A 57,671-nucleotide genomic window follows, 5' to 3' on the forward strand; every position below is an offset into this window, starting at 1 on the left:
GGCCTGGAAGGTAAAAAGGAATTTAAATTGTTATTTATTTTTTATTATGCCCTTGTATTGGATAATAGCAATGCCTACTGAATTACACTGGTATTATAATTCATTTTTGGTTGTGACTTTGTTGATATGTATGTTAGAAGTGAAATATAGGGAAAGTTGCTAAGTAGTAAGTTAAAGACGTAAAAAAGTGAATCTGATAGAAGTTCCTATAATAGTGAATTATTTTGACAGTTAGGAAAAAAGTATGAAAAATAAATATCGGTACGGTTTATAAGTAGAGGAATTGAAGACAATCTTTTTTTATATTTGAACGCTTTGGTGGGAGATGACTGATGAAAATTTTGTATTTAACGCCATTTAATATTAGAGATACAATTGCTCAATCGGGAACAGTTGTAAATATCAAAAAAGCTTTAGAAGAATCTGGAAATGATGTAATAACCATTGATAATTTAAAAGTAAACAGAGTTTTATTTGTGTTATTTAAAGTAATTGAAAGAATTACAGGGAAAAAAATAGATATTATGCGTACAAAACTTGCTTTACAAAGCTTTCATAAGCAAATTGAAAGCCGCAAAAGAGGAGTAGATTACGATATTATTTTTTCATCCTCAAGCATATTATTAACTTATTTGAAAGATAGGAAACCTAGTGTGTTTTATACGGACGCAACTTTTGGGGGGATGTTAAACTATTATTGGAATGTGGAGGAGATGAATAAAAAGAATGTGCTTCAAGGAATGAATGCTGAAAAAGCAGCTCTGAAAAACTGCACGAAGGCGATTTTCGCTTCTCAATGGGCTGTAGATACTGCCATACAATTTCATGATGCAGATTCTAGAAAGTGCGTAGCGATAAATAGAGGAGCAAATATTTATCACAATTTCAATAAAGTGGATATTTTGAGATATGTAAACGAAAGGGCAATTTGTAACCAATCAAAACAAGAATATCGAATGCTTTTTGTTGGAAGAGATTGGATTAGAAAGGGTGGACCACTTGCACTTCAAATTGTAAAAGAATTGTCAAATAAAGGTTATTCTAGTAAATTGGATGTTGTCGGATGTCAACCGAATTTGTCTTCAGCAGATGCAAGGTTCATTAATGTAAGAGGATTTTTAAATAAAGATATTGTGGAAGAAAATAAAAAATTACAAGAGCTATACCTTACATCAGATTTTTATCTTCAGCCTAGTCTGCGGGAAGCGCAGGGAATCGCCTATGCAGAAGCTAGTGCATTTGGTTTACCAGTTATCGCTGTGAATACAGGAGGGGTTAGTGACATAGTAACTAATAGAAATGGCATATTATTTAATAGTACTGAAGAAGCCTCTTGTTATGTAGAAAAAATAATTTGGTTGATTGAAAACTCAGAAGAGTATAAAAATTTAAGTATATCAACTTTTAAATTCTATCAAGAAGCATTGAATTGGAATTCAGTAGGTAAGAGAATAACTAAACTATTAGAAGGTGTGCTTTAGAAATTGGAAAGAGTGAATGAGTAAAATAAAGCTATTTATTTTTGTAGAAATATTAATAAAAAGTGCTGAATCTGTCTTGGTATGTCACAGTTTCAGAATTTAAAAAGAGATGTTGAGATTCATCTGGTAGATAATAAATCCATGAGCATTAAACGCTATAAAAAGGTATTTGTTATTATTTGAATAGGTAAAAAATCAAATATAAGAGTGGAAAAATGACTTTAGAATGATCCTTATCGGAATAATACATATAGGGTAGCAATCACTTGGAGATGGACTAAACTAATACAATTTTTAGATAAGTTTGTATAAGTGATAATGCTAGTAGAGAATAAATTGCTAACATTTGTATTCTTATATTATGGAGGTAATTTTGAGGGTTGTAAAAAATTATTTATATAATTTAATTTATCAAATACTTACAATGATCTTGCCAATTGTAATAATACCTTATGTGTCGAGAATATTTGGACCTGATGGATTAGGTAGCTATGCTTTAACAAATGCGTATGCACAGTACTTTATTCTTTTTGGTATGTTAGGTCTATCTATGTATTCTAGTAGAGAAATTGCATATGTTAGGGACGATAATGATAAACTTAGCAGAACATTCTGGGAAATAAATCTAATTAGGATAATAACAGTAGGGATATCTTTTATTCTTTACATATTGATATTTGGTATCATATTAGATTCAAGTTACAAAACATTATATATTATACAATCTCTAGTTATTTTAAGTTCTTTAGCAGATATTACATGGTTATTTTTTGGATTAGAAGATTTCAAAAGTGTTGTTATAAAAAATACCTTAGTTAAGGTTATAGGAATAGTATTAATATTTGCTTTTGTAAAGAATAGTTCGGATGTTTGGCTTTATGCATTAATACTAGCTGGTACTCAACTCGTTGGGCAAATAATAATGTGGTTGGAGCTACCTAAAAATATTTACTTTGTATTACCAAAGATAAGGGACTCTATAAACCATTTAAAATTTTCAATAAAATTATTCATACCTCAAATTGCTATTAATATTTATACTTTGTTAGATAAGATTATGCTAGGGATATTGGTCAATGAATCACAGGTCGGTTTGTATGATAATTCCCAGAAAATAATAAAGTTACTTATAACGGTCGTTACTTCGGTTGCGACAGTTACCTTACCTAAAATGGCGAACTTATACAAGAACATGAAATATGAAGAATTCAATAATAATGTTTATAAATCATTTTCTTTTGTTTCTTTTTTAGCATTCCCTATGGCTTTTGGTTTAATGGGAATATCCAGTTCTTTTGTTCCTTGGTTCTTTGGACCAGAATTCACTGGAATAATACCAATGTTTTATATAGGCTCATTTCTGATGATTACATTAGGATGGTCCAGCATATTAGGTAATCAAATCTTAATATCAATAAAAAGAGAAAGGCAGTTTACTATTGCTGTTTCAAGTGGAGCAATTGTAAATATTATACTTAACTTTCTTTTAATAAATAAGTATGAGGGTGTGGGCACAACAATATCATCAGTTATAGCGGAGTTTACAGGTATGTTTTTAATGTTATATTTTATAAGAGATATAATAAATATAAAAAAAATGTTTCAACCAATTGGTAGGTATTTGGTTGTCTCTCTACTAATGTTTTCTGCAATTTGGTTAATATCAACAAAGATGAGCCCTACAATATTAAGTAGTTTTATACTTATAATAGTAGGTGGAATGATATATTTAGCAATGATGATTTTAACAAAAGATGAGAATTTAAAATACGCTTTTAAGATAGTTAAGTCAAAATTTAATTAGATTAGTATGGAAAGTCTCTTTTTAGTTGCTAGTTTTATTCTTAAAGATAGTCCCATTAATTGAATTACTGTCTTAATACACCTGGTATTTATTAATAAAAATCTCTATTATTAAATGTTCTGACTTTTCTCCAGTACAGCCTCAGCTGATTTCTTTTCTTACTACTAAATTGATATGTATTTTTTATCGTTTCTTCAATGAAATATGGTACCATACAAAATCAAATCAACAACTACTACTTTCATTTTATTAGAAATTGTACTAATTAGATAAAAATATTTTATGAAAAAAATGAAAAAAATTCATTTGGAACCAAATTAAATTGGTTCTTTTTTTCGGGAGGAATTTAGATGAAACTTGTTTTATTATCGGGAGGTTCAGGAAAACGACTATGGCCATTGTCAAATGACACCCGTTCCAAGCAATTTCTAAAAGTTCTTGAAGCGGAGAATACTGAGAGGCAATCAATGGTCCAACGAGTATGGGGCCAATTGGAAGCTGTCAGTCTTGCTGACTCAGCTATTATTGCTACATCCAAAATGCAACGAGATATGATTCATAGTCAGATTGGTACAGAGGCCCCACTCATCATTGAACCAGAAAGACGAGATACCTTTCCTGCCATTGCTTTAGCTGCTTCTTATTTATATTCTGTTGATAAAGTATCATTAGATGAGGTTATTACCGTCCTACCGGTGGATCCTTATGTAGATGATGCTTTTTTTAATAAAGTAAAAGAGTTGGATCAATTGTTAACAAATACGAATGCTGATTTAGCTTTAATAGGTGTTAAGCCCACATATCCTTCTTCCAAGTATGGCTATCTTGTTCCTGAATCCCAAGTTCAAGACAATCAGTATTTTCGAGTAGACCATTTTACAGAAAAACCAAGTGAAGAACAAGCAGCGTTATTAATGGATAAGAACGCTCTTTGGAATTGCGGTGTTTTTGCGTTTAGGTTAAGCTACCTTATTGAAATCCTTCATCAAATGAAATTGCCCACTCAGTTTGATGAGTTATATTCCATCTACCATACCTTGCCTAAGATCAGTTTTGACTATGAGGTTGTTGAAAAAGCTCAACATATTGTAGCCTTACCCTATGAAGGCTATTGGAAAGATCTTGGTACTTGGAATACATTAACGGAAGAAATGGTGACTACTCAAATAGGGAAAGGGATTATTTCGGAAGATTCTATTAACACCCACTTAGTAAACGAGTTGGATATACCCGTAACCGTTATAGGAACAAGGGATATCGTGGTCGCTGCCAGTCCAGATGGAATCTTGGTTTCTGATAAGGCCTCTAGTCCGAAAATTAAGGAATTGATTAAAAGTTTTGATCAGCCACCCATGTATGAAGAACGAATGTGGGGCTGGTCGCGGATTTTAGATTATGCCACCTATGAAAGCAGTCAGGAAATGGTAACCAAACGGATCTGTATCTATGCAGGAAAGAATTCTAGTTACCATTATCATCATATCCGTGATGAAGTATGGACCGTTGTAAGAGGAGAAGGCGAGCTGGCGCTTGATGATCGTATAACTCGTGTAAAAGCAGGAGATATCATCCATCTTCCAGCTGGGAAAAAGCATGGCATTCGTGCCCTGACCGAATTGGAGTTTATAGAAGTGCAAACAGGATTAGGTATTAGTGATGAAGACTTTGTCCGATTGTACTTTACATGGGAAGATGTGGTGACTCACTTTCAGCATTCTAAAGGGAAAGTGATTTTATAATGAAGTAAGAGGAGAGACAATTGTCTCTCCTCTTTTTTATTCAGGTGTCCAGAAAAAGATATCGTACTTATAAAATAATTCCGAATTGCTTCATTCTAATATCTATAGTAAGGGAGAAATGAGTATGAATGAACCAATCTTCCTTACCCCCTCGTTTCAAGAACGGATTTGGGGTGGGACTAAGTTAAAGTCCATCTATCAATATGATATTCCCTCAGCGCAAACAGGTGAATGCTGGGCAATATCTGGGCATGAAAATGGTGAGAGCACGGTGATCTCAGGGGAATACTCAGGCGAAAAATTAAGTGATTTATGGGAAAACCACCCGGAATTATTTGGTTTCTATCATAGTGAGAAATTCCCATTACTGATCAAAATATTGGATGCTAATTATGATTTATCTGTCCAGGTCCACCCTGATGATTTCTTTGCCAAAAGTCTTGAGAGCGATGAACTTGGTAAAACGGAGTGTTGGTATATTATTGATTGTGAAGAAGATGCGGAGATTGTTTTTGGCCACCATGCTCAAACAAAAACAGAGCTTGTTACTATGATTGAAAACAATCAATGGGACGATTTGCTTCATCGTGTAAAGGTTCATCCTGGTGATTTTTTCTATGTACCAAGTGGGACAGTGCATGCGATTGGAAAAGGTACGCTTGTATTAGAAACACAACAAAGTTCGGATACGACGTACAGAGTATATGATTATAATCGAACGGGCCCGGATGGTGAAAGAAGAGAGCTTCATTTAGAGAAAGCTGTTGCCGTAGCCACGGTGCCTCATATAACGAAGAAAGTAGAACCAAAGATTTGTAGAGTGGATGAAGCCACCATTACCACCTTTGTGGAAGATCAGTATTTTAGTGTGCATAAATGGGAGGTTCACAACCGAATTGAATTGGTACAAGATCAACCCTTTATGTTAGTTAGCGTTCTTGAAGGGAATGGAACAATCCAGGTGAATCATAAAGCATACCCTATAAAGAAGGGTCAACATTTTATTTTGCCTTATCGCATGGAAAACTTTATATTGAATGGATTTATGAGTTTGATCGTATCTCATCCATAAATAATGAAAAAAATTTATTTAGAGAATGAAGGTGTCTCATCGCATGATATTGGTTGTAGGTGGAGCTGGATATATAGGCAGTCATACTGTCAAAGAATTGGTCAAGGTTTCAGAGGTCATCGTTTTAGATAATTTATCAACGGGGCATCGATGGGCTGTTGATGATCGAGCTTTATTTATTGAAGGTGATCTTGGTAAAAAAGAGGATGTAGAAAAAGTCTTTGAAATGTACCCAATAGAGGCCGTGATGCACTTTGCTGCGAATAGCTTGGTTGGGGAATCAGTGGTAGAGCCTTTAAAGTATTATGAGAATAATGTAGCTTCGACGTTAACTCTACTAAAAACCATGCTGAAGTATAATATAAAGAATTTCATTTTTTCTTCTACCGCTGCTACATATGGAATCCCAGAGGACAAGCTCTTAACAGAACAATCCGCTACAAATCCCATTAATCCATATGGTCGTTCTAAATTGATGATCGAGCATATAGTAGAAGACTTTTCAAAGGCGTATGACTTCCATTATATCGTCCTACGTTACTTTAATGCAGCTGGTGCTCATGAAAGTGGATCCATTGGCGAAAGGCATGAACCGGAAACTCACCTTATTCCTATTATCCTTCAGCATTTACTTGGGCAACGCGAGAAAATATCAGTTTTTGGAACAGATTATAATACACTGGATGGTACATGTATTCGTGATTATATTCATGTTACCGATTTAGCTCGTGCACATATTTTAGCACTCCAGGCTCTATTAAATAAGCAAAAACAAGCAGAAGTCTATAATCTGGGAAATGGAAAAGGATACTCTGTTGAAGAGGTTATTCAAACGTGTGAACGTGTAACTGGGCTTCAGGCCATTGTTGAGAAGACTGAACGAAGGCCAGGTGATCCTGCTCAGTTAGTTGCCTCTGCAGAAAAGATTTACCATGAGTTAGGATGGAAAGCACAATTCGGAATTGAACAAATTATTGAAAGTGCCTGGAGATGGCATAGCATTCAAAATAAAAATGACTGAAAACCAACAAAAACCTAACTGGTTAAGGGGTTTTTAGTTTTTTGATATGAAAGGAAAGATGGGATAGATATGAAAATTGCTGTTGCAGGTACAGGGTATGTTGGGTTGGTCACCGCTGTTTGTCTGGCCGAAAAGGGGAATGCTGTAACCTGTGTGGATATCGATCAAGGGAAAATAGATTTATTGAGTAACGGCTTCTCTCCTATTTATGAGCCACAGTTGGAAGATTTGCTGAAGAAGAACAGGGAAAGTCTTACTTTCGTCAGTCATTATCAAGCGGCTTATATGAACGCGGATATTATTATCATAGCTGTAGGGACACCAGAGAGAAAAGACGGATCGGCTAATCTTCAATATATAAATGAAGTGGCAAAACAGATTGCACAAACGATTGAGAAAGATTGTGTCGTTGTTATTAAATCGACTGTTCCTATTGGAACGAACGATAAAATCGAGAAATTAATAAATGAAAATTTACGAAATGCTGTAAGTGTCGATGTAGTTTCAAATCCAGAGTTTCTCGCACAAGGATCAGCGGTAAAAGATACGTTAGAAGCTTCACGAATTGTCCTTGGTGTTGAGTCGAAAAATGCGGAAAGAGCCATGAAAGAAATGTATAAGAATTTCAATATTCCATACGTGGTGACAGATAGACACAGTGCCGAAATGATTAAATACGCAGCCAATGATTTTTTAGCATTAAAGCTTTCCTACATTAATGAGATTGCGAATCTTTGTGAAATCGTTGGGGCAAATATAGAAGACGTAGCAAAAGGAATGGGAATGGATCCTCGAATCGGCGATAAATTTTTACAAGCCGGAATTGGGTATGGTGGTTCTTGTTTCCCTAAGGATACGAAGGCCCTCCATTGGCTTGCTAACTATAACGATTATGAGATCAAGACTATAAAGGCGACCATTGAAGTAAATGAAAATCAAAAAATTAAATTGATTAAGAAAGCAAGAAAGTATTTTAGTAGTCTCGATGGTCTTAACATTGCTGTGCTTGGATTGACCTTCAAGCCTGGAACTGATGATTTAAGGGAAGCCCCATCTCTTACAAATATACCGATTATGCTTGAAGACGGAGCCAATGTGAAGGTTTGGGATCCAGTAGGCATGGACAACTTTAAAAAGGTCTTCTCCCATGCCGTCACTTACAGTCAGTCGATCGAAGAGGCACTTACGGATGCCGATCTATGCTTTATTTTTACTGAATGGAATCAGATTAAAACGTTAGAGCTTGAAAAGTATGCGTTGCTCATGAAAAACCCGATTATTATTGATGGACGGAATTGTTATTCAGTGGAGGCTGCTGAGGCTGCTGGGTTAACCTATGAATCAATAGGAAGAAAAACAGTGACTACGGCAATCACCTTAAAAAGTAATTAAATGCCCCAAACCCTTACCATATGCACTCTTTCTCTATAAGGAGAATGAGTGCTTCTTTCGTGAGCACTTGGTTAGAACAAATAATGGATTAAGCTGTTTATTAGGAAAGAAACTAAAAGAAAAGCTAGTATAAGATTTTCTGGTAATTTAGAATGTGTACTTTACCACTCAAAGTCATTAATTTTATCCCCGCATACAATTCGCATATTTAATTACACATCCATCATGTAAAATCACTTGCTAATATACCTATACTATGTAATTATCAATTGGAATACTTTCCCTTTTGTTATTTACCATAAAATAAAAATAATGGTGTTTTAGAGGACAGCAATCAAATTTGGAGTGGATATTTCTAATGACCTTTCATGATATTTTAATAGACGTGGTTTTAAAATCGGAATCCAATCAGGATGTAACGGTAGATGATGTAGTAGAGGAACTGAAAGAGAAATTGAGTGGCATTATGGAAGGGTCTTTCCATGAGAAATCGTAAATGGTTATTCCCAACCTCCCTTATTTTATGGGCAATGTTGATTTTCTTCTTTTCCTCGCAAACGTATGAGGAACAGAGTCTTTCTTCTTTTTTAGGACGGTTCAATACACCGTATTGGTATGAATTGCTTGGGGGCATTTCGTTCATGTATGGTGGGGCCGAGGTGAGTGTACATTCCGCTGGGGTGGATGGTTTTGTTGAGTTTTTCATTCGAAAAGGTGCGCACCTTTTTATCTTTTTCGTATTCGGATTTTTGACAGTTGGTGTTTGGAGGAGTTTTGTGAAGGAAAAGGACCTTTCTTTTTCTGGATCTCTTTTGTGTGTATTCCTGTACGCGATTGCGGATGAGTTACATCAGAAGTTCACCGGTGGGCGTACTCCTTTATTGCAGGATGTGATCCTGGATACGTTCGGGGGATTGTTGGGTATTTTGTTTTTTCTACTGATAAAGAGACGGTATAACCGTGCTTAGCTTACTCGATGATATTCTCGATTTTTTCACTTACCTTTGTGCTTTCTGTTTTTTGGTAGTGAAGCTCAATCCTCTATTACACCGCTATTGGTAAACTTTCTCCTTCTTTAACATACTTGGATTCATAGAGATAATAAAAATTATATTTATCTCATTCTCTCTAGAAATTTTCAGATTAAGTACTCCAATTTCCTATTAGTTCTTACAAAATATAGTGTTCATTATTCAAGGGGTGATTCTTAATGAATCACCCCTTGAATCCTAGTTTTAACATACCCAATTTATTATTTTTTAGGAAGCATAGGAGTAGTCCATTGATAACAAATAGAGTGTCGAATATTATCAAAAAAAGTATATATTAACAACCCTTTATTGTATAGAATAGTAGTAAGTAACTGGTTAGGGAGTTGGGTTTTGTGGAAGTTATAGGGATTGATCGAATATCAATAGAAGGGTTAAAGGTAGAATTGATGGAAATGGGTTCTACTGAGGAGAGGGCTTTTGAAGATTGCATTTCTAGCATGATTACGCAGAGAACGCCATCTGTAATCGAGGATCTATATCAAATTTTAGTAGATAATGAGGTAAACTTAGATGTGAGGTTCCGGGCCTTTTTCGGGATAACTTTATATCACCGGCGACAGAACAATCATACAGAATTTAAACGACTTGTAGAACAGTATATAGATGAATTTAAGGGATTCAAGCTTCATTATCACGTGCTTTCTCTCATGCATAAGTCGTTTAATGATAGGGATGGTATTTTAAAATCCATTGACTACAGTAGGAAAGCTATTGAAGAGTTAAATAGGCATGTGGGGGTTTTACATAATTATTGTGAAGCAGTTATCACTGCTTTAGAGGAAAATATTGAGGTTGAATCTGAGGATGAAAAGAATATTTCTTCATTTATTGAAACTGTTATCATTCTCGCTCCAAATTATGCTAAATTTTATTGTACGAAAGGCAGGATTCTCTCCCATAATAAGAAATTTGAAGAGGCTAAGAAAAACATTATTTATGCAATAGACATTGAAAATAGTAAGTCGAATGATTACTCCATCAGAATTAGTGAGTATCGAAATTTTCTGGTGCAAGTTAAAACAAAAGAGTTATATGAATTAGTGAAATCGGATATTGAAGAAGCGAAAGTTACCGTTTTATCCGCTCAAGATTCCGTACAACACCTAGTGGAAACTACTGAAGAAAAGATGGAAAGTATGAAGGCTCAAAACCTTCAAATGCTAGCATTTTTTACGGCTATCATCAGCTTCATCATTGGTTCTATTAATATTCTGAGTAAACAACCGAACTTCGAACAAGCTGCGATGTTGATTTTGGTGCTTGCTGGATCCATGATATTGGTGAATGTAGGATTCAGTATTTTAATTTCTACGGCAAAGCAGAGGATATTGAAGTACATACTGGTGTCTTTCGTTGGTTTCTTGTTAATAGCAGTGGGTATTGTAACTAATATCCTCATATAAAAGGAGGTCTGAATATGGGATTTCATTATGATGTGGTCTATCTAAAAGGGGTTAATCAAGAGAATGAAGATGCTTACGTCGCAATGGAGGAGACAGGTGTTTTTTCTGTCATAGATGGGGCGACAGGCCTTGGAAGTTTATCTGGGAAAATGGCAGCAGAGATTATTAAAGAAACTTTAGAACAAGAGGCTGAGCATCAATCTCTTATGAATAGTATAGACATAGGAAATGGTAGAATTCGTAAAAAAGTTTGTGAGAAAATGAATACTGACGATTTTGATTCTATCCCTAAGGAAAATAGAAGTACATGTGGGCTTGCAACGATAAGAATAAAGGAAAATAAGGTAGAGTATGTTCATGGCGGTGACTGTATGATCTTCGTCCAATATGGAAACAAGGAAATTCGCCAGATTACATATGATCATTTATCGAAATTAGATGGAGTGTCCATTGAGCTACATAAACATTCTATTGATTCTAGATTAGGTGATGGTGTTGATGTTGATCCCAATACATGGAGTGAAACGGAAATTACCAACCTATTGAAAGACACAAGGCAAGAAATACTGCCTAAAATTATTGAGAATCGTAGGAAACTGAACACAAAGGGTGGATATGGAGTCCTTGATGGGAGTTCCGAGGCCATTAGTTATTTGGATTATGGAATGTTTCCTTTGTATGACGCCAAAAGAATCTTATTGCTTTCAGACGGACTTCAGTTGCCCTTTCATAAAGCAACAGGACAAGACGCTTGGGTCAAGACAGCAAGCTATGCCTTTGATAATGGTTTAGAGGCATTGAAGAATGAGGTACTGAACCTTGAGAGTACGGATAAGGCGTGCTATACCTATCCAAGGTTGAAATTCGCAGATGATAAAACTGGAATTCTCATTGAATTTGAATGAATCGAGTAACCTCTATATCTCAATAAGAGTCACGACTCGCACCACTATTCAATTATAGAACCCGCACGCTAGAAGTATGTCTAATAAGCATGCTTCTTTTTTGTCGTTCCTTTCATATATATAGGGTAAGGATAGGCTTTCTGAAGGTGATGTAGATGATGAGACGCAATAGAAGTCCAATTGGGATCGGATTCTGCCTAATCGCATTATTAGTCCTGGGAGGGTGTATCGTTTTTCTTTGGCCTAGTGGACCTGAGCGATTAGTGGATGATTTTTATGCGTACGAGAGTGAGGCGGAATTCGGCAAGTCGTGGGAATTGTTGAGTGCTGAAATGAAGGTGCGCTTTCCGGTTCGTGCTGATTATGTGCAAAATCGGGCTCATGTCTTCTTGCAGCATATGGATGTGGAAACCTTTCAGTATGAAGTGGGACGTTCAAAGAAAGTGAAGGATTGGAGCATGGGGAAAGGTGGCAAGGTCCATAAAACAGCGTACAGGGTCCCTGTCACACAGGTGTTTGAGTCTCATTTTGGTGTGTTTACGATCGAACAGGATTGTTATGTAGTGAAGGAAAAAGGCGAATGGCGTCTGTTTTGGGATTATCGATTTGAATAGATGCCTCTCCTTTTTCAACATTTCGCTCCTTTTATCGAAAAGGGAGAGGATATTTATAAGGGAATTGACGGATTAAGGTAGTGATCATGAAGCATATTTCATTCTAGAGCGATCACTGATGGCCTTCAGAATAAACATTTTGTCTTGTTTGCTTAACATTGCCCAACTACCTGCCTTGATTTTCATACAATCCACTCCTTTTATTTGTTTGAAATGTTTAGATCTAAGCATGATGATTCACATGACCTTGTGTCTAATGAAAGTTGATTCTCGTAATGAAAGGTTCAAGGGGAAGAAGGAATTTCTTAGCTCTTATTAGATTATACCGTCTTTTCCCCTCTAATAAACAACAAAAATTCCAACAAATCTCTACAATGGGTGTCCGTTTTTTGTCAGAATGTTGGATGGGTAAAATGAAAAAGCTGTCTGGATGCGGTCCAGGCAGCTTTTTCGTTTTGCGTTATTTGACGGTTAAATGTTCCTTTAATTCTCTTTGAATCTTTTTTTGTTCTTCTTCCGACACAAGATAGTAGTAGATTCCGTCGATTTTCGTTCCGGTACCGGCTATGGATGATTGGGAAATGTCATTACTTGCGTCTCTATAGTTCTTTTGAATGTCCATCATGTCATCAAACGTCAAATTAGTCTGGATATTTTTACTTAGTGCGTCGAATACGTCGCCGTAACTTGTTAAGGTCGATACGCTTGCCCCTTCTTTAATGACCGCTTCGATAATGGCACGTTGTCTGGATTGACGACCGAAATCACCATTTGGATCTTCGTATCTCATTCTGGCATAGGCCAACGCCTCTTTACCGTTCAGTTCAATCATGCCTTTGTTGAAGGTCGTCCCCTCTTCAGTAAAGTTCAAATCGTTTTGGACGGTGACACCGCCGACTGCGTCCACGATATCTTTAAAGCCTTCCATATTGATCTTCATATAATAGTCGATCGGGATATCAAGAAAATTCTCGACCGTATCCATCGCCATCTCGGCGCCGCCGAATGCAAAGGCGTGATTGATTTTATCCTGAGTGCCATGTCCGACAATCTCAGTACGAGTATCTCGTGGGATGCTCAGCATTTTCACGGACTTCAATTTTGGATTGACGGTCAAGACAATCATCGTATCCGAGCGGCCTTTGTCGCCATCCCGTTCATCGACACCGAGCATCAGCATGGAAAAAGGCTCATAATCCGATAATACGAGTTCTTTGGTCCGTTTATCTGTACTGCGCTCTATAGGTGTATGCATGGTTTCGACTGTCTTTGTTAAGGAATTCCATACGGAGAATGCAAAAGTCCCCCCGGCTAGTATAAAAAGAAGGACGATAATGCCGACTACTTTTAGCCATGTTCGTTTCTTTTTCTTCTTTTTTTCATGTGTCATCGTCTACTTCCTTCCTCACTTTAATCACTTAATCTATTATAATAAATTAGTTATTTAAATAATAGGATTTTTGGTATTTTATAGTATATTTGACAATGCATGTGTAGTCGTGTACTATTTAACTAACACAGTGGTAAAGGGGATGGGGAAGTGAAAGCGTTTAGAGGATTGATGCAAAAGGAGTGGCTGATCGGGAAGTCGGTTCTTCTTTGGTTGCTGCTGGCCCAGGCGGGGTTAGTGTTTGTTGCCTATTTACTTGCGAAGTATTTAGAAGTGGCTGGTTTGTTTTACATCAGTTCACCGATGGTCATTTTGATGCATCCGCTGATAATGATTTTCCTTATATGTAGTCGTTTGAATGTGGAAGGTAAGGCACAAGTCTGGTTGTATAATCCACAGTCTTCCGGGATGCTACTAGGTAGTAAATTGTTGATCAGTGTACTGTTCCAGGGGATGTCATTGCTGTTTGCCTGCCTGCTCACTTTTGTGACCATGAGGATTCCGACGAGCCATTTTGGTGTGAGTTTTCACACGGAGAGTATGATGTCATTCTATAATTTGCTTCAGATGGGCATTTTCTTGATGGCGGTCAGTCTTTTCCTTGCCCTGGTCATGTTATTTTTATGGGTGGTTTACCATGCATTGGCTCGGGTGTCAGCCATTAAACCGTTTCGTTGGCTGATCGTTTCCCTTCTATTTATAGGGATGGTCATGGTGGGGAGCTGGTATGAAAGTACGGCTGTTTATCAACAAATGGATACGGTCTGGGTCGTGGACGTTTTGAGTGACTCTTCATTTACCATGTCGGCTGATAATTTGAAATTTTACCTAAATACGGGAGGCATATCCCTTCTGACAACCGGGTTGGATATCATCACGTTAGTGTTATTATTCCTAGCTTCATGTTGGCTGCTGGACCGAAAGATCGAGGTGTAAGTGTATGACAGAGGAGTTTCATGCGACAAAGCCGATTTATTTACAGGTAGCGGATCGAATTTGTTATTCGATTGTCCGCGGGGAGATAAAAAGTGGTGAAAAGCTACCATCGGTTCGAGAGATGGCTATTCAAACGGGCGTTAATCCAAATACGATACAGCGCACGTACGCTGAGATTGAAAGGGATGGAATTGTGGAGACAAAAAGGGGGCAGGGAACATTCGTTAAAAATGATCCAAGCTTGATCGCTTCGTTACGGGTGCGGATCCAAACGGAAATCATGGAAACGTTCGTGGAGAATATGAAGGAGATTGGCTTGTCAAAGCCGGAAATGCTCACGGCGATACAGGCATTTTTGACAGAACGGGGTGATGTGGAATGATGATTGAAATGCAGGACGTGACGAAGAAGTATGGAAAAATTGTGGCACTGGATCGTGTTTCACTTTCGTTTGATGTAGGAAAGATTTATGGTGTGTTAGGGGCCAATGGAAGCGGTAAGTCGACCCTGCTCAAACTGATTGCCGGTTTGGTGAAACCGGATCATGGTGAGGTGACGGTCGAGGGAGATAAGGTAAGCAGGAGGATTGCCTCTTGCGTGTCGTATTTGACGGAGTTGGATTTTTTCTACCCCGCGTTTACGGTTGGTCATTATATTGATTTTCATGCTTCGCAGTTTACGGATTTCAATCATAAAAAGGCCATGGAAATGCTGACATTCATGAAGCTGGATGTTTCAAAGAAAGTCAGTTCTATGTCGAAGGGAAACAGGGGCCGTCTTAAATTGGTGTTGGCTTTGTCACGGGAGGCACCAATCGTATTATTAGATGAACCATTTTCAGGCTTGGATGTGATGGTTCGTGAAGAGATTGTTCGCAGCCTGCTTACGTATATTGATTTTGAAAAACAAACGGTCATCATCACGACGCACGAAATCGATGATATCGAGAAGGTCCTGGATGAAGTGCTATTGATCCAGGATGGGCAAATCATTGCCAAAGAGGAAGTGGAAGGCATCCGTGAAAGAAACGGGGAATCAGTAGTGGGATGGATGAAAGCACATTATAGGTGATTAGTAGGACTCCAAATGAGGATTTGGGGTCTTTTTATTGTAAAAAAAGTTATTGGGTATAATTACCACGTGAGAAAATGTTGATAAACTTATGGATTAATAGGAAAATATAACTAATATCATTTAACTACTAATTTACATATGAAGGGAAATGAAACGTGTGCGGAAACAGAGGTATATAAGGTTTTTGATGATGTTTGGAGCTTGCATCTTTATGTTCTCAGTGGCAGGAAAAGCGGATGTACATTCGGCTTCGACCGTGAATCAAGCTAAAACGATTAACGTGAACAAGATGTATAAGGGTTCTTTAACTAATAAGAAGGAGATTTTGTATAAAGTAACTTTAACTGAGCCGGGAAATGTCACGTTATCGATCAAACGGAATGCCAAGACCTCTTTTGAGGGACATATCCAGAATAGTAAAGGCTACATCTATACGTTCGTTTATACGAAAAGACAGGATGATACATCCGGGTTTGATGAAGTGCAAGTAGGTTTGCCTAAAGGGACGTACTACGTGCGGATCAACAATAGTGGTGGGAAAGGCTCCAAAGCGGATTATCAATTTTCCACGAAATATACAAAAAGCCCGTTTTACGAAAAAGAGTCCAATGATAAGATAGCTACAGCGAATGCCATCAACCTGAATGCCACATATAAAGGGGTCATTAGTCACTCTGATGATCGCGATTACTTTAGATTCGTCGTTCCGCAAAATGGAAATGTCACATTGAACATGAAACAAAAACGGGACACGATATGGCGTGGGTCTATCCAAGATCGTTCCAATAAAAAGTCGGCAGAATTATATTCGAATGAAAATGGAAGCCTCACAACCTATATGAAAAAAGGGACCTATTACTTTTTGATGGAAAACTATGATGATTCCGTCGATGTTCCGTACGAGTTTACGATTTCAGATAGGACCAGTTCATTAAAGGCTTCCCAAATCAATGTGACAAATCATACAGGCAAAGCGGATAGTGTAAAGGTAAGCAGCCTGAAAAAAGGTGATGTCGTCACAGTGTATGATGCGAAAAGCAAAGGGAATGTCATAGCGAAAACGACGGCGAAAGGCACTTCAGTGAGTTTTAAGGTCAGCCAGCTTGGCAAAAAGACAGGCAAGGTCTACGTGACCGTGATGAAATCACCTTTGAGGGAAAGTGACCGTGTCGCCCAAACGTTTAAAGGCGAAACCTCGCCTTCTGTGAAAACAAGCCAGGTCAAGGTGACGAATCATAAGGGAAAAGCCGACACCGTGGTAATCAGTTCCCTCGTGAAAGGCGATGTCGTGAAGATTTACAAGGCAAAAAGCAAAGGAAACATGTTGTTGAAAGGGACGGCGAAAGGCAAAAAGCTAACTCTTTCTATAAAGCAGCTTGGTAAGAAATCGGGCAAAGTATACGTGACGGTAACCAAGTCAGGACAGCAGGAAAGCGGAAGAGTGGCTGTTTCCTATAAAAAAGAAAAATAAGAGGTGACCTCGGATGAAAATCTGGGGTCTTTTTTTTAGGAAGGCTTGTTCTTAGTCATTTTACGTGTGCTCTCTCTAGGTAAACGACGATTTACTAGAAAATGGGTGCTTAGAAGAGTCCGCAATAGAAAGAAGGCGCATATATATGCAGTACGGATATCACTAAAGTATAAATAACTATTGGAGGCTAAAGGAAAAATGGCAGAAATAATTAGTTTACCGTACCTTCAAGCTTTGCAGGGGAAATTTGTAAGAGTATTTAAAGGCGGGCCTGATTCAAGAGAAGGCAGGCTGATAGAAGTGAATGATGAGTATATCGTCCTTCTGACTGAAGAGAAGCAACTCGTGTATTATACGATTGCCCAACTGAAAATCGTGGTTGTTAATGCAAAAAAATCTCAAGAGGATTTACTCCCTCCTTTTGATGATGGCTATGCATTTCCGCCAACGTTCGTCGGCTTATTGGAAACATTAGATAACCGATTCGTTCAGGTGAACGGCGGTGGCCCAGCTTCAAAAGTCGGTCAGATCGTCGAGGTAACTACAGAATATATCGTGTTATCGACTAAGAAGGACGGGCTCGTTCTATTCCCGATTGCTCTTATTAAGAGCGTAGCGATTGTGGAGGTTTCCTTCCGTTCCACATGGCCGGAGTTTCCGGATGTTCCTAACGATACCCTGAATGGAGCTCTTACTCAATTGATTTACTCCTGGATTTCGGTTCATGCAGGTGGCCCTGAAAAGGTTGAGGGTGTTTTGATACAAGTTGAAGAAGACTATATTGTTGTCGTGAATAAAGACGAAATATTTTATATCACGACAGATCAAATCCAATCCATCGGACTATTTTTCCCAAGGGAGAATGATGGTGGGGGGAAAGATAAGGACAAAGATAAAAACAAAGAAAGCTCTTCCCATGAGAGTTCCTCGAGAGAAAGTAGCTCTCATGAAAGTTCATCAAGTGAAAGCAGTTCCAGTGAAAGTTCATCAAGTGAAAGCAGTTCCTATGAAAGTTCATCATCATGTGAAAGTAGCTCTCATGAAAGTTCTTCATGTGAATGTATAGCCCCTGAAAGTTCTTCAAGTGAAAGCAGCTCATATGAGAGTTCATCATCATATGAGAGCAGTAGTTCGTATGAAAGTTCATCCTCATGTGAGAGCAGCAGCTCGTTTGAAAGTTCATCCTCATGTGAGAGCAGCAGTTCACCTGAAAGTTCATCCTCATGTGAGAGCAGCAGCTCACCTGAAAGTTCAGATGAATGTAAGAAACGTCGTCGCCGTCATAGAAAGGATAAAAACCGTACGCGTGTCAATACGTTTAAGAAAATCTGGCTTGAGAACCTAATTAAAGTTTCAAAGACAACTCTATAAAGAATCGACCACACAGGTACAGCAACCAATGAAGTTGTTGTGCCTTCTTATTAAAAAGGGACAGGCATATGGGTTGTCCAAAAGGTGATCAAGGGCATGGGCGATTATTGGACTAGACCTAGGGGTGATTCCTATAGCGAATCTCTGAAACAAGTCGGAGTGTCCCAAATTAGGACAGGATTCAAGAACGATTCCTCGCCATAAGGAAGGAAAGGTGGATTATATTTGTTTTCTAAATATATTGGACAGTATATGGAGCTAGAACTCTCAGGAAATATTCTTGTGTTTGGGAATTTAATAGAAGAAAGTACGGATATCTTAGTCCTATACACGGGAGAGGTGTACCGTTATGTACCGCAGCGACACATTAAGAATTATTCTTTTCCCATAATAGATGAAGGGATTGAAGGAGGAGAGGACCCGGAAATCAGTGAGACGTCATTTCGTAAGATGCTGATGAATGCGAAAGGGCTCTTTGTTGAGATTTTGCTCACGAAAAACAAACCCATCTATGGCTATATCGTGGGTATCATGAATAATTATTTCATTTTTCATTCTCCTGCCTATAAAACGATGTTCATCTCCATGGAGCATGTAAAGTGGCTAACGGTCTGTGATGATGAAAAGGGGCCATACGGATTGAGTAAAAGCGAGCAGCTTCTTCAAGTTTCCAGTCTAAGCTGGGCGCGTACTTTGGAGGAACAACTGAAAAAATTGACAAATAAATTGGTGGTACTCGATTTAGGGCAGCACCCGATGGACATAGGGAGAATCATACAATTGAAGGATGGTCTCATCCATATGATGGATGCTCAAGGCGAAGAGTTTTATGTAAATATGCGGCATGTGAAGAGCTTTCAGTTTCCACAATGAATAACTCCGGATCTACTACGATCCGGAGTTATTTCTTTTTCTCTATATTCTCATAGACCGATGCGAGGGCTTGTTCGAATTTCCCACTCTTTTTCGGTTGATAGTATTTTTTGTTGCGTAGTTTGTTCGGTAGGTACTGTTGTTTCACCCATCCGCTTTCATAATCGTGCGGATAGAGATAGTCGACGCCGCGGCCCAGGTCGGTAGCCCCTTTATAATGGGCATCTTTAAGGTGATCGGGTACATCGCCGCTATGGCCGGCGCGAATATCGGCGAGTGCCGCGTCAATTGCTTTATAGGCGGTATTCGATTTAGGCGATAGACAAAGCTCAATCACCGAATTGCTAAGCGGGATCCGGGCTTCCGGAAAACCGAGACGCTCGGCTGCCTCGACTGCAGAAAGGGCGCGAGGACCAGCTTGAGGGTTCGCCAGGCCAATGTCCTCATACGCGATGACGACCAAGCGACGGGCGATGCTGACAAGGTCACCGGCTTCTATCAATCGTCCCAAATAATGGAGGGCCGCATTCACGTCGCTGCCACGGATTGATTTTTGGAAGGCGGATAGGACGTCATAATGGGCATCTCCATCCTTGTCATGCGAAAAGCTCTTTTTCTGCATGCACTCTTCGGCAATTTTTACATCGATGACAATCGTTTCGGATTCGTCAGGCTCAGTAGAAATGACCGCGAGCTCTAGAGCGTTAAGGGCGCTGCGGACGTCCCCGTTCGAAGCGGTCGCGAAATGTGCCAGAGCATCGGTGCTGACAACGGTTTTATAGTGACCGAGACCACGCTCCTCATCTTGTAATCCACGTTCGAGGGCTTTGATGATATCAGTGACTTCCAGAGACTTTAGTTCGAAAATCTGGCACCTGCTGCGGATGGCCGGGTTGATTGCGTGATAAGGATTGCTTGTCGTCGCACCAATCAAGGTGATCATCCCATTTTCAAGGTAGGGAAGGAGGAAATCCTGTTTCGCTTTATCCAGGCGGTGGACCTCATCGAGCAGCAGGATCACTTTGCCGGACATCTTGGCTTCGGCAGCGACGATTTCCATGTCTTTTTTATTATTGGTTACAGCATTCAGTGTCCGGAAGGCAAACTTCGTGCTGCCGGCAATGGCGCTCGCAATGGACGTCTTGCCGATGCCGGGAGGACCGTACAGAATCATCGAAGATAGCTGTTTGGCCTTGACCATCCTCGCGATGATTTTCCCTTCACCGACGAGATGCTCCTGCCCGATGACTTCATCAATCGAACGGGGCCGCATCCGGAAAGCAAGCGGTTTAATATTCATGACGCACCTCTCCTTTTTATATAAGGTATCACAAACAAAGGGGAAAATGCTCAGAATATGCGTTTGGGGAGGGGAATTCGACGGTTGTGGGGGATAATTCGACCACGTGAGGCAATAATTCAACCACAACAAGAGATAATTCGACCACGTGAGGCAGTAATTCAACCACGGAAGAATATAATTCAACCACGATGTTAAGTCTTCAATTTTAAATGGTATACTCGTCCTTTCGTAACACCTGTATGAGGCAAGTCCATAGACTTAAGCAGTTTATTTGCAGTTGATGCAGAATGGATATGGAGAAATTCCCTTAATTGTTGGTTAGTAATGGTGGGCTTTATGAGGAAGAAATAATCTTGAAGCGATGAAAGGTGAGCATCTTTTGATTTGTTTGAGCAGGAATGGCAGATCCAGATTCCATTTTTCCTTTTCATTGGATAGGACGAACATCGAGGGCAGAAAACGCCTGTTTTTAGATCGGTTATAGGAATTTTATAGTTCCCCAGAAGATTGGGTATAAGAGGTGTATGGGCCTTCAATAAATGATTGGTAACTTTTTTCAGCTCTTTTTTTGTTAATTTCTCTTCGTCATGCTTTTTTATGAACTCTCTAATTTTATGAAATAGAAAATCTCGGCGTATGACTACTTTAGAAGTAATATCTTTATTTTCAGCAGTTACTACTGAGGATGAGTTCGAACTAACTACTAAAGTTTCGATTGGGATTGACCAGTTTTTTGTTTTTAACCACTCGATTAGTAGGGAGCGCTGGCGATTCACTTGTAAAATAGGGTCATCAAAGGCCTCTCTTTGACCATCTGACTTAGTGCGGATTAGTTGATTGAACCCTTTGTCAAAGTATAGCTCACCAGCAATGTTCTTCACTTCAAGAATTAGGATAAAGCATGGAGTGAGTAGCAAAATGTCCATTTGAAAGGGATAGGGAGAGGCGAGTAGACGAAGGTCATGAAAGATTAGATACTTTTTTTCAGGAAGGGATTTTAGAGCATGAATCACTCGATGTTCGCCTTTGTAACCTGCCATGTTTCTGTTAAAGTCTGAACTTAGGACGGGGTGAATTGGATGGGTGATGGGCAATCGTTTAATAAGCGCCTGTATCATCTGAAGTTTTATAGGAATCTCGCAATCTTTAACAATCAAAGTAATTTCTCCTCTCAATCGTTTACCTATAGATTCTTCAATTCTTACCTTTTTTCCTATTCTTTTCAAAAGTAAATATGTCAAATTTTAGAACGAGTTAGGAATTCGACCACCTTAGTTGATAATTCAACCACGCAAGGGAGTAAATCAACCACAACTAAAGATAATTCGACCACACAGGACAATAATCCAACCACCGGCATTACCATCCAACCCCTTTACCTACCTTTCCAATTAGAATAATTTGACAAATGGAGGGTGGGTGAATGCATTTCTACTGGGTATATGCTATAATTTCAAGAGAATTTAGTAACGGATTAATAATTTGAGGTGTATATAAATGAAGATATCTACTAAAGGCCGGTATGGCTTAACGATCATGATTGAGCTTGCTAAGCATTATGGTGAAGGTCCGAAGAGTTTGAAGTCGATCGCTCAAACGCATAATTTGTCTGAGCATTATTTGGAGCAGTTGATTGCGCCCCTTCGCAATGCAGGATTGGTGAAGAGTGTTCGTGGTGCATATGGCGGATATGTCTTGTCGAAAGATCCTCATGAGATTACTTCTGGTGATGTGATTCGCGTGTTGGAAGGACCGATTACCCCGGTTGAGGGAATTGAGGATGAAGAGCCGGTGAAACGCCAGCTTTGGATCCGGATTCGCGATGCGGTTAAAGAAGTCCTCGATAATACCACGCTCGTGGATTTGGCGAATTACAAGGACAATGGTGAAACAAACGATTATATGTACTATATTTAATTGGGGCTACAGATTAATATGAAGTAAAAATACCTATTCAAAAGGGTTCTATCTTACAACCATTATTGGACTACCGGTTGATTTAAAGGTAAAATCCTATGTGAATAGGCATTTTTTTGCAAGTTTCATTTTATTAGTAAACACGAGAGTCAGGTTAATCATAGAGCATTGCCTAACTATTCCATGGAGGCGACAAAAAAGTGAACAGAATATATTTAGATCATGCTGCGACTTCACCGATGCATCCGAATGTGATTGATAAGATGATGACGGTCATGAGCCATGACTTTGGGAATCCGTCGAGCATTCATGCGTTCGGGCGGGAAGCGCGTCATGTTTTAGATGAAGCGCGTTCGAATATTGCCGCAAGTATCAATGCGGGACGGAATGAGATCATTTTTACAAGTGGTGGAACGGAAGCGGATAATACGGCGATTATCGGGGCTGCGCATGCGAATGAGAAAAAAGGCAAGCACATCATTACAACAGAGATTGAGCATCATGCGATTCTGCATACCTGTCAATTCCTTGAGAAGTCTGGCTTTGAGGTCACGTATTTACCTGTGAATGAAGAGGGGCTCATTTCGATTGCTGATTTAAAAGCGGCATTGCGGGACGATACGATTTTGGTTTCCGTCATGTTTGGCAATAATGAAGTGGGTTCGATCCAGCCGATTGCTGAAATCGGACAACTCTTAAGGGAGCACCAGGCCCTTTTCCATACGGATGCCGTGCAGGCTTATGGTTTGATTCCTATCGATGTCCGGGAGCTGGGCGTGGATTTATTGAGTGTTTCCGCTCATAAAATCAATGGACCAAAAGGAACCGGTTTCTTATATATGCGTGATGGATTGAAGTTCGCCCCTCATTTATACGGTGGGGAACAGGAACGGAAACGGCGCGCGGGTACGGAAAGTGTCCCGGCAATCGCTGGTTTTTCCGAGGCCGTGTCCATTGCCCAAAGTACGATGAAGAGTAAAACGGAGCAATACAACTCTTTCAAAGACGTATTGCTTGCCGTTTTTGATAAGGCAGAGGTACAATATGAAATTAACGGATCGAGGGAGCACGCGCTTCCACATGTGTTGAATGTCAGTTTTCCTGGTACGAATGTTGAATCGATGCTCGTGAATTTGGACTTGGCCGGCGTCGCGGTATCAAGCGGATCTGCTTGTACGGCGGGGTCCATTGAACCGTCGCATGTTTTGGTCGCGATGTTTGGAAAAGGTTCGGAGCGGACGAAGAATGCGATTCGTTTCAGCTTTGGTCTGAACAATACCGAGCAGGAAGTCAGGGAAGCGGCAGAAATAACCGTGAAGATCGTTAAAAGATTAGTACAACAATAAATTTTTGTAAATAGATGAGGTGACAGAATGAAGAAAGCACCACAAGACACCCGCGTCGTCGTTGGGATGTCAGGGGGCGTCGATTCTTCTGTGTCTGCCCTGCTTTTGAAAAATCAAGGCTATGACGTGGTCGGGATTTTCATGAAAAACTGGGATGATACGGATGAAAACGGGGTCTGTACAGCAACGGAAGATTACAATGATGTGATTGCGGTTTGTAACCAAATCGGAATTCCTTATTATGCGGTCAACTTTGAAAAGCAGTATTGGGATAAGGTTTTCACATACTTCTTGGAGGAGTACAAGGCGGGCCGGACACCGAATCCGGACGTGATGTGCAATAAGGAAATCAAGTTCAAGGCTTTTCTTGAGCATGCGGTGAGCCTGGGTGCCGATTATGTGGCGACAGGTCACTATGCACAGGTCAAGTACCAAGATGGCGAGTACAAGATGCTTCGCGGCGTGGATAATAATAAGGACCAAACATACTTCTTGAACCAGTTAACGCAAACACAGCTGGAAAAAGTCATGTTCCCTCTTGGACATATCGATAAGAAGGAAGTCCGTGAAATTGCGAAGGAAGCGGGTCTTGCGACGGCAACGAAGAAAGACTCAACCGGTATTTGCTTTATCGGGGAACGGGATTTCAAAGGCTTCTTGAGCACATATCTACCGGCACAGCCTGGTCAAATGACTACGATGGACGGAAAGGTCATGGGTACACATGATGGCTTGATGTATTATACAATCGGTCAGCGCCATGGTCTTGGTATTGGTGGAAGCGGCGAGCCTTGGTTCGTAGCGGGTAAAGACTTGAAACGCAATGTTTTATATGTGTGCCAAGGCTTTAACAATGATGTGCTTTATTCTGATTCACTGAAAGCTGTGAAGATGAGCTGGGTTGCCGAACACATGCCAGCCACTGAATTTACGTGTACGGCTAAATTCCGGTACCGCCAAGTGGATAGCGGCGTTTCGGTGAAAGTCCTGGAAAACGGGGATGTCGAAGTCTTATTTGACGAGCCGGTCCGGGCAATTACGCCAGGGCAATCCGTCGTATTCTATGACGGTGAAGTATGCCTAGGCGGCGGTACGATTGATGAAGTGTTTAAAAAAGGTGAAAAACTGACCTACGTAGGGTAAAATAAGCATGTCCCCAGCTGTATTTGCGGTTGGGGATTTTGTTTGCATTGTAGAAAGACCTGAAATGGCGTCAATGATATACATAAAAAAATGTGATAGCATATGCTATACTTTTCAATAAAAAATGGAGCGTGAATTAGGATGGATAAGAATCAACAAGGTATTGAGTTTATGCAGCAAGGAAAATATGAGGAAGCGGCGAAGGTTTTTAATGAGGCAATTGAGGAAAACCCGACTGAGCCAGTTGCTTACATAAACTTTGGAAATGTGCTGACTGCGGTTGGCGAGACGGATAAAGCCGTTAAGTTCTATAAAAAGGCAATCGAACTCGATGAAAATGCAGCGGCTGCTTATTATTCATTAGGGAACTTATATTACGAAGTGGATTCTAAGTTGGTTGAAGCGAAGGATATGTTTGAAAAGGCAATCCGTTTGGGCCTTGATAACAGTGATGCTTACTTTATGCTTGGACTGACATTGATGGCGTTGGACCAGCCGAAATTGGCGATGCCTTATCTGCAAAGAACGGTTGAATTGAGTCCCGAGGATGTGGATGCAAGATTCCAATTCGCGCTTTGCCTGGCCAATGCGGAATTATATGATGAGTTAATCAAGCAGTTGAATATCGTGGTGGAACAAGATCCTGGTCATGCGGATGCCTATTATAATCTAGGTGTGGCGTATGCAGGACATAAGGAAGATTCCAAGGCTGCCATCGGTTATTTTGAAAAGGCACTGGAAGCACAGCCAGATCATATGCTAGCGGCCCATGGTAAGAAGCTGATGGAAGAAATGGTTGCTGAATAAATAGAATGGAAAAAAGCATGGGAAGGGTGGGGAGAAGCGTTGGCTCAGCAGGATTCGATGGATTTGTTTTCTGAAGAGAAGATGTTTATGAAAGGCCGTCATTTGGTGACGATTTTTCATAACGAAGATAATATGTATTCGGTTGTCAGAATCCGTTTGGATGAAACAAATTTGAATTATGATGAGAAGGAAGCGGTCGTTACCGGGTATTTTCCGAGGATGCATGAGGACGAGGTGTATATATTCTATGGGGCCCTGAAGGAGCATCCCAGGTTTGGCCTTCAATTCCATGTGGAACAATTCCGGAAAGACCTTCCCCGATCCAAGGAAGGCGTCGTCAGTTATTTATCCGGTGAACTATTCAAGGGCATCGGGAAAAAGACGGCCGAGAGCATTGTTGAAAAGCTGGGGGAGAATGCCATTTCCAAAATTCTGGCCCAGCCATCCATTCTTGATGATATTCCGAAGCTGACAGGTGAAAAGGCGAAAAGTCTTTACGATACATTGGTCGAGCACCAGGGCCTCGAGCAGGTGATGATTGCCCTGAATCAATATGGCTTTGGTCCACAGTTATCGATGAAGATTTATCAAACGTATAAACAGGATACCGTCACAATGCTTCAGGGGAATCCCTACAAACTTGTGGAGGATATAGAAGGGATCGGTTTCGGACGTGCCGATGAGCTTGGCCACCAGCTAGGCATTTCAGGCAGCCATCCCGATCGCATCAAGGCTGCCTGCTTATATACGCTTGAATCTCAATGCTTACAGGATGGAAACATCTACATAGAGGCCGAGCAGTTATTAGAAGCCGTCAAACGGTTGCTAGAGGAAAATAAGCGGGACCGAATAGAGTTTACGAATATTTCCTCGGAAATAATCGAATTGACCGAGCTGGGCAAAATTATTGTTGAAGACCAACGTATTTACTTGCCGTCCCTCTACTATTCGGAGAAGGGAATCGTAGCGAACATAAAGCGCTTGCTAGCCCAAACGGAGTACGAAGACCAGTTTCCGGAATCGGAATTCCTACTTGCGCTTGGAAAGCTGGAAGAACGGCTCAATGTTTCCTATGCTCCTGCACAAAAAGAAGCGATCCAAACGGCGCTCCAATCGCCGATGTTGATTTTGACGGGTGGTCCAGGTACGGGGAAGACGACTGTCATTAAAGGAATCGTCGAGTTGTATGCGGAACTTCATGGGGTTTCGATGGACATCCACGATTATAAAAAGGAAGGGGCAGATCCTTTTCCATTCGTCCTAGCGGCTCCTACAGGTCGAGCGGCAAAACGGATGGCAGAGTCCACTGGACTTCCGGCGGTGACCATTCATCGATTGCTTGGATGGAACGGAAGCGAGGGTTTTGCTCATGATGAAGATAATCCACTCGAAGGACGAATTGTCATCATTGATGAAGTGTCCATGGTGGATACGTGGTTGGCTCAGAAGTTATTTAAAGCGTTGCCGGAAAATGTCCAGCTGATTTTGGTGGGCGATGAAGATCAGCTTCCATCGGTGGGGCCCGGTCAAGTACTCAAGGATCTGCTCGGTTCAAAGTGTGTGCCCACTGTCAGTCTTGAACATATTTACCGTCAGGCAGATGGGTCATCGATCATTGAACTGGCCCATGATATAAAAAAAGGCCGGCTTCCAGATGATGTGACGAAGCAGCAGGCAGATCGCTCGTTCATTCGTTGTCAGACCGGACAAATCGCTCAGGTGATCGAGAAAGTCGTCGCGAATGCCAGGACGAAGGGCTTCACGGCCAAGGATATTCAGGTGCTGGCACCGATGTACCGGGGGCCTGCAGGAATTGACGCTTTGAATAAGATGCTGCAAGAAGTATTCAATAGCAATAAGGATGAAAAGCGTCGCGAAATCAAATTCGGCGATGTCGTCTACCGGACGGGTGACAAGGTTCTCCAGCTGGTGAATCAGCCGGAGGAGGGCGTCTTCAATGGAGATATGGGTGAAATCGTCTCGATTCTGTTCGCAAAGGAAAATACGGATCATGTAGATAAGGTGATCATTTCGTTTGAAGGCATTGAAGTGACCTACACGAAGCAGGACCTGAACCAGATTACGCACGCGTATTGCTGTTCAATCCATAAATCACAGGGAAGCGAATTTCCGATCGTGATTTTACCTGTCGTGAAAAGTTACTACCGGATGCTACGCCGGAACTTATTGTATACAGCGATAACGCGAAGCAAAAGCTTCCTGATCCTGTGTGGTGAAGAAGATGCTTTCCGCCTGGGTATCGAGCGCAACGATGAAATGCGCAGGAAAACGACCTTGCTTGAAAAGCTCCGGGAAACCTTGGATGGAGATTTCTCTGTTAAGGAAGTTGTAGGATTGGATGGAAAAGCAGGAGTGCCGGAACATGAGGAAAGCTATCTTGATGTACTCCTGCATGCTGATCCGATGATTGGTATGGGTAATGTTACACCCTATGATTTTATGTAGCCGAAGATTAAATCTTCGGCTTTTTGTCTAGATTTAGTTTATAACTCATAGTTTTAGTGGAATAAATATAGAATGTAATTATACTTAGAATCAAAATAAGGGGGAAACAGTATGAAAAAGGGTTGGTTAATCGGACTAGTAGTCGTGGTCCTGCTTATCATTTTTGGCGCGACTTCCTATAACAGCCTCGTCAGCAGCAGTGAAGATGTGGACAATAAGTGGTCACAGGTGGATAACCAATTAAAACGAAGGGCGGATTTAATCCCGAACCTTGTGGAAACGGTAAAAGGTTATGCTTCACATGAAACGGAGGCCATTAAAGCGGTCAGTGATGCCCGTGCGAAGTTAGCCGGTGCCAATACTACCGAGGATGCAATCGGTGCTGATCAAGAACTGAGCGGGGCCTTGAGCCGTCTGTTGGTGGTAGTGGAGAAGTATCCAAATCTTAAGGCTAATGAGAACTTCAAAAGTCTTATGGATAGCTTGGAAGGAACGGAGAACCGCTTGACTGTGGCGAGAAAAGATTATAACGACCAGGTCACCTCGTATAACAAGGAAATTAAACGTTTTCCAAAGAACATGATGGCAGGTGCATTCGGCTTTGATACGAGACCGTATTATGAAGTGAGTGAACAAGACAAAGAAACACCAAAGGTTGATTTCGGGAGCGATAAGTAATGAAAAAGCTTGCTGTGTTTGCGCTCCTTTTCCTTTTCACTTTCAACTTTGCAAACGTAGTCGCAGCAGAACCGAATATCCCAAAACCAGTTGGTGACATCTATGTCCAGGACTTTGCCGGCGTCTTGAATGATCAGGAAAAAGCCGAGTTAATTGAGTTGGGAAAAAGGTTAGAGGATGCCAGCAAAGCACAGGTGGCCGTGTTGACCGTCAATTCCATGGAAGGCTCTGAAATCGAAGAATATTCTGTTGAGGCTTTAAGGTCATTCAAACTCGGCGATGCGGATTTGAACAATGGAGTCCTTATTGTTCTCGCCGTCGAGGAAAAGAAAATTCGAATCGAAGTGGGGTACGGATTGGAAGGGGCCATTACGGATATCCAATCAGGACAGATATTGGACAATGTGGCCATTCCGCATTTGAAGGCGAATCAATACAATCTTGCTCTGACTGAAACATATAAGGCCGTCTATAATGAGGTTTTACAAGAGTACAATCTAGGGGAAGACTTTTATCAAGATTATGCCGTACAACCGGAAGAAAACACTCAGCTATCAGGCATTCAGATTTTCCTCATCATCATCGTAGCGATTATTGTGGTCTTTTTGGATGCTAAACTTTTCAAAGGATTTTTCCTTCAAACCTTACTCAATATCCTCTTGATGTTCATCAGTCGCGGAGGCGGAGGGGGCGGCCGTGGCGGTGGCGGTCCTCGAGGCGGAGGCGGAGGAAGCTCGGGAGGTGGAGGTTCCAGCAGGGGTTGGTAGAAAGGCAGGACCGGGAAACCGGTCTTCAGAGTGTAGACAAAAGGGGGGCGGAATTATTAAGTTCCGCTCCCCTTTTGAAATTCCTTTCGAATCTTCGCCTAAACTTGCCATGTCCAATTGGGCATCTTCTATACATTCAGGGCAGCCTCCATTTTATGAACCAAATGTTCGATGCCACCAGTTGATTTTTCCGTAATCATATCAAGTCGAGCTCGCTGAATAGATTCGTGTTAAGAAAAAGTTAAAATAAAGTTGATTGGAACGGAAGGTACGAGACTCCTGCGGGAAAAGCGTGTCTACGGGAGACCCCGCAGGCGAAAGCCGAGGAGGCTTGCGGACCGCCCGCGGAAAGCGAGTACCTGGAGTGAAAATCAACGTCCACATCGTACGCCATAAAATATATAGACAAACTCGATTTTTATTGAGTTTATCTACATTCTGAGGACCGGGAAACCGGTCTTTTTTTTTGCTGAAAAAGGAATGGAAAACCTTTCAGTACATCTAATGGAGGGGAGGAAGCAATACTAAAAATGTTCGGAGGGGCGGGATGACTTTGCGGACGTTTTCTGTATTGAAGGGGTTGCCGGTTTTTACTGCCCAGGGTGAGAAAATCGGGATGGTTCACGATTTGTCACTATCAGATGCTGGGCTGGTGAACGGTCTGGTCATCCATCGGCAAGCATTATTCAAGAAGGATCTTCTTCTGGAACTGGAAGATGTCTTTTCCTTTGGTCCCGATGGGGTCGTCCTGCAACAGGATATGACACCAAAGAAAATGATGGACGATTCCATCTGGTTCTCAAAGGATGAGGTAGTGGGTCGTATGCTTCTTTCAGAAATGGGCGACGAGCTAGGCTTACTGCAGGATGTATATTTTCTGGAAAAAATGGGCACGATTATAGCGTATGAAACAACGGATGGTTTTTTCTCAGAATCGACAGTGATTGAGTCAAAACAACCACCTACTTTAGGGAAGGATGCCATCATTGTTTCAGTTTATGAACAGTGAGGTGTCCATTTTGGAAATACAATGTCCGAATTGTCGCAGTAAGGATGTCGGGAAAATTGGTGTAAACCAATTTTATTGCTGGAATTGTTTTATAGAAATGACCATTTCTGAAGGTTTGATCAACACGCATCAGGTCGAAGAAGATGGAAGTTTAAGTTCTTTGGATGATTTGTTCGAGGAAAATGACCGCCGCTTCAAATGTAATTAACGGAAGAGGTGCATGTAATGGCTAGACGATTCATGAACATGATGAATTCTAAAACGATAAACAAAAAAATGAAGAGAATTCGAAAGAAAATAAAATCGATGCTCTAACCATTTGAAAAGGCGATGCAATGACTGCATCGCTTTTCTAGTATATGGGTATGAAAAACCCTTCCCCTTCGAATAATAAGTGGGCTAGGGAGGTGGGTAAGGTGAGTATTCGCATGAAATGGTTTTATCGACTCGGTTTTTTGTTGCTCTTATTTTTCATCATCTATATTTTTATGAAACTGAAGCCTATGTGGGGGCCCGTCGTTACGGTGGTTTTAACGGTCCTACTGCCATTTTTCATCGGAGCGTTCATTAGTTACTTGCTGCATCCGGTCGTGGAATTTTTGAACAAAAAAGGGTTGCGCCGTTGGCTATCGATTGTGATTATTTATTTGGTTTTTTTCGGAGGAATCGGATTTGTGGTATATAAGGGAATTCCCATGATGACCAGTCAAGTACGGGAACTTTCGGAGAGTGTTCCGGAACTGGTTGAACAATATCGGAGCAGGGTGGAAAAGCTTAATCATCAAACGGCAGACTGGCCGTTCGGGATCCACGAACGATTCGAGGAAGGCGTTGTCCTTTTTGAAAATTGGTTAAGTGAAATGCCGGAAAAGCTGATGGACTTCGCTTTGAAACTATTCGATTTCGTCCTTTTAATTGGCATCATCCCATTCATCGCTTTTTATATCCTGAAAGATTTTGCTTCTTTGAAAAGGATGGCCTGGTACATGACGCCGAAAAGGTGGCGCAAGCAGGGCCGTGCCTTTGTCCAAGATGTCGATGCTTCTCTTGGGGGATATATCCGGGGACAGATTATCGTATGTGCTGCGATCGGCGTGATTTCATCCTTGCTTTTTTGGATCACCGGGATGGAATATCCTTTATTATTGGGTGCAATCATCGGGATAACGAACGTAATCCCTTATTTTGGTCCTATCATCGGGGCCATTCCAGCGGTCATCATAGCCGCTACCATTTCTGTCAAAATGGTGATCATCGTCGTTGTCATCGTGGCCATCCTGCAATTTCTTGAAGGGAATATTTTGTCGCCACTCATTGTCGGGAAAAGCCTTCATATGCACCCACTTTTCATCATGTTTGCCCTCCTGGCTGGTGGTGAGGTAGGCGGAATTATTGGAATGGTGCTTGCGATCCCGATTTTGGCCATTTTGAAAGTTTTCGTGCAGCATGCCAGGGTTCATTTCAGAAAGAGGCCGCCGCTTGTTGACAAATAAAACTCTTGTGAATATAATCCAATACATAAGATAATTCGTTGAAGGACGAAGTATGCTGAAGACCATCTAAAAGAGAGGCATCCCCTTAGGCTGAAAGGGATGGCGAGGTGAAGAGCAGCAGAAAGCTAGTCCGGAGAGCAGTTAATACCTGCCGTCTTGCCGCGTTAAGGCATTTATGAAGGTGATGGACAAGGTGTTGTATGTGTCCATAATCAGGGTGGTACCGCGAGTTGACTCTCGTCCCTGTTTTTGGGATGGGAGTTTTTGTCGTGCGCAAAATTACATATTTTTTAGAGGAGGATATATAGATGAAGTATTTAACTGGTGCTCAAATCCGCCAAATGTATTTAGATTTCTTTAGTGAAAAAGGTCATAATATCGAACCAAGCGCGTCATTGGTTCCGCATGAAGATCCATCATTGCTATGGATCAATTCCGGGGTAGCCACATTGAAAAAATATTTTGACGGACGGGTGATTCCTGAGAATCCAAGAATTACGAATGCTCAAAAAGCAATCCGTACAAATGATATCGAGAACGTGGGGAAAACAGCACGTCATCATACATTCTTTGAAATGCTTGGTAACTTCTCCATTGGTGAGTACTTTAAAGAAGAAGCGATCACATGGGCTTGGGAATTCCTGACCGACGAAAAGTGGATTGGTTTCGACAAAGAAAAGTTAGCCGTAACCATCCATCCGGAAGATGAAGAAGCATTCGAGATTTGGAACAAGAAAATCGGCATTCCTGCTGAACGAATCATTCGTCTGGAAGAAAACTTCTGGGATATCGGTGAAGGTCCGAGTGGCCCGAATACGGAGATTTTTTATGATCGTGGACCTGAATATGGAGATGACCCGAATGACCCAGAATTATTCCCAGGTGGCGAAAATGAACGTCATCTAGAAGTCTGGAACCTTGTGTTCTCTCAATTCAACCATAATCCGGACGGTTCTTACACACCGCTTCCAAAGAAAAATATAGATACAGGCATGGGGCTTGAGCGTATGGCTTCTGTCGTGCAGAATGTAGCAACCAACTATGATACGGACCTCTTCACGCCGATCATTCATGCGGTAGAAGAAATCGCCGATGTGAAATATGGTGTCGATTCCGAGAAAGATGTGGCATTCAAAGTCATCGCCGACCATATCCGGACCGTGGCATTCGCTGTTGGGGATGGGGCACTTCCATCCAATGAAGGAAGAGGCTATGTATTACGTCGTTTACTGCGCAGAGCGGTTCGCTATGCTAAGCAAATCAACATCAACCGTCCATTCATGTTTGAACTTGTGACAGTGGTGGGCGAAATCATGAAGGATTTCTACCCAGAAGTTCTCGACAAGAAGGACTTCATTGCGAAAGTGGTCAAAAATGAAGAAGAACGTTTCCATGAAACGCTTCATGATGGTCTTGCAATCCTTTCTGAAGTCATCAAGAAGGAAAAAGAAAAAGGCAACACGGTCATTCCTGGTAGCGATGCATTCCGTTTGTATGATACATACGGCTTCCCGATTGAGTTGACGGAGGAATATGCGGAAGAAGAAGGCATGACAGTTGACCAAGATGGCTTCGCAAAAGAGATGGAAGCGCAACGCGAACGTGCACGTTCTGCTCGCCAAGATGTAGACTCCATGCAAATCCAAGGTGGAATATTAGGTGAGATTAAAGTCGAAAGTGAATTTGTCGGATATGAACAAGCTTCAATTGAAGCGAAAATCGTAGCCATCGTGAAAAATGGTGAGCTTACGACGGAAGCACATGAAGGCGAAGATGTACAGGTAATCCTGGATAAAACGCCATTCTATGCGGAAAGCGGCGGGCAGATTGCCGATAAAGGAACGCTTGTGAGTGAATTGGTGAAAGTGGATGTCCTTGATGTGCAAAAAGCACCGAATGGCCAAAACCTACACCGTGTCACGGTTACGGCGGGTACATTAACAACTGATGCAACAGTCATGGCAGCGGTCAATCAAGAAAACCGCATCCAGATTACGAAAAACCACACGGCTACACATCTTCTACACCAAGCTTTGAAGGATGTCTTAGGAACGCATGTCAATCAAGCCGGATCGCTTGTACAAGCGGAACGCCTTCGTTTTGACTTCTCACACTTCGGTCAGATTACGGCAGAAGAAATTGAACAAATCGAAACGATTGTAAACGAGAAAATTTGGCAAAGCTTACAAGTGAATACGGAATATAAAAATATCGAAGAAGCAAAAGCGATGGGTGCGATGGCCCTATTCGGTGAGAAATATGGCAAGATTGTCCGTGTCGTTCAAATAGGCGACTATAGCCTTGAGCTATGTGGTGGTGTCCATGTACCGAATACAGCGGTGATCGGCTTATTCAAAATTGTTTCTGAAAGTGGCATCGGGGCGGGTACACGCCGGATTGAAGCCGTTACAGGAGCTGGAGCCTACAACTTGATGGCTGAACAGATTCATGTATTGAAGGATGCAGCGTCTAAATTGAAAACGAATATGAAAGATGTTCCTGCAAGAATCGAAACCATTTTGGCGGATGCTAAAGAACTTCAACGTGAGAACGACAGCCTTGCTGCTAAATTAAGCAATATCGAAGCGGGAAGCCTTGTTTCGAACGTAAAAGAAATCAATGGCGTGAAAGTCCTTGTGGCCAAAGTCCAAGCTACTGACATGAATAATTTACGTGCAATGGCAGATGAGTTAAAACAAAAACTTGATTCAGTCATTATCGTGTTGGGATCGGCTCAAGGAGAAAAAGTCAACTTAATAGCCGGCGTTACGAAAGATTACATCGATCGCGGTTTCCATGCAGGTAAATTGATTAAAGAAGTCGCTACACGTTGCGGTGGCGGAGGCGGTGGACGCCCAGATATGGCACAAGCAGGTGGGAAAGACCCAGAAAAATTGGATGCGGCACTTAATTTTGTTGAAGAATGGGTCCTAACGATTTCATAATCAGTGAAAAGTGTTGTACAATGAGGTAATGATGGAATTCTAAGACGCTGAGGAGAGGTGTATGATAATGAGTTCCTTTGATAAAACGATGAAGTTCAATTTCCCTGAAGAACCATTCGAAAGAGATGTTCAGCAAGTCTTGTCAAAAGTGTATGTGGCTCTCCAGGAAAAAGGGTATAATCCGATTAACCAGATTGTCGGTTATTTATTATCAGGTGACCCGGCCTATATCCCGCGCCATATGGATGCTCGCAACTTAATCCGCAAGCTGGAACGCGATGAAATCATTGAAGAATTGGTCAAATCGTATCTTAAGAACCATCGAGAGGAATACTAATGCGCACAATGGGTCTTGATTTAGGTTCAAAAACCATCGGTGTCGCCGTGAGTGACGCGATGGGTTGGACTGCACAAGGATTGGAAACAATCAAAATTAACGAAGCTGGAAACGAATTCGGCTTAAAACGTCTCAAGGAAATCATACAAGAATACGAAGTTTCTAAGATTGTCATTGGTCTCCCGAAAAACATGAACGGAACCATTGGCCCGCGCGGCGAAATCAGTCAAGAATTCGCCAAGCGCTTAGAATGGAAATTCAAGCTGCCAGTGTTTCTCTGGGACGAACGGTTGACAACGATGGCAGCTGAACGTGTCCTTCTCGAGGCGGACGTGAGCCGAAGTAAACGCAAGAAAGTCATTGATAAAATGGCAGCTGTCATGATTCTACAAGGGTTCTTGGACAGACAAACAAATTCAATATGAGGTGAAGATAAATGGAACACGGTGAAAACAATATTACAGTAGTAGATGAGAATGGTAACGAACAGCTTTGTGAGATCTTATTCACATTTGACTCTGAGAAATTCAACAAATCTTACGTACTTTATTACCCAATGTCTGCTGAAGATGACGAGGAAGAAATTGAAATCCACGCTTCATCATTCACACCAAGTGAAGACAGCAAAGATGGTGAGCTTGCTCCAATCGAAACTGAAGAAGAGTGGGATCTAGTCGAGGAAATGTTGAATACATTCCTTGATAATGAAGAAGCAGAAGAAGAAGGAAGATAATTTCTCAAAAACTGGCCTTGTATCCCAAGGCCAGTTTTTTTAGTATGTCCCCATTCCCTTATCTTTTCTCCACAAACAAGAGAATAAAAGTAGCGACTGGACCTAAAACTAATGATAATAGAAACCAATTTAAACCTGTTCTGTTTTTACCCTGGGCAATTCCAGCATTGATTAATGCTAATGTGCCCCACCCCATGACATAGGAATTATCCATTTTTTCCACACCCTTCCACGCCCTTCCACACTAAAAGGATTTTATCATGAATATCTAAATAGTTGTATGAATTAAAGGAACTGATACAACGAAGTTCGGAAAATTCATTGTATTTACATAGACGGGAACCTATCACTTTATTCCTATAAAGTAACCACCTTCTATTGACAAAACTGGCCTTCTTTTGCCATAAATAGAGTAGGAACGAAGGTAGTTATACAAAAAACATGTATTTATTTGTAGGTTTTAGTATAATATTCGAAGCAAAGTTATTCTTAGAGAAAGCATCTTCTAGAAACAATCTGTAGTGGGTGTGCAGTTTGCAGGGGGAATGGAAATGGATGAAAAGAATCAAAAGCTATCTAAAAAACAACATATTCGAATGAAGATGCTAGAACAACAAGGGGAGGCCAAGCTTGTCCGTAAAATTATCATGATTACGATTGCTGCACTTATTTTAATTGTAGGGATAGTCGTCCTTGTGGGATTCTTCTATATTAACTCGGCGATGAAGCCCTTTGATCCAGAGGATGATACGATCAAGACGGTGAAAATACCGATTGGTTCCTCCATTAGTGATATTTCGATTTTGCTTGAAGAGCAGGAAATCATCAAAGACGCGCGTGTTTTCAAATATTATATTAAGTTCCGAAATGAATCCGGCTTTCAGGCAGGAGAGTATAAGCTCTCTCCATCGATGCCAATCAAGGATATTGTGACGAGCATCAAAACCGGGAAACTGATGAAAGAGGCCGTCCTTAGGATAACGATTCCGGAAGGCAAGCAGCTAGTCCAAATAGCCGATATTATCGCTGTGAAGACAGATCAAGACTCTAAAGAGATATTTAAGAAATTGAATAATGAGGAATTCGTAAAATCCATGCAAACGAGATTCCCTGAGCTTCTGACATCGGAAATCGATAATGAAAATGTCGTATATCCACTTGAAGGGTACCTGTATCCGGCAACCTATGACTTTTATGAAGAAAAACCATCCATTGAATCCATGGTAGTGGAGATGCTCCAGAAAACGGAGGAAACCCTTCAGCCATTCGAATCACTGATGGAGAAAAAAGAGTATACGGCCCACCAGTTACTGACGTTTGCCTCACTCGTTGAAGAAGAAGCAACAGCTCAGGTCGATCGCAAAACCATTGCTTCCGTCTTTTATAATCGACTCAAGGAAGATATGCCATTACAAACGGATCCTACCGTTTTGTATGCAAAAGGCTCACACAAAGACAGGGTCCTATACAAAGACCTTGAGGTGAAATCACCATATAATACGTACAAAAACAAAGGCCTGACTCCAGGCCCGATCGCTAACGCCGGAAAGTCCTCGATTGAAGCGGTCTTAAAGCCTAAGAAGACCGATTACCTTTATTTCTTGGCTACACCTGAAGGAGAAGTTCTATATTCCAAAACACTGGAAGAGCACAATAATAAAAAGGCACAGCATATTACCAATAAATAAATGGCAAGGCCAATAGGGACTAAGGGGAGAGGGATATTACTTTCCCCTTGTTTTTATGATAGAATAGTAAACGTAAAAATTTCAGATCCGATTTTATTGATGACTGTAACTCGGCTTTTGCCGGGTTTTATTTTGAAAAGATAAGGAAACGTAGATAGTCAAGTGATGCTGGTTCTAGTTCGTTTTGTATATGATGCGGAATTTCATTGAGAGCCGGCCAAGACGCTTTCGTTTTTTTTATCATTGGAGGAAATGTCTTGAACGGAAAAATAGACCAATATCTTCACGACTTACTTCCGGAACGTACCGGATTGATTAAGGAGCTAGAGGATTTTGCAAGGGAACATAATGTACCGATCATGGAGCCTGAAGGAATAGAGGTGCTGCTACAGATTTTGAGGCTTCACCAACCGAAGGCCATATTGGAAGTGGGCGCAGCAATCGGATATTCGGCGATTAGAATGGCAGAAACCTTACCGGATGTGCGTATTGTCACGCTGGAACGGAATGAAGCGCGTATTGAACAGGCGAAGGCGAACATAGCCAAGTCTGGTCTTTCGGAGCGAATCACACTCATAGAAGGCGATGCACTAGAAGCAGGGCCTCACGTGAAGGATCATGGCCCGTTCGACATCATCTTTGTGGATGCAGCGAAAGGACAGTACAAGCGTTTCTTTGAGCTGTTCGAACCTTTCCTGAATGAAGCTGGCATAATCATTACTGATAATGTATTATTTAAAGGCTTGGTTGCTGAAAACATCGAAGAGATGGAAATGACGAGACGTAAGCGAGCGCTTATTAGAAAAATAAAAGACTTTAATATTTGGCTGCATGACCATCCTCATTACGATACCGTGATTTTACCGATTGGTGATGGTGTAGCTATTAGTAAACATAGAGGTGACAAACATGAAAAAGCCTGAATTACTGGTGACTCCGATAAATATCGCACATCTAGCTGAACTGATCGAGGCGGGTGCTGATGCATTCGTAATCGGTGAGCAGCGTTATGCGCTTCGTTTAGCGGGGGAGTTCACTCGTGTGGACGTTAAGAAGGCAATTGAAATGGCGCATACTGCAGGTAAAAAAGTATACGTGTCCATGAATGCAATCTTTCATAATGATAAAGTGGACGAGCTTGAAGACTATATAGCTTTCCTACAAGAAGCAGGAGCTGACCGGATTATCTACGGTGACCCCGCAGTCCTGATGGCTGTAAGGGCTGTTGCCCCTGATATGCCATTACATTGGAACACAGAGATGACGGTTACCAACTGGTACACCTGTAATTACTGGGGGAAACGCGGAGCGGTGCGGGCCGTTGCAGCCCGTGAAATCAGCTTGGACGAAATCATCGAAATGAAGGAGCATGCCGAAGTTGAAATTGAAGTTCAAGTTCACGGCATGACATGTATGTTCCAGTCGAAGCGTACGCTACTTGGCAACTATTTCGAGTACCAAGGCAAGGCGTTGAAAGTCGGAAACCGAACAGAACAAAAGAATATGTTCCTGCATGATACGGAACGTGAAAATAAATACCCGATATATGAAGATGAAAACGGTACGCATATCATGAGTCCGAATGATATGTGCATGATTGATGAACTTCAGGAATTGATGGAAGCGGAAATGGATTCCCTGAAAATCGATGGGGTCCTGAAAACGTCCGAATACATTGTAGCGGTCACAAGATTATACCGTGAGGCGATAGATTTATGTGCGGATGATCCAGATCGCTATGAGGATGTCAAAATGGAATTGTTCGAAAAAGTCCAAGCGATTCAACCTGATAACCGTGAGTTAGATACCGGATTCTTCTTTAAAGAATCGGTTTATTAAGTAAGGGAAAGAGGAGGAATAGCCTTGAATGCTATTGCTGATAAAATTTCCAAGATAGTTGATGGAAAGAGAGTCATTGTAAAAAAACCTGAATTGCTGGCTCCTGCTGGTAATCTGGAAAAACTAAAAATTGCTGTCCATTATGGCGCAGATGCCGTATTCATTGGCGGACAGGAATATGGTCTACGTTCGAATGCCGGAAACTTCACGTTTGAAGAAATGAAGGAAGGCGTCGAATTCGCTAAAAAGTACGGGGCGAAAATATATGTGACTACGAATATCTATGCCCATAATGAAAATATCGATGGTCTTGAAGAATATATGGAAGGCCTTCGTGATACGGGGATTCATGGGATTATCGTGGCAGATCCATTGATCATCGAAACGTGTAAGCGTGTGGCTCCGGAAGTAGAAATTCATCTGAGCACGCAACAGTCGCTTACGAACTGGAAGGCTGTCCAGTATTGGAAAGAAGAAGGTCTGGAGCGTGTCGTGCTAGCTCGTGAGACGAGTGCTGATGAAATCCGTGAAATGAAGGAAAAAGTCGACATCGAAATTGAAACCTTCATACATGGGGCAATGTGTATTGCCTATTCAGGCCGTTGCACACTTTCCAACCATATGACGGCACGTGACTCCAACCGGGGAGGATGCTGTCAGTCTTGCCGTTGGGATTATGACTTGTACGAATTGAATCAGGATGGGGAGAAAGCGTTATTCGATAAAGAAGATGCACCATTCGCGATGAGTCCGAAAGATTTGAAGTTGATCGAATCCTTGCCAGGCATGATTGAAATTGGGATTGATAGTTTAAAAGTCGAAGGCCGGATGAAATCCATTCACTACATCGCAACGGTAATCAGTGTCTACCGTAAAGTGATTGATGCGTATTGCGCAGATCCGGATCATTACGAGATTCAACCTGAATGGTTGGAAGAGCTTGATAAATGTGCAAACCGTGAGACGGCTTCATCGTTCATGGAGGGGGAAATCCCTGGGTATAAACAACAAATGTTCGGGAATCATACCGTAAAGACTCGCTTTGACTTCGCTGGATTGGTACTTGATTATAATGAGGAAACTCAAATTGCTACCTTACAGCAGCGTAACTTCTTCAAGCCTGGTGATGAAGTGGAATTCTTCGGACCCGAGATTGAGAACTTTACTCAAAAAATCGGCATTATCTGGGATGAAATGGGTAAAGAGTTGGACGCAGCACGTCATCCGCTTCAAATTGTCCGCATTCAAGTAGATAAGCCGGTATATGTGAACAATATGATGCGTAAGGAGAATTAACATGACAAGGAAAAAACCAGTAGTCATCGGAGTTACCGGTGGGTCGGGATCAGGTAAAACAAGTGTAACACGCTCAATTTTTGAATTCTTCAATGGACATTCCATCTTGATGCTCGAACAAGATTATTATTATAAAGATCAAAGCCACTTGCCGTTTGAGGAACGCTTGAAAACGAATTATGATCATCCGTTTGCATTCGATAATGACTTATTGATTGAACACATCAATGCATTATTGAAATATGAAACGATTCAGAAACCGGTTTATGATTACGCGAATCATACGCGGTCAGATGAAATCATAACGGTTGAACCACAAGACGTCATCATTCTTGAAGGAATCTTGGTATTGGAAGACCAACGCCTAAGAGACTTGATGGATATGAAGCTCTATGTGGATACAGATGCAGATTTGCGAATCCTTCGACGTATGACTCGTGATATTAAAGAGCGTGGCCGTTCCTTGGATTCTGTCATCGATCAATATATCAGCGTCGTTCGCCCGATGCATAATCAGTTCATCGAACCGACGAAACGATATGCCGATATCATCATTCCTGAAGGTGGGCAAAACCATGTGGCAATTGACCTCATGGTAACAAAAATACAAACAATCCTTGAACAAAAGTCTTTTTTGTAATAACATAGCATAAATAATGATAGGTGCCATTTTACCTCATATATATAAAAATCCCAATTATTTATAGGGAAAGACTGGACAAATGTTGGAAAACACAATAATCTATTCTTGATACAGAACGAACCGGCTGCTTAATGCAGTCGGTTTATATACTAAGGGACGGTTGTTCCGTAGTGGCATGTGATTATATATATTTTTTTTCGGGTAAGCACTTATAGAGTACATAAACTGGTCACGGCGGGATGTCAGCTGTGAAGAATTTGAAGGAGTGAAGGGTTTTGGCAATTGAAAAAGTATATCCAATGACTAACGAAGGTAAAGCGAAGTTAGAACAGGAACTAGAACATTTAAAGTCGGTTAAACGTAAAGAAGTGGTGGAAAGAATCAAAATCGCCCGTAGTTTTGGCGATCTTTCAGAGAACTCTGAGTATGATTCTGCAAAAGAAGAGCAAGCATTTGTTGAAGGTCGTATCACTACCATCGAAAACATGATTCGTAATGCTAAAATCATTGAAGACAATGATTTGAATACAGATACAGTAACTCTTGGTAAGTCTGTAACATTCATAGAACTTCCAAATGGTGATGAAGAAACGTATTCCATCGTGGGTAGCGTTGAAGCAGATCCATTCGAAGGCAAAATCTCGAATGATTCTCCCATTGCCAAAAGCTTGATTGGGAAAAAAGTTGGCGACAAAGTATCAATCCTAACGCCAGGCGGCGAAATGAGCGTCAAAATCGTTTCTATTAGCTAATAGCGTTTTCCAGGAGGATGTCCATGAGGGCATCCTCTTTTTAGTGTTTAAAAATCCGAACCTCGTCAACAATGGTAACGAGGTGTTTCTATATGAAAAAGAAACGAATGAGGATACTTGCAGTTGTCTTGGCTATGTTCATGCTGATGCTCATTGGCCGAATAGCTTATATCCAACTAGTGTCTACAGAATCCTTTTCCAAGCATGATGTGAATTTAATAGAAGCAAGTGTAAACCAACGCTCGCAAATTTTAAAGATTGACGACGGACGGGGGAAGTTTTACGACCGAAATGGCATTCCACTTGCCCATGAAGAAATCCCGACACTTGTTTTGTTTCCGTTTTTAAATAAGATGAACTGGCCTATAGATCAAGTCGCCTCCATAATCGGCAGGACGGAATGGGAACTGAGACAGTCGATCGCAGAAGCGAAAGATCCCTTTGTTTTTGGTGGGGATGACCCGATCGAGCTAACCTTGGATCAGTCCAAGGCAATCAATGAATTGAAAATCCCTGGCGTATTTGCGGTGAACGAAAAGCTATATCATGATCAAATACCCGCCGCACAATTGATTGGTACAACGAATATATCGGATGCCGAAAAGAAAAAGCGCTACCCGGATATGCAGCTTTCTGCAGATACGAAAATTGGCAATACGGGTTTGCAAAGGACATTTGATGAGTTCTTACTTTCCGATGGAGAATCAAAGCTCGTATTTCATGTCGATGCCAGTGGGGGTCCGATGTTTGGCGTGGACGTAAAATATGTGGAACCTGCCAACCCTCTTTACCCCGTCAAAGTGATCACGACCATCGATAAGAGCATTCAAGAAGAAGCAGAGAAGCTCGTGGATGAGCGCGGGATTAAAAAAGGTGGACTTGTGCTGATTGATATTGAAAAAAGCGAAATCGTGGCCATGGTGTCCCGCCCCGCCCTTAATAAAAAGGACCCCAATGGCGAAGGTGCCATCAATACGATGCTCACTCAAAAAACGCCCGGATCCGTTTTTAAAACGGTAACGGCAGCAGCTGTCATTGATTACGAGGCTGCGAGCCCGACTAGAACGTTTGATTGTGATAAAACGATTGAAGGGGAAGCCGATAAACAGAGAGAGCTTGGCAGGCTGAATTTTGAGAATAGCTTTGCCCAGAGCTGTAACAGGACATTTGCCGAATTATCGAAGGAAATCGCCGTAAAGGATCCGGACTTTTTGGATAAATATGCTGAAATGTTGGGGTTGGTTGGCCAATCCGGATGGCAGGGGGATGTTTACCATACGGCCGTCACCCAGTTGTACCATGAACAAAAAGGAAAGGTATGGCATGATGAACAATTGAAAAAGGATCCGAAAATGATTGCCAAGACATCCATTGGTCAACAGGATGTCCAAACCACACCACTTGCCATTGCCAATATGATGGCGACCATTGCAAGAGGAGGGAAGAAAGAACAGGTCAAAGCAGTTTCGAAGGTAGAATTCGACAACGGCACGACAGTAGTCGACTTTCCTACACAAACAATGGCGGGAGATACAGTGAAGCCTTATACGGCGATGAAATTGCAACATCTTTTACGAAAGGTGGTCACGGAAGTGAAAGGGACCGGTGCTTCTCTAAAGAACCTTCCTGTTGAGGTCGCAGGGAAATCGGGGACTGCACAGACTAACATTGAAAAAGGGGAGCTCAATAAATGGTTTGCTGGGTATTTTCCGTATGAAAATCCCAAATATGCACTGGTTACGGTGAATTTTGAAACAAATGAAAGTAGTTCCAGCATGACGCCTCTATTTTCAGATATTGTAAATGTTCTATATAGCAAGGACCAGAATATACGCGAGAATTGACGAAAAGTGTAGGAAACCTTCCCCTTCTATCTCCAGCTGAATCATGATAGAATGAGGCTGAAAGTAAAGGTAGGGAGGAATGGATCTTGAGTTCTAGATTCAATCAGAGAGATCAAAAACGAAAATTAAATAAAATTTATAATATCGCGATTACCATCGTATCCATTCTCATTGTCATTGTGGCAGCCACGATTTTCCTTAGTGATGACGATTCCACAGAAAAAGCGACAACCGAGCCGAAACAAACCACTGAAAAACAACAGAAGAAAGCTGAGAAAACAGAGAAAAAAGAAGATGCACCAGGAGTCGAGGAAGAAGAAGCAGATGAAGAAGATTCAGAAGCGACAGATACGACTGAGGAAGATAAGGACAAGGATGCTGAGCTTGTAGAAGTGGAGGCAAGCGGAGATGGCAATGTCGAGAAGGCTTATACGAGTGAGGGTTGGAAACCGGTTGGTACAGAGCAATCGGGTGAACATACGACAAGCTTCGAAAAGGGTTCGGTTGACTGGAATGAAATGCGTAAGGCGATTGCCCTTGGAGCTGGTGTGGACGAAGGCAGCATGAAGTTATGGTGGTTACAAAACGGTGGATCTCCGAGTACGGCCATCGGCACTGTTTCAGATGGAAACGAATCACAAACGTATCGTGTACATATCGAGTGGGTGGACGGTTCTGGATGGAGACCAGTCAAAGTCGAAGAATTGAAAGTGAATGATAAAAAGTAAGCATGAAAATCCCGAAAAGCGATGGCTTTCCGGGATTTTTTTCATTTTTTCGCTTTAAAATGGACGACGGCGCTATAGAAGCGGCGTCCTTCTTCACTAACATACATTTGGTGTGATACGGAGTGCACCTGTAGCAAGATCGCTTTGTTGATCTCGATTTGGGATTGGATCTTTTCTTCTAGGCTCTTGATGCTTTCCGCTTCGAAAAATTCAATTTTATCTTCGAATAAATTTAAGTCAAGTTGAAAATCCATACTATATTCCTCCAAGGTTTTGATAGTGTTAGTGTACCATCAAATCTGGTGAAACTGCCTAAAAAATGCGAACCGTTTTTGTTTACTCTCATATTCTGTTCATAGGTATGATTATTTCTCATAAAAAGGTGATTAATATGGGCAGAGAGTTTTTGGAACTATTTGATGAATGGTCTAAATCGTATGATGAATCCGTCAAGGGACAGGATATTGAATATCAAGAGGTTTTTAAGCACTATGACAAAATATTGGATAGTGTCGCGAGCCGGTCCCATGGCCATGTATTGGAGTTTGGGGTGGGAACGGGGAACTTGACGGAACGGATGATAAAAGCCGGTCTCACGGTATCTGGGATCGAACCATCTCCAGCCATGAGAGAAATAGCAATCAGAAAGTTACAGGATAAAACGGAAATCGTGGATGGTGATTTCATCGACTTTCCGATGCCGAAACAGGTCGATTCAATCGTTAGTACGTATGCTTTTCACCATTTAACGGATGAAGAAAAAGAAAAAGCCATTGCCAACTATGGAAAGTTACTGAATGCTGGTGGTAGAATAGTGTTTGCGGATACCATGTATCAATCAAAAGAAGCGCATGATCAAGCGATTCGGGATGCAGAGGATGCAGGCTTTCATAATTTGGCGAAGGATTTGCAAACAGAATATTACACGACGATTCCTTTTTTGGAAAAAGTGCTTGTAAAACATGGGTTCACTGTGAATTTTGAGCGTTGCAACTCATTTGTTTGGATTATGGAGGCGGAAAAAATATAGGAAGAGGTTTTTACTAATGAAGGTAGCCATAATCGGAGCAATGGAAGAAGAAGTTACGATTTTACGCGATAAATTGGAAGGGCTGGAACAGGTGACGATTGCCGGTTCGGAATTCAATATAGGGTCATTGAATGGAATCGAGGTCATTTTGCTTAAATCAGGAATCGGAAAAGTGAATGCGGCCATGTCGACCGCAATCCTTTTGGAAAAGTTCAAACCGGATGCAGTCATTAATACGGGATCTGCAGGTGGATATCACCCTGATTTGAATGTCGGCGATGTCGTCATTTCAACTGAAGTGCGCCATCATGATGTGGATGTAACGATTTTTGGCTATGAATATGGTCAAGTGCCACAACTGCCTGCTGCTTTCATCCCGGATGAAAAGCTATTCACAATAGCAGAAGAAGCGGCTAAAGAAATTAAAGATATCCAAGTGGCAAAAGGATTGATCGTGACGGGTGATTCGTTCATGAATGATCCGGTTCGTGTCGAATTCGTCAGAGGTAAATTCTCTAATTTATATGCGGTAGAAATGGAAGCGGCAGCAATCGCTCAGGTTGCACATCAATTCCAGACACCGTTTGTTATTATTCGCTCGCTTTCGGATATCGCTGGCAAGGAGTCCAATGTTTCCTTTGATCAATTCCTGGAAACGGCGGCGCTTCATTCAGCAGAACTGATTCTGAAAATGGTTGAAAAAATGAAATAAGCCACAAAACAGCTAGTGATCAGCGGAAGCCATTCCGCTGATTATTCTTTATCTCCACCTTTAAACCAACTAAGCTTCTAAGAAAACTTAGAGAGGATGTCCACTATGAAGGTCATTCACAGCATACATGATTTGATTGGCAAGACGCCCATGATGGAAATCACTTCTTTCACGATTCCGAATGATGTCCGGATTTATGCTAAATTGGAATTCCTCAATCCTGGGGGAAGCGTGAAGGATCGTCTTGGCCAAGAACTTTTGAAGCAAGCGTTTGCCACGGGAGCATTAAAAAGAGGTGGGACCATTATCGAACCGACCGCTGGAAATACAGGGATAGGTTTAGCCTTGGCAGCGATTAACCAGGGTGTCGATGTGGTTTTTTGTGTACCGGAGCAATTCAGTAGCGAGAAGCAGGAGCTGATGCGTGCTCTTGGGGCAAAAGTTGTGCAAACCCCCACTGAAGACGGTATGAAAGGAGCCATTGCCAAATCAAAGGAACTTCTTGCCGAAATTCCTGGTGCATACTGTCCTCAACAGTTTGCCAATCCCTCGAATCCGGAGACATATTATAAAACACTTGGTCCGGAAATTTGGGAGCAGCTCAATGGCAGGATCGATGTATTTGTTGCCGGTGCGGGAACTGGAGGAACCTTCATGGGGACATCCCGATATTTAAAAGAACAAAACCCTGCAGTCAAAACCGTCATCGTCGAACCGGAGGGATCCATCTTAAACGGCGGGAAAACGGGACCCCATAAAACAGAAGGAATCGGCATGGAGTTTTTACCCGCTTACATGGATGAGGCGTATTTTAATCAGATTCATACGATAACCGATCAAGAGGCCTTTGCCAAGGTGAAAGAATTAGCCTTGAAAGAAGGACTGCTCGTCGGGAGTTCCTCTGGTGCTGCGTTTGCCGCGGCCTTGATGGAAGCGGAAAAGGCCCGGGCAGGTACAAATATCGTCGTCGTTTTTCCGGATTCCAGCGAGCGTTATTTAAGCAAAAATATTTATCGGGGAGGCCTATGAAGTGAGGAAGAAGACGCAATTGATTCATGGAGGCATTTTTGGCGATCAAAAAACAGGGGCCGTATCGGTGCCAATCTATCAGGTAAGCACATACAAACAGGATGGGCCTGGAAAGCACAGGGGCTATGAGTACTCCCGTACCGGCAATCCGACCCGCCATGCTCTCGAGGAATTGATCAAGGAGCTTGAAGGGGGGAAACGGGGATTTGCCTTCGGTTCCGGAATGGCGGCAATGACGGCTGTGATGATGCTCTTTAATCAAGGGGATCATGTCTTGCTGACTGATGACGTTTATGGAGGCTCTTTTCGGGTGATGACAAAAATCCTGAACCGTTTTGGGCTGGAGGCCACCTTTATCGATACGAGTGATATAGACTCTATAGAAAAAGGGATTAAGCAGAATACAAAAGCGCTGTTCATTGAATCCCCGACCAATCCTTTATTGAAAATCACCGATCTTGAAGAAATAGCTAAAATAGCGAAGGCACACCACCTGCTAACCATTGTGGATAATACGTTCAGTACTCCATATTGGCAAAATCCGCTTACGCTCGGGGCAGATATCGTTCTCCATAGTGCAACGAAGTATCTTGGGGGCCACAGTGACGTTGTGGCTGGTCTTGCCGTCGTGAATGACGAAAAACTAGGGGAAGACCTTCACTTTGTCCAGAACTCCACAGGAGGCGTGCTGGGGCCTCAAGATTCCTGGTTGTTGATGCGCGGAATGAAAACACTCGGCATTCGAATGGAAGAACACGAAAGGACCACCTCGGCAATTGTCCGTTTCCTAACCGGGCATGAATCAATTTCAAAGGTGTATTATCCAGGCCTCGTCAATCATCCCAACCATGAAATAGCCAAAAAGCAATCCCGGGGTTTTGGTGGCATGGTCTCATTCGATGTCGGCAGTGGTGAGAAGGCAGAACGGGTGCTTCAAAAAGTGAAATACTTCACCCTTGCTGAAAGCCTTGGGGCTGTGGAGAGCCTTATATCGGTTCCGGCCTTGATGACTCATGCCTCGATTCCAGCCGAACGACGCGCAAACTTAGGCATCACGGATGGACTAATCCGAATATCCGTAGGGCTGGAAGATGTGGAAGACCTCTTGGAAGATCTAGAACAGGCGTTAGAAGGATAGAACCACTTACACAGTTTCCTCCCATTATTTACACCCAACCATTTGGAATTAATATGGTAGAATGAGATATAGATTGTTTACTAGAAGAAAGAAGGGGTGAATGGGATGAAAAACCGTAAAAATCAAACGGCAGCTGCTCTACGTTCCAAAATGGCGGATTTTAAACAATTTGCGATCACCTTATTATGTGTAGGAGCGTTCTTTTATTTAGGAACGATACTGCCTACAACCGGAAAAACGGACCTTTCCACCAATGTCTATATGGGAGCGACTGTACTCTTCCTCGGTTTGTCCATCCTCTTTTTCCTTATATCCAAAAAATATAAAAAAATCTTGGACGAAAGCGATGACCAAGATTTTTTACAACAATAGCAATCAAGCCTGATTCTCCTAGTGTAACTGGGGAATCAGGCTTTTTTTATTACCTTATGTTCTGGAACAGAAAAAATTTCTAAAATTACAAAAAGTCTATTTACAAAACGTTATTTATTGGATATACTTACCAAATAATATTCCAAAGGAGGTCGAAGAAGATGAGAACTTATTTACTTGAAATCAACATTAAGCTGATTAGCTGGATCTTGCCAACAAACAATCATATACTATTCGACCTGTGCCATGCGGAATATTCTTAAAGCAAATGGGCTTTATTAATCATTCAGACATAATGGCCGCAGGGAGAATCCTTTTACCCTGCGGCCTTTTTATATTTTTTAAAATCCCGCAGGAGGAAGGAACTTTCTGCGGCCTTTTTATGCCTTTTTGGTAAGCCGCCCCCTTAAAGGAGGTGATATTATGACACTGAATATGCTGTTTTTTACAATCACGATCAAAATGAGGAAAATGACTGCTGAGGAATGTTTGCAAGAAGATCGAATCAGGAAATTACGTGAGCAACACCTAGATAAAGCAATGAGGCATCGTCCTTTTTTCTAATCTAAGGGGCACGTAGGAAATATTAAAATGAAAGGTGGAGATCAATATGATTAAATGGGCTATTATAAAAGGGGAAAAGTGTTGCTACTGGCAGGAGAAGGATACCGGCTAACGCAGGTAGGGCAATCTTCACAGTATCGCCATGGATTGTATGAAAAGTATTCATAATAGCAGCGGTCGGCAATCACATAAACGTGGTAAATTGAAGACAGGTTCAATTATAAGGAGTGATTCAGAATGTTCTCAATCGTAATGGTACTGGTTGTTACGACTGTCATTGGAACAGTAATCGCTGTAAATGTTTCTGTCGATGCCGATAAACCGCTGCACAGCATCATGGACTATGTAAAATAGAAAAAACTCGGCACTTGGCCGAGTTTTTTCTATTTTAACAGCATGGCCCCGGTCCTCCGCAGCCCCCGAATCCGAATCCACCAGGAATGAACCAGAATCCGAATAACAGCAGTAAGATGACGAGGACGACGATCAAGGCGATTCCAAGACCGAATCCACCTCCGCCATAACAAGGTGCTGGGCATGGAGCACCGTAATTATATCCGTATGGTCCATAGCCGTATCCCATACAAATCCCTCCCTTCCGCTTAAATTCCCTATCATTATATGTAAGTTTGTCTATGTTTGATTGGGATTTTAAAAGGAGAATTCTTGAATGATTTCCCTCCCACATTTTCTATTAATCGCTTAGGTGCTTTTGTGGGCATCTTGTAGACAGGTTCATCAATCCTTGAATCCTAAAATCATGGATATTCCAGAGAAAATCCATGCAGGTAGACACTCTCTAGCAACGTAATGAACCAAGCGGAGGATTTCTTTTTGTGGTACAGACAAGAACAAGCCCACAACCGCATAGGTATGGATAAGGAAACACCCAATGAGGCGGGAGGATGAAACCAATGCCTGGAATACTTACTGCAGTCGGTTATCTCATCAAGGAATTTTACTTATTAGTTTCCTATGTGAAAAATAATGCTTTTCCCCAGCCATTATCTTCACAAGATGAGAAGAAGTATCTGAAGCTTATGAGTGAAGGGGATGGGGAAGCCCGTAATATTCTCATCGAGCATAATCTTAGGCTAGTGGCCCATATCGTCAAGAAATTCGAGAATACCGGTGAAGATACTGAAGATCTGATATCAATCGGGACCATTGGATTGATAAAGGCTATTGAGAGCTATTCCGACGGTAAAGGCACGAAGCTTGCCACTTACGCAGCACGTTGTATTGAAAATGAAATCCTGATGCATTTACGTGCAACAAAAAAAACGAAAAAGGATATTTCCCTGCATGATCCAATCGGTCAAGATAAAGAAGGAAATGAAATCAGTTTAATTGATGTATTGAAATCAGAATCAGAGGATGTCATTGACACGATTCAGCTTAATATGGAAATAGAAAAAGTGAAGAAGTATATTGGTGTTTTGGATGAGCGTGAAAAGGAAGTCATCGTTGGAAGGTTTGGACTAGATTTAAAGAAAGAGAAGACGCAAAGAGAGATTGCTAAAGAACTGGGCATATCTCGTAGCTATGTATCAAGAATTGAAAAGCGTGCCTTGATGAAGATGTTCCATGAATTTTATCGTGCGGAGAAAGAGAAGGAAAAGAAGGCCAAAGATAATGGGATGTAAAACGAAGAGAGTGCGGATTCTTGCTTCCGCACTCTCTTCGTTTTTTTATTTATTGCGAATCAGGTCTGCAAAGGCATGGTAGATTTCAATGCCCTGGAACAGAAATAGACGTGATGCAGTTAACGAAAAGATTCCAATCATGATTAGGCGGAACCACATATCCATCACTCCTCGATTTTTTTTGTAAAATCAGTGAGTGAGAGAAGCTATGTAATTCGCCTGATAAAAGACAGGATTGAAAAAACGTCGGCGGAAGGCAGAGAGGAAATAAAGGAACAGGAATATCCATGATTCTTTCACTAGCAAAACGATGAGGATTAGGCTGACTTTCAAGAAAGGTATCAGTGCAAACTTCTTCTCGATTTTCTTCAAAAGGTGTACGTCATTGCCCTCTTCAAGGGTCAATGGAGTATGCTGCTGGTAGGAATGGGGCAGTGTCCAGAGGAGAAGGGCAATGACTGAAAAGTGGATAATGAACTTCAAAAAGGACCACCAACTTTTCGATTACTACGTACATCAATCATATCATGCTTATAAAATGGAAAGCGGGAAAACAATTAGACAAAAATCTACTTAATCTTCCTTATGAATAGGAAAAAATGGATGGACCCTCTATAATGGTGTTGTTGATAATAAGGAGGAATTATGTATGGGATATTCTTTAACGTGGGATTTGGATGTCTTTTTTAAAGGGGGAAGCTCTTCAGCGGAATTTCTGCTCCTAATGGATGAAATCAAACAAGAAGTGACGGAATTGGATCAAGCTGTGTGTCTGTTGAATTCAGAGGGTAGTGAAAAGACTTTGATCAAGGCTCTCGATCTGTACAAAGTCACCAAAATGAAAATGGAACAAGCAGGGGCTTTTATCGGTTGCCTTGAGGCCCAAAATGTTCAGGATAAAAAAGCAGGTCAGTTAAGGGTCAAACTGATGAAGGTGGAAGCATCCTTGAAAGTCGCTTTAAGTAGACTGGATGAAAAACTGGTCCAGTTGGATGATGATTGGTTCGAGAATGTCTTCAAGAAAGAACCGTTGAATGAACTGGCCTATGTATTGAATGAGCGTCGAGACCGTGCTAAAGAGAAACTTTCGGTCCAGGAAGAGTCGCTGATCACCCAGTTGTCCATGGACGGATTTGAAGGATGGAGCCAAATGTATGATACGCTCGTCGGTTCGATGACGGTTCCGTTTAAAGGGGAAGAGCTTTCTATCGGTCAGGCGGCAAATAAATTTTCCAGTCCGGACCAAAGTGTCCGAAACGAATTATTTACAGCTTGGGAACGTGCATGGGAAGAAAAGGGTGAACTATTTGCAAGGACCTTGAATCATTTGGCGGGCTTTCGGATTAGCGTGAATGAAAAAAGGGGCTGGAACGATATTTTGAAGGAACCCCTGGAAATCTGCAGGATGAAGAAAGAGACGCTCGAAAGCATGTGGCAGGTCATAGCTGACAATAAAGAACCACTTGTGCGGTTTTTACATAGAAAGGCTGAAATGCTTGAAGTGGGAAAACTGAGTTGGGCTGACTTGGATGCACCTATTGCTGTTACGGCCACATCGAAAGTAATGGAGTATCAAGAAGGGGCAGACTTCATTATTGGACAATTCTCGAAATTCGGAAGTCAATTGGCGGATTTCACCCAAAAGGCATTCAAAGACAGCTGGATTGAAGCGGAGGATAGACCAGGCAAGAGACCAGGCGGTTTTTGTACAGGCTTCCCACTGGATCATCAATCCCGGATATTTATGACCTATTCGGGAACGCCTTCGAATGTATCGACATTGGCCCATGAGTTGGGACATGCCTTCCATTCCCATGTGATGGGGAATATCCATCCATTAAATCGCTCATATGCCATGAACGTGGCTGAAACAGCTTCTACATTCGCTGAGATGGTCGTAGCTGATGCAGCTTTGAAAGAAGCATCCAGTGAGGAAGAGAAGCTGATTCTTCTAGAAGATAAAATTCAGCGCTCCGTGGCGTTATTAATGAATATCCATGCCCGTTTTCTATTTGAATCTAGGTTTTATGAGGAAAGAAAACAAGGATATGTAAGTGCTGAGCGTTTAAATGAGCTGATGGTCGATGCTCAGAAAGAGGCATATGGGGATGCGTTAGATGAGTATCACCCGACATTCTGGGCCTCGAAGCTTCACTTTTATATCACCGATGTTCCATTTTATAATTTCCCGTACACATTCGGTTACCTATTTTCGTTAGGTATCTATGCGAAAGCTCTGAATGAACCTGCTGGATTCGAAGAGAAGTATATCGCCCTGCTTCAGGATACAGGTTCGATGAATGTGGAATCCTTGGCTAAGAAGCATTTGGGTGTCGATATAACCACACGAGGTTTTTGGCAAGAAGCGGTTTCTACCTGTATGCAGGATGTTGAGGAATTTATGCGTTTGACGGATCCACTTGTTCGAAAGGCATGAAGCGGAAAATTGCAAAAAAAAGGGTGCCCGAATAGGGCGCCCGCTTCCTTCAGCAATTAAACTTTTCTCAATTTAAATGGACTGATCATAAGTAAAGATAATAGAATCATAAGAAATAAGAAAAAGACCGGGTGTAAATAAGGAATCGCCAGGTAGCTAAGTGTGGCCACGCAGCCAACGACGGTAATCGGTACGCCGGTAAAATATCCATTATTCTCACTTATATTGAAGCGTGCAAGGCGGTATGCTCCGCAACCAATATAAAAAACAGTTAAAAATGTTCCTGGGGCACCGAATTCTATTAATATTCCTTGGTATAATAGTAGAGCGGGTGCGACTCCAAAAGAAATAATATCACACATGGAATCAAGCTCTTTACCTAATTCCGATTCAATGTTAAACTTCCTCGCAACCATACCATCAAATCGATCTGCTAGGGCAGCCAGGAAAATTAAAAGCAAGCTAAGATTTAATTGGTCGTGTATCACGGCTATTATGGCAAATCCACCGAGGGATAAGTTCATTAGAGTTATAATATTGGCTGTTTGGGTTTTCAATTTTTTTATGGTTTGATCTAGGGCATGTAATAAAAACATCTTTTCCCTCCCTTCAAAAAAAGCAAAATAAAGTAAAGAATAGTAAACATAAGTATTTATTATATAATAATATTGGAATGAACGCAATTTATGCAAGTGCTTTTTGAATTTTTTAACAAGTTGGAGTGGTATAGTTGTATCAAACATTTTATCGTATTCTTATAGAACTCACGAATGGAAGAGTATCTTCAGGCCTATTAAAACAGTTCAGCCAATCACGATGGAGTAGGCCCTTGATTCCTCTATATGTGAAAAAATTCAACCTTGATCAACAAGAGTTCAACAATGACATGAATGCCTATACGAATTTGCATGATTTATTTACAAGGCAGCTAAAACAGGGGACGAGACCGGTTACGACCGACAGCTCTGCGGTGGCGTGTCCGGTCGATGGCGTTCTCGAGGACGCGGGAGAAATTCGTACTGATAAAAAAATCGTCGTTAAGGGAAAGGTATATTCTATGGAAGAAATGGTGGGGGATGCTCTGTTTCTAGAAAAATACCTAGGCGGTAAATATCTCGTGTTATACTTAAGCCCGAGCCATTATCATAGGATTCATGCGCCCATTTCCGGTTCTGTAATCAAAAGGTGGACACTTGGGAAAAAGTCATACCCTGTCAATAAATGGGGGATGAAGTATGGTAAGGAGCCCTTGGCCAAAAATTATCGTACGATTACAGAATTACAAAGCGAGGAAGGGTGCATAACCATGGTCAAGGTCGGCGCCATGTTTATCAATTCCATCGTCATAACGGATGATTCAAGGCAATTGAAAAAAGGACAGGAATTCTCTTATTTCAGTTTCGGTTCAACCGTCGTTCTGCTCTTCGAAAAGGATCGCTTTAGACTCGCCGAAAGCTTATCCGTTCCTGCTGATGTCAGGGTCGGTGAAACGATTGGACATTTGGCGGCCAAGCAAGAAGGGGTATGAAAATAAAAAGGCTAACAGGATTTGTCAGCCTATGTATCCCATATTAAAATAATGAGCGAATTCTATGTGTTAAGGACCTTCGATGGATTTCTGTTTCAATTAGACGGATGAAATCAGAGCTCAGCTTTAAATTCCTTGCTTTAAAATAGGATTCAAGCAACAAATCATCGGATAGTTTTTGCATTAGAACGCCATTTACGGCTGCCACCTCCAGTTGGAATGCGAGGAATACTTTGCATTTCTAGACATATATTATTAAGTCATCTTTGGTGTACCCCTACTGTATCAGAAATAAACTTGGAGAACAATCGTTCTGTTATCCACAACCGAAAGTGGATAACCTGTGGTTAAGTTGTTTACAAAGTAAGTGAGATGTTACATATCAGTATGGAAAATGTTAGTAAAGTTATCCACAGGTTGGTTGTAGGCAATATTTGTCGAAAACTATTGGTAATTTTTAGGGTGACTCATGGATTCAAGTTATCGATTTCTTTAGCTTGTTTGAAAAATGCCTTTTCATATTAGAAAACATACATTATGATGTTTCTTTACGATTAGCCCTTCTTTCACGAATTTTTTGAAAGTAAGCCGAAAATTCGATATGATAGAGACGGTAAATTTCAAAGAAAATACAGAGGTGTCAGTATGCTTAAATTATTTTTGCCGAGTGAACATGTTCAAAGCATTTTTGATATAGATCCTGAAAAGTTGAAAGAAAAGGGAATAAAAGGAGTGATCACTGATTTAGATAATACATTGGTGGAGTGGGATAGGCCCACCGCTACCCCTGAATTGATTATCTGGATCGATAAATTACGGGCCCACGGGATTTTAGTGACGATTGTATCGAATAATAATGAGAAACGCGTTCGTTCTTTTTCCGACCCCCTTCAGATTCCCTTTATTCATCAGGCGAGAAAACCGATGGCAAGAGCCTTCCATAAAGCACGGAAGGCAATGGGCTTGAAGTTGGAAGAGACGGTAGTAATCGGAGATCAGCTGATGACGGATGTATTGGGAGGAAATAGGGGAGGATTCCATACGATCCTCGTCGTACCGGTCGCACAAACGGATGAATTCAGAACGAAAATCAACCGCTATTTCGAAAGAAAGATCATGGCGTTCTTTAAACGAAAAGGAATGATAGAATGGGAGGAACACAATTGAACAACCAACAAGAATTAGTATGCATCGGGTGCGGTGTGACAGTCCAGTCAGAACATCCCAAGGAATTGGGCTATGCCCCTCAATCCGCACTGGAAAAAGAAAGCATCATTTGTCAGCGTTGCTTTAAATTAAAACATTATAATGAGGTTCAAGATGTTTCTTTAACGGACGATGACTTTTTGAAAATCTTGAATAAAGTGGGAGAAACCGATTCTTTGATTGTTAAAATCGTCGATATCTTCGATTTCAATGGAAGTTGGTTGCCTGGATTGCACCGATTTGTCGGACATAATGACGTACTATTGATTGGAAACAAGGTAGACTTGCTTCCAAAATCGGTAAAGCCGAATAAACTGATTAATTGGATGAAGAAATCTTCGAAGGAATTGGGATTGAATCCAGTCGATGTCCTGCTTGTCAGTGCAGAAAAGGGAAAACATATCCTTGAAGCGGCTGATGCGATAGAAAAATATCGGAATGGTAAGGACGTATATGTCGTCGGTTGTACGAACGTCGGGAAATCAACTTTCATCAATCGCCTCATTAAAGAAGTGAGCGGTGAAGGGGATATCATCACGACTTCGCATTTCCCTGGAACGACTTTGGATATGATTGAGATCCCGTTGGATGACGGACAAGCTTTGATTGATACACCAGGAATCATTAACCACCATCAAATGGCCCACTATGTTGATACACGTGATTTCAAGGTTATC

Annotated in this window: 60 protein-coding genes (2 of these 60 running past the window's edge); 51 read left to right on the forward strand and 9 right to left on the reverse strand. The window is 41.5% G+C overall.

What is annotated here, in order from left to right:
- The 12 genes from ACIQXQ_RS14275 to ACIQXQ_RS14330 all read left to right on the forward strand — a co-directional run.
- On the forward strand, nt 1-163 hold the 3' end of the coding sequence (locus tag ACIQXQ_RS14275) for a hypothetical protein (RefSeq protein ID WP_402958284.1). It extends 1,046 nt beyond the left edge of the window; only the last 163 of its 1,209 coding nucleotides appear in the window; its start codon lies beyond the left edge, outside the window; it ends in the stop codon at nt 161-163.
- Nucleotides 164-332: 169 nt separating this feature from the next.
- Nucleotides 333-1,481: a glycosyltransferase family 4 protein gene (locus tag ACIQXQ_RS14280; RefSeq protein WP_402958285.1), complete on the forward strand. Its 1,149-nt coding sequence runs from the start codon at nt 333-335 to the stop codon at nt 1,479-1,481.
- Between the two features lie 373 nt (nt 1,482-1,854).
- A complete protein-coding gene (locus ACIQXQ_RS14285) occupies nt 1,855-3,285 on the forward strand; it encodes a flippase (RefSeq protein WP_402958286.1) in 1,431 nt (476 codons plus the stop codon).
- Between the two features lie 350 nt (nt 3,286-3,635).
- Nucleotides 3,636-5,024, forward strand: coding sequence for a sugar phosphate nucleotidyltransferase (locus ACIQXQ_RS14290; RefSeq protein ID WP_402958288.1), 1,389 nt, complete (start codon nt 3,636-3,638; stop codon nt 5,022-5,024).
- A 124-nt stretch (nt 5,025-5,148) separates the two neighbouring features.
- Nucleotides 5,149-6,096 (forward strand): mannose-6-phosphate isomerase, class I, encoded by a 948-nt coding sequence (gene manA, locus ACIQXQ_RS14295; protein WP_402958290.1) that lies wholly within the window; start codon nt 5,149-5,151, stop codon nt 6,094-6,096.
- Between the two features lie 43 nt (nt 6,097-6,139).
- Nucleotides 6,140-7,117, forward strand: coding sequence for a UDP-glucose 4-epimerase GalE (gene galE, locus ACIQXQ_RS14300; RefSeq protein ID WP_402958292.1), 978 nt, complete (start codon nt 6,140-6,142; stop codon nt 7,115-7,117).
- 69 nt (nt 7,118-7,186) lie between these two features.
- Nucleotides 7,187-8,509, forward strand: a complete 1,323-nt coding sequence (locus tag ACIQXQ_RS14305; RefSeq protein WP_402958294.1) for a UDP-glucose dehydrogenase family protein — start codon at nt 7,187-7,189, stop codon at nt 8,507-8,509.
- Between the two features lie 358 nt (nt 8,510-8,867).
- Nucleotides 8,868-9,005 (forward strand): YwzD family small protein, encoded by a 138-nt coding sequence (locus tag ACIQXQ_RS14310; protein ID WP_402958296.1) that lies wholly within the window; start codon nt 8,868-8,870, stop codon nt 9,003-9,005.
- The gene (locus tag ACIQXQ_RS14315; protein ID WP_402958298.1) at nt 8,992-9,477 is read left to right on the forward strand and encodes a VanZ family protein; all 486 of its coding nucleotides are present in this window, start codon (nt 8,992-8,994) and stop codon (nt 9,475-9,477) included. Before ACIQXQ_RS14310 ends, ACIQXQ_RS14315 begins: the two co-directional genes overlap by 14 nt.
- Nucleotides 9,478-9,893: 416 nt before the next feature.
- A complete protein-coding gene (locus ACIQXQ_RS14320) occupies nt 9,894-10,964 on the forward strand; it encodes a hypothetical protein (RefSeq protein ID WP_402958300.1) in 1,071 nt (356 codons plus the stop codon).
- A gap of 14 nt (nt 10,965-10,978) precedes the next feature.
- On the forward strand, nt 10,979-11,869 hold the full coding sequence (locus ACIQXQ_RS14325) for a PP2C family serine/threonine-protein phosphatase (protein ID WP_402958303.1): 891 nt from the start codon (nt 10,979-10,981) through the stop codon (nt 11,867-11,869).
- 158 nt (nt 11,870-12,027) lie between these two features.
- Entirely contained in the window at nt 12,028-12,483 is a 456-nt protein-coding gene (locus tag ACIQXQ_RS14330; protein ID WP_402958305.1) for a hypothetical protein, read from the forward strand.
- A gap of 460 nt (nt 12,484-12,943) precedes the next feature.
- On the opposite strand, the gene tagU is transcribed toward ACIQXQ_RS14330, so the two are convergent.
- Complete coding sequence (gene tagU / locus ACIQXQ_RS14335) at nt 12,944-13,873, reverse strand: polyisoprenyl-teichoic acid--peptidoglycan teichoic acid transferase TagU (protein ID WP_402958307.1); 930 nt, start codon at nt 13,871-13,873, stop codon at nt 12,944-12,946.
- A gap of 150 nt (nt 13,874-14,023) precedes the next feature.
- Here tagU and ACIQXQ_RS14340 point away from each other — a divergent pair, with 150 nt between their 5' ends.
- The 6 genes from ACIQXQ_RS14340 to ACIQXQ_RS14365 all read left to right on the forward strand — a co-directional run bounded on the left by ACIQXQ_RS14340 (nt 14,024) and on the right by ACIQXQ_RS14365 (nt 19,598).
- On the forward strand, nt 14,024-14,809 hold the full coding sequence (locus ACIQXQ_RS14340; RefSeq protein WP_402958309.1) for a hypothetical protein: 786 nt from the start codon (nt 14,024-14,026) through the stop codon (nt 14,807-14,809).
- Nucleotides 14,810-14,813: 4 nt separating this feature from the next.
- On the forward strand, nt 14,814-15,191 hold the full coding sequence (locus ACIQXQ_RS14345; RefSeq protein WP_402869737.1) for a GntR family transcriptional regulator: 378 nt from the start codon (nt 14,814-14,816) through the stop codon (nt 15,189-15,191).
- Nucleotides 15,188-15,880 (forward strand): ABC transporter ATP-binding protein, encoded by a 693-nt coding sequence (locus ACIQXQ_RS14350; protein ID WP_402869735.1) that lies wholly within the window; start codon nt 15,188-15,190, stop codon nt 15,878-15,880. Before ACIQXQ_RS14345 ends, ACIQXQ_RS14350 begins: the two co-directional genes overlap by 4 nt.
- A gap of 214 nt (nt 15,881-16,094) precedes the next feature.
- Nucleotides 16,095-17,354: a hypothetical protein gene (locus tag ACIQXQ_RS14355; RefSeq protein ID WP_402958311.1), complete on the forward strand. Its 1,260-nt coding sequence runs from the start codon at nt 16,095-16,097 to the stop codon at nt 17,352-17,354.
- Between the two features lie 198 nt (nt 17,355-17,552).
- The gene (locus ACIQXQ_RS14360) at nt 17,553-18,725 is read left to right on the forward strand and encodes a DUF2642 domain-containing protein (RefSeq protein ID WP_402958313.1); all 1,173 of its coding nucleotides are present in this window, start codon (nt 17,553-17,555) and stop codon (nt 18,723-18,725) included.
- A gap of 225 nt (nt 18,726-18,950) precedes the next feature.
- Complete coding sequence (locus ACIQXQ_RS14365; RefSeq protein WP_402869729.1) at nt 18,951-19,598, forward strand: DUF2642 domain-containing protein; 648 nt, start codon at nt 18,951-18,953, stop codon at nt 19,596-19,598.
- Between the two features lie 28 nt (nt 19,599-19,626).
- Here ACIQXQ_RS14365 and ACIQXQ_RS14370 read toward each other — a convergent pair whose 3' ends face one another.
- Both ACIQXQ_RS14370 and ACIQXQ_RS14375 read right to left on the reverse strand, forming a co-directional pair.
- Complete coding sequence (locus ACIQXQ_RS14370; protein ID WP_402958315.1) at nt 19,627-20,898, reverse strand: replication-associated recombination protein A; 1,272 nt, start codon at nt 20,896-20,898, stop codon at nt 19,627-19,629.
- Nucleotides 20,899-21,092: 194 nt separating this feature from the next.
- Nucleotides 21,093-22,058 carry a nuclease-related domain-containing protein gene (locus ACIQXQ_RS14375; RefSeq protein WP_402958317.1) on the reverse strand — a complete coding sequence of 322 codons (966 nt, stop codon included), beginning with the start codon at nt 22,056-22,058 and terminating at the stop codon, nt 21,093-21,095.
- A gap of 340 nt (nt 22,059-22,398) precedes the next feature.
- On the opposite strand from ACIQXQ_RS14375, the gene cymR reads away from it, so the two are divergent.
- The 14 genes from cymR to ACIQXQ_RS14445 all read left to right on the forward strand — a co-directional run bounded on the left by cymR (nt 22,399) and on the right by ACIQXQ_RS14445 (nt 36,542).
- A complete protein-coding gene (gene cymR / locus ACIQXQ_RS14380; protein WP_402869723.1) occupies nt 22,399-22,818 on the forward strand; it encodes a cysteine metabolism transcriptional regulator CymR in 420 nt (139 codons plus the stop codon).
- Nucleotides 22,819-23,018: 200 nt separating this feature from the next.
- Complete coding sequence (locus ACIQXQ_RS14385; protein ID WP_402958319.1) at nt 23,019-24,164, forward strand: cysteine desulfurase family protein; 1,146 nt, start codon at nt 23,019-23,021, stop codon at nt 24,162-24,164.
- A 27-nt stretch (nt 24,165-24,191) separates the two neighbouring features.
- On the forward strand, nt 24,192-25,307 hold the full coding sequence (gene mnmA / locus ACIQXQ_RS14390; RefSeq protein ID WP_402958321.1) for a tRNA 2-thiouridine(34) synthase MnmA: 1,116 nt from the start codon (nt 24,192-24,194) through the stop codon (nt 25,305-25,307).
- A gap of 141 nt (nt 25,308-25,448) precedes the next feature.
- On the forward strand, nt 25,449-26,114 hold the full coding sequence (locus ACIQXQ_RS14395) for a tetratricopeptide repeat protein (RefSeq protein WP_402958323.1): 666 nt from the start codon (nt 25,449-25,451) through the stop codon (nt 26,112-26,114).
- 39 nt (nt 26,115-26,153) lie between these two features.
- Nucleotides 26,154-28,580, forward strand: coding sequence for an SF1B family DNA helicase RecD2 (recD2, locus tag ACIQXQ_RS14400; protein WP_402958325.1), 2,427 nt, complete (start codon nt 26,154-26,156; stop codon nt 28,578-28,580).
- A gap of 111 nt (nt 28,581-28,691) precedes the next feature.
- Nucleotides 28,692-29,258 carry a LemA family protein gene (locus tag ACIQXQ_RS14405; protein ID WP_402869713.1) on the forward strand — a complete coding sequence of 189 codons (567 nt, stop codon included), beginning with the start codon at nt 28,692-28,694 and terminating at the stop codon, nt 29,256-29,258.
- On the forward strand, nt 29,258-30,025 hold the full coding sequence (locus tag ACIQXQ_RS14410) for a TPM domain-containing protein (RefSeq protein WP_402958327.1): 768 nt from the start codon (nt 29,258-29,260) through the stop codon (nt 30,023-30,025). The genes ACIQXQ_RS14405 and ACIQXQ_RS14410 overlap by 1 nt, the downstream gene beginning before the upstream one ends.
- A gap of 547 nt (nt 30,026-30,572) precedes the next feature.
- Nucleotides 30,573-31,034 carry a PRC-barrel domain-containing protein gene (locus tag ACIQXQ_RS14415; protein WP_402958329.1) on the forward strand — a complete coding sequence of 154 codons (462 nt, stop codon included), beginning with the start codon at nt 30,573-30,575 and terminating at the stop codon, nt 31,032-31,034.
- Nucleotides 31,024-31,242, forward strand: coding sequence for a hypothetical protein (locus ACIQXQ_RS14420; RefSeq protein ID WP_402869707.1), 219 nt, complete (start codon nt 31,024-31,026; stop codon nt 31,240-31,242). Before ACIQXQ_RS14415 ends, ACIQXQ_RS14420 begins: the two co-directional genes overlap by 11 nt.
- 208 nt (nt 31,243-31,450) lie before the next feature.
- Complete coding sequence (locus ACIQXQ_RS14425; protein WP_402958331.1) at nt 31,451-32,527, forward strand: AI-2E family transporter; 1,077 nt, start codon at nt 31,451-31,453, stop codon at nt 32,525-32,527.
- Between the two features lie 308 nt (nt 32,528-32,835).
- Nucleotides 32,836-35,472 carry an alanine--tRNA ligase gene (gene alaS / locus ACIQXQ_RS14430; protein WP_402958333.1) on the forward strand — a complete coding sequence of 879 codons (2,637 nt, stop codon included), beginning with the start codon at nt 32,836-32,838 and terminating at the stop codon, nt 35,470-35,472.
- A 67-nt stretch (nt 35,473-35,539) separates the two neighbouring features.
- Nucleotides 35,540-35,809 carry an IreB family regulatory phosphoprotein gene (locus ACIQXQ_RS14435; RefSeq protein WP_402869701.1) on the forward strand — a complete coding sequence of 90 codons (270 nt, stop codon included), beginning with the start codon at nt 35,540-35,542 and terminating at the stop codon, nt 35,807-35,809.
- Nucleotides 35,809-36,234, forward strand: a complete 426-nt coding sequence (ruvX, locus tag ACIQXQ_RS14440; protein ID WP_402869699.1) for a Holliday junction resolvase RuvX — start codon at nt 35,809-35,811, stop codon at nt 36,232-36,234. Before ACIQXQ_RS14435 ends, ruvX begins: the two co-directional genes overlap by 1 nt.
- 11 nt (nt 36,235-36,245) lie before the next feature.
- On the forward strand, nt 36,246-36,542 hold the full coding sequence (locus tag ACIQXQ_RS14445; RefSeq protein ID WP_402869697.1) for a DUF1292 domain-containing protein: 297 nt from the start codon (nt 36,246-36,248) through the stop codon (nt 36,540-36,542).
- A 58-nt stretch (nt 36,543-36,600) separates the two neighbouring features.
- Here the strand turns inward: ACIQXQ_RS14445 and ACIQXQ_RS14450 are convergent, their stop codons facing one another.
- Nucleotides 36,601-36,756, reverse strand: a complete 156-nt coding sequence (locus tag ACIQXQ_RS14450; protein WP_402869695.1) for a hypothetical protein — start codon at nt 36,754-36,756, stop codon at nt 36,601-36,603.
- 337 nt (nt 36,757-37,093) lie between these two features.
- Here ACIQXQ_RS14450 and mltG point away from each other — a divergent pair, with 337 nt between their 5' ends.
- The 8 genes from mltG (at nt 37,094) to ACIQXQ_RS14490 (ending at nt 45,332) form a co-directional block, all read left to right on the forward strand.
- Nucleotides 37,094-38,230 (forward strand): endolytic transglycosylase MltG, encoded by a 1,137-nt coding sequence (gene mltG / locus ACIQXQ_RS14455; protein WP_402958335.1) that lies wholly within the window; start codon nt 37,094-37,096, stop codon nt 38,228-38,230.
- Nucleotides 38,231-38,487: 257 nt separating this feature from the next.
- Nucleotides 38,488-39,153 (forward strand): O-methyltransferase, encoded by a 666-nt coding sequence (locus tag ACIQXQ_RS14460; RefSeq protein WP_402869691.1) that lies wholly within the window; start codon nt 38,488-38,490, stop codon nt 39,151-39,153.
- Nucleotides 39,140-40,069 (forward strand): peptidase U32 family protein, encoded by a 930-nt coding sequence (locus tag ACIQXQ_RS14465; RefSeq protein ID WP_402958337.1) that lies wholly within the window; start codon nt 39,140-39,142, stop codon nt 40,067-40,069. Before ACIQXQ_RS14460 ends, ACIQXQ_RS14465 begins: the two co-directional genes overlap by 14 nt.
- 24 nt (nt 40,070-40,093) lie before the next feature.
- The gene (locus ACIQXQ_RS14470) at nt 40,094-41,365 is read left to right on the forward strand and encodes a peptidase U32 family protein (protein ID WP_402869687.1); all 1,272 of its coding nucleotides are present in this window, start codon (nt 40,094-40,096) and stop codon (nt 41,363-41,365) included.
- A 1-nt stretch (nt 41,366) separates the two neighbouring features.
- Nucleotides 41,367-42,005, forward strand: coding sequence for a uridine kinase (gene udk / locus ACIQXQ_RS14475; protein ID WP_402869685.1), 639 nt, complete (start codon nt 41,367-41,369; stop codon nt 42,003-42,005).
- A gap of 278 nt (nt 42,006-42,283) precedes the next feature.
- Nucleotides 42,284-42,760: a transcription elongation factor GreA gene (greA, locus tag ACIQXQ_RS14480; RefSeq protein WP_402869683.1), complete on the forward strand. Its 477-nt coding sequence runs from the start codon at nt 42,284-42,286 to the stop codon at nt 42,758-42,760.
- 92 nt (nt 42,761-42,852) lie between these two features.
- Complete coding sequence (locus ACIQXQ_RS14485; RefSeq protein ID WP_402958340.1) at nt 42,853-44,604, forward strand: peptidoglycan D,D-transpeptidase FtsI family protein; 1,752 nt, start codon at nt 42,853-42,855, stop codon at nt 44,602-44,604.
- An 86-nt stretch (nt 44,605-44,690) separates the two neighbouring features.
- Nucleotides 44,691-45,332 carry a YrrS family protein gene (locus tag ACIQXQ_RS14490; protein WP_402958342.1) on the forward strand — a complete coding sequence of 214 codons (642 nt, stop codon included), beginning with the start codon at nt 44,691-44,693 and terminating at the stop codon, nt 45,330-45,332.
- A 41-nt stretch (nt 45,333-45,373) separates the two neighbouring features.
- Here ACIQXQ_RS14490 and ACIQXQ_RS14495 read toward each other — a convergent pair whose 3' ends face one another.
- Nucleotides 45,374-45,586, reverse strand: a complete 213-nt coding sequence (locus ACIQXQ_RS14495; RefSeq protein WP_402958344.1) for a DUF2536 family protein — start codon at nt 45,584-45,586, stop codon at nt 45,374-45,376.
- A 137-nt stretch (nt 45,587-45,723) separates the two neighbouring features.
- Here ACIQXQ_RS14495 and ACIQXQ_RS14500 point away from each other — a divergent pair, with 137 nt between their 5' ends.
- The 6 genes from ACIQXQ_RS14500 to ACIQXQ_RS14525 all read left to right on the forward strand — a co-directional run bounded on the left by ACIQXQ_RS14500 (nt 45,724) and on the right by ACIQXQ_RS14525 (nt 50,177).
- Nucleotides 45,724-46,362, forward strand: a complete 639-nt coding sequence (locus tag ACIQXQ_RS14500) for a class I SAM-dependent DNA methyltransferase (protein WP_402958346.1) — start codon at nt 45,724-45,726, stop codon at nt 46,360-46,362.
- 16 nt (nt 46,363-46,378) lie between these two features.
- Complete coding sequence (gene mtnN / locus ACIQXQ_RS14505) at nt 46,379-47,074, forward strand: 5'-methylthioadenosine/S-adenosylhomocysteine nucleosidase (RefSeq protein ID WP_402958348.1); 696 nt, start codon at nt 46,379-46,381, stop codon at nt 47,072-47,074.
- A 105-nt stretch (nt 47,075-47,179) separates the two neighbouring features.
- Complete coding sequence (locus ACIQXQ_RS14510; RefSeq protein ID WP_402958350.1) at nt 47,180-48,103, forward strand: PLP-dependent cysteine synthase family protein; 924 nt, start codon at nt 47,180-47,182, stop codon at nt 48,101-48,103.
- Nucleotide 48,104: 1 nt separating this feature from the next.
- Complete coding sequence (locus ACIQXQ_RS14515) at nt 48,105-49,241, forward strand: bifunctional cystathionine gamma-lyase/homocysteine desulfhydrase (RefSeq protein ID WP_402958352.1); 1,137 nt, start codon at nt 48,105-48,107, stop codon at nt 49,239-49,241.
- Between the two features lie 105 nt (nt 49,242-49,346).
- Nucleotides 49,347-49,613: a YrhC family protein gene (locus ACIQXQ_RS14520; RefSeq protein WP_402958354.1), complete on the forward strand. Its 267-nt coding sequence runs from the start codon at nt 49,347-49,349 to the stop codon at nt 49,611-49,613.
- Between the two features lie 423 nt (nt 49,614-50,036).
- Nucleotides 50,037-50,177: a YrzI family small protein gene (locus tag ACIQXQ_RS14525; protein ID WP_402958356.1), complete on the forward strand. Its 141-nt coding sequence runs from the start codon at nt 50,037-50,039 to the stop codon at nt 50,175-50,177.
- 388 nt (nt 50,178-50,565) lie between these two features.
- Here ACIQXQ_RS14525 and ACIQXQ_RS14530 read toward each other — a convergent pair whose 3' ends face one another.
- A complete protein-coding gene (locus tag ACIQXQ_RS14530) occupies nt 50,566-50,760 on the reverse strand; it encodes a sporulation protein YjcZ (protein ID WP_402869663.1) in 195 nt (64 codons plus the stop codon).
- Between the two features lie 331 nt (nt 50,761-51,091).
- Here ACIQXQ_RS14530 and sigK point away from each other — a divergent pair, with 331 nt between their 5' ends.
- Nucleotides 51,092-51,823 carry an RNA polymerase sporulation sigma factor SigK gene (gene sigK, locus ACIQXQ_RS14535; RefSeq protein ID WP_402869661.1) on the forward strand — a complete coding sequence of 244 codons (732 nt, stop codon included), beginning with the start codon at nt 51,092-51,094 and terminating at the stop codon, nt 51,821-51,823.
- 189 nt (nt 51,824-52,012) lie between these two features.
- Here sigK and ACIQXQ_RS14540 read toward each other — a convergent pair whose 3' ends face one another.
- Nucleotides 52,013-52,306: a hypothetical protein gene (locus tag ACIQXQ_RS14540; protein ID WP_402958359.1), complete on the reverse strand. Its 294-nt coding sequence runs from the start codon at nt 52,304-52,306 to the stop codon at nt 52,013-52,015.
- Between the two features lie 166 nt (nt 52,307-52,472).
- Here ACIQXQ_RS14540 and ACIQXQ_RS14545 point away from each other — a divergent pair, with 166 nt between their 5' ends.
- The gene (locus ACIQXQ_RS14545) at nt 52,473-54,260 is read left to right on the forward strand and encodes a M3 family oligoendopeptidase (RefSeq protein WP_402958361.1); all 1,788 of its coding nucleotides are present in this window, start codon (nt 52,473-52,475) and stop codon (nt 54,258-54,260) included.
- 56 nt (nt 54,261-54,316) lie between these two features.
- Here the strand turns inward: ACIQXQ_RS14545 and pssA are convergent, their stop codons facing one another.
- On the reverse strand, nt 54,317-54,856 hold the full coding sequence (gene pssA, locus ACIQXQ_RS14550; protein WP_402958363.1) for a CDP-diacylglycerol--serine O-phosphatidyltransferase: 540 nt from the start codon (nt 54,854-54,856) through the stop codon (nt 54,317-54,319).
- Between the two features lie 134 nt (nt 54,857-54,990).
- Between pssA and ACIQXQ_RS14555 the strand changes: the two genes are divergently transcribed.
- A complete protein-coding gene (locus ACIQXQ_RS14555) occupies nt 54,991-55,788 on the forward strand; it encodes a phosphatidylserine decarboxylase (protein WP_402958365.1) in 798 nt (265 codons plus the stop codon).
- A 43-nt stretch (nt 55,789-55,831) separates the two neighbouring features.
- Here the strand turns inward: ACIQXQ_RS14555 and ACIQXQ_RS14560 are convergent, their stop codons facing one another.
- Complete coding sequence (locus ACIQXQ_RS14560; RefSeq protein ID WP_402869651.1) at nt 55,832-55,972, reverse strand: sporulation histidine kinase inhibitor Sda; 141 nt, start codon at nt 55,970-55,972, stop codon at nt 55,832-55,834.
- 461 nt (nt 55,973-56,433) lie between these two features.
- On the opposite strand from ACIQXQ_RS14560, the gene ACIQXQ_RS14565 reads away from it, so the two are divergent.
- Nucleotides 56,434-56,955, forward strand: coding sequence for a YqeG family HAD IIIA-type phosphatase (locus ACIQXQ_RS14565; protein WP_402869649.1), 522 nt, complete (start codon nt 56,434-56,436; stop codon nt 56,953-56,955).
- Nucleotides 56,952-57,671: the 5' portion of a ribosome biogenesis GTPase YqeH gene (yqeH, locus tag ACIQXQ_RS14570; protein ID WP_402958367.1), read on the forward strand. 390 nt of this gene lie beyond the right edge of the window; only the first 720 of its 1,110 coding nucleotides appear in the window; its start codon is at nt 56,952-56,954; the stop codon falls past the right edge of the window. Before ACIQXQ_RS14565 ends, yqeH begins: the two co-directional genes overlap by 4 nt.

Source organism: Peribacillus sp. NPDC097198 (assembly GCF_044762055.1).
GTDB lineage: Bacteria > Bacillota > Bacilli > Bacillales > DSM-1321 > Peribacillus.

Bases quoted from the DNA above. Each gene is read 5' to 3' on its own strand.
- ACIQXQ_RS14280 (WP_402958285.1), top strand. From the start codon at position 333: ATGAAAATTTTGTATTTAACGCCATTTAATATTAGAGATACAATTGCT.
- ACIQXQ_RS14290 (WP_402958288.1), top strand. From the start codon at position 3,636: ATGAAACTTGTTTTATTATCGGGAGGTTCAGGAAAACGACTATGGCCA.
- manA (WP_402958290.1), top strand. From the start codon at position 5,149: ATGAATGAACCAATCTTCCTTACCCCCTCGTTTCAAGAACGGATTTGG.
- galE (WP_402958292.1), top strand. From the start codon at position 6,140: ATGATATTGGTTGTAGGTGGAGCTGGATATATAGGCAGTCATACTGTC.
- ACIQXQ_RS14305 (WP_402958294.1), top strand. From the start codon at position 7,187: ATGAAAATTGCTGTTGCAGGTACAGGGTATGTTGGGTTGGTCACCGCT.
- ACIQXQ_RS14310 (WP_402958296.1), top strand. From the start codon at position 8,868: ATGACCTTTCATGATATTTTAATAGACGTGGTTTTAAAATCGGAATCC.
- ACIQXQ_RS14315 (WP_402958298.1), top strand. From the start codon at position 8,992: ATGAGAAATCGTAAATGGTTATTCCCAACCTCCCTTATTTTATGGGCA.
- ACIQXQ_RS14325 (WP_402958303.1), top strand. From the start codon at position 10,979: ATGGGATTTCATTATGATGTGGTCTATCTAAAAGGGGTTAATCAAGAG.
- ACIQXQ_RS14330 (WP_402958305.1), top strand. From the start codon at position 12,028: ATGAGACGCAATAGAAGTCCAATTGGGATCGGATTCTGCCTAATCGCA.
- tagU (WP_402958307.1), bottom strand. From the start codon at position 13,873: ATGACACATGAAAAAAAGAAGAAAAAGAAACGAACATGGCTAAAAGTA.
- ACIQXQ_RS14345 (WP_402869737.1), top strand. From the start codon at position 14,814: ATGACAGAGGAGTTTCATGCGACAAAGCCGATTTATTTACAGGTAGCG.
- ACIQXQ_RS14350 (WP_402869735.1), top strand. From the start codon at position 15,188: ATGATGATTGAAATGCAGGACGTGACGAAGAAGTATGGAAAAATTGTG.
- ACIQXQ_RS14355 (WP_402958311.1), top strand. From the start codon at position 16,095: ATGTTCTCAGTGGCAGGAAAAGCGGATGTACATTCGGCTTCGACCGTG.
- ACIQXQ_RS14360 (WP_402958313.1), top strand. From the start codon at position 17,553: ATGGCAGAAATAATTAGTTTACCGTACCTTCAAGCTTTGCAGGGGAAA.
- ACIQXQ_RS14370 (WP_402958315.1), bottom strand. From the start codon at position 20,898: ATGAATATTAAACCGCTTGCTTTCCGGATGCGGCCCCGTTCGATTGAT.
- cymR (WP_402869723.1), top strand. From the start codon at position 22,399: ATGAAGATATCTACTAAAGGCCGGTATGGCTTAACGATCATGATTGAG.
- mnmA (WP_402958321.1), top strand. From the start codon at position 24,192: ATGAAGAAAGCACCACAAGACACCCGCGTCGTCGTTGGGATGTCAGGG.
- ACIQXQ_RS14395 (WP_402958323.1), top strand. From the start codon at position 25,449: ATGGATAAGAATCAACAAGGTATTGAGTTTATGCAGCAAGGAAAATAT.
- ACIQXQ_RS14405 (WP_402869713.1), top strand. From the start codon at position 28,692: ATGAAAAAGGGTTGGTTAATCGGACTAGTAGTCGTGGTCCTGCTTATC.
- ACIQXQ_RS14410 (WP_402958327.1), top strand. From the start codon at position 29,258: ATGAAAAAGCTTGCTGTGTTTGCGCTCCTTTTCCTTTTCACTTTCAAC.
- ACIQXQ_RS14415 (WP_402958329.1), top strand. From the start codon at position 30,573: ATGACTTTGCGGACGTTTTCTGTATTGAAGGGGTTGCCGGTTTTTACT.
- ACIQXQ_RS14420 (WP_402869707.1), top strand. From the start codon at position 31,024: ATGAACAGTGAGGTGTCCATTTTGGAAATACAATGTCCGAATTGTCGC.
- alaS (WP_402958333.1), top strand. From the start codon at position 32,836: ATGAAGTATTTAACTGGTGCTCAAATCCGCCAAATGTATTTAGATTTC.
- ACIQXQ_RS14435 (WP_402869701.1), top strand. From the start codon at position 35,540: ATGAGTTCCTTTGATAAAACGATGAAGTTCAATTTCCCTGAAGAACCA.
- ruvX (WP_402869699.1), top strand. From the start codon at position 35,809: ATGCGCACAATGGGTCTTGATTTAGGTTCAAAAACCATCGGTGTCGCC.
- ACIQXQ_RS14445 (WP_402869697.1), top strand. From the start codon at position 36,246: ATGGAACACGGTGAAAACAATATTACAGTAGTAGATGAGAATGGTAAC.
- ACIQXQ_RS14450 (WP_402869695.1), bottom strand. From the start codon at position 36,756: ATGGATAATTCCTATGTCATGGGGTGGGGCACATTAGCATTAATCAAT.
- mltG (WP_402958335.1), top strand. From the start codon at position 37,094: ATGGATGAAAAGAATCAAAAGCTATCTAAAAAACAACATATTCGAATG.
- ACIQXQ_RS14465 (WP_402958337.1), top strand. From the start codon at position 39,140: ATGAAAAAGCCTGAATTACTGGTGACTCCGATAAATATCGCACATCTA.
- udk (WP_402869685.1), top strand. From the start codon at position 41,367: ATGACAAGGAAAAAACCAGTAGTCATCGGAGTTACCGGTGGGTCGGGA.
- ACIQXQ_RS14485 (WP_402958340.1), top strand. From the start codon at position 42,853: ATGAAAAAGAAACGAATGAGGATACTTGCAGTTGTCTTGGCTATGTTC.
- ACIQXQ_RS14495 (WP_402958344.1), bottom strand. From the start codon at position 45,586: ATGGATTTTCAACTTGACTTAAATTTATTCGAAGATAAAATTGAATTT.
- ACIQXQ_RS14500 (WP_402958346.1), top strand. From the start codon at position 45,724: ATGGGCAGAGAGTTTTTGGAACTATTTGATGAATGGTCTAAATCGTAT.
- mtnN (WP_402958348.1), top strand. From the start codon at position 46,379: ATGAAGGTAGCCATAATCGGAGCAATGGAAGAAGAAGTTACGATTTTA.
- ACIQXQ_RS14510 (WP_402958350.1), top strand. From the start codon at position 47,180: ATGAAGGTCATTCACAGCATACATGATTTGATTGGCAAGACGCCCATG.
- ACIQXQ_RS14520 (WP_402958354.1), top strand. From the start codon at position 49,347: ATGAAAAACCGTAAAAATCAAACGGCAGCTGCTCTACGTTCCAAAATG.
- ACIQXQ_RS14525 (WP_402958356.1), top strand. From the start codon at position 50,037: ATGACACTGAATATGCTGTTTTTTACAATCACGATCAAAATGAGGAAA.
- ACIQXQ_RS14530 (WP_402869663.1), bottom strand. From the start codon at position 50,760: ATGGGATACGGCTATGGACCATACGGATATAATTACGGTGCTCCATGC.
- sigK (WP_402869661.1), top strand. From the start codon at position 51,092: ATGCCTGGAATACTTACTGCAGTCGGTTATCTCATCAAGGAATTTTAC.
- ACIQXQ_RS14545 (WP_402958361.1), top strand. From the start codon at position 52,473: ATGGGATATTCTTTAACGTGGGATTTGGATGTCTTTTTTAAAGGGGGA.
- pssA (WP_402958363.1), bottom strand. From the start codon at position 54,856: ATGTTTTTATTACATGCCCTAGATCAAACCATAAAAAAATTGAAAACC.
- ACIQXQ_RS14560 (WP_402869651.1), bottom strand. From the start codon at position 55,972: ATGCAAAAACTATCCGATGATTTGTTGCTTGAATCCTATTTTAAAGCA.
- ACIQXQ_RS14565 (WP_402869649.1), top strand. From the start codon at position 56,434: ATGCTTAAATTATTTTTGCCGAGTGAACATGTTCAAAGCATTTTTGAT.